Origin of the sequence: Streptomyces antimicrobicus (assembly GCF_020532625.1) — a bacterium.
GTDB lineage: Bacteria > Actinomycetota > Actinomycetes > Streptomycetales > Streptomycetaceae > Streptomyces > Streptomyces antimicrobicus.
The window spans coordinates 1-56344 of sequence record NZ_JAJAUY010000004.1; the positions used below are offsets into that span (position 1 = coordinate 1).

Here is a 56344-nt window from a genome sequence, read left to right on the forward strand (position 1 = left end):
CCCTCGGGGGCAGACCGGCGAGGCGCGGCGACCCCCCGTGGGGCTGCGGACCGGCGGGCGGGCGGCCAAGCCCTCGGGGGCAGACCGACGGGGTGCGGCGAGCCCCCGTGGTGGTGCGGACCGTGGGGCGGACGGCGGTCCGCCCCGCCGGTGGGGGTGCGGACCGTGGGGCGGGTCCCCCTCCCCCTCTCCCCTCTCCCCTCCCGCCCCCGTGACGAGCCGACCGTCGGGCCGGTCGGGCTCAGCCCCCGCTCCCCCTCTCCGCCGTGGCGGGCCGACCGTCGGGCCGGCCTCGGCCAGCGCGCACCCTCCCCCGGAGGGGCGAGGGGCCGTCGGGCCGGTCGGGCTCAGCCGCCCGTGAGGGTGCGGACCGTCGGGCCGGCCGTCCAGCCGCCGTCCACCGCCAGCTCGGCTCCGGTCATGTAGCCGGCGGCGTCGGAGAGCAGGAAGGCGACGGCGGCGGCGATCTCCTCGGGGACCCCGACCCGGCCCATGGGGGCCCCGGGGAAGTTGCCCTCGCCCGGCTGGATGCCGACCGGGGCGGTCATGGGGGTGAGGGTCATGCCGGGGTGCACCGAGTTCACCCGGATCCGCGCCTCGGCCAGCTCGACCGCCCCGATCTTCGACAGCCCCCGCACGCCCCACTTGGACGCGCCGTAGCCGGCCGTGAGCGGCAGCCCGGTCAGGCCGGCGGCCGAGGAGATGTTCACGATGGAGCCGCCTCCGCCGGCCCGCAACAGCGGGACGGCGGTCCTGATCCCGATGAACACCCCGACCAGATTGACCTCCACCACCTGCCGGAAGTGCTCGACGCTCTCCTGCTCCAGCAGCGCGCCGGTAGCGATCCCGGCGTTGTTGACCAGCCCGTCGAGCCGGCCGAAGGTGGCCACCGTGTGGTCCAGGGCGGCCTGCCAGTCGGCCTCGCTGGTCACGTCGTGCCGCAGGAACCGGGCGGCCCCGCCGAGTTCGGCGGCCGTCCGCGCGCCTTCCTCCTCCAGCACGTCGGTGATCAGCACCCGGCCACCGCCCTCGACCACCGCCTGCGCGGTGGCCGCGCCCAGCCCACGGGCACCGCCGGTGATGACGACGACCTTGCCGCTCAGATCCACTACAGCCACGCTGACCCCTCGGGAGCTCGTCCGGACACGGATACGACGCTCGGCGGAGTCGACGGCCACGGCCGACGGGGACACATCGACGTGCTGCGACCGACGGTCGGCCCTACGCCCTTACGGCAGTCGGCCTTGCGGCAGTCGGCCTCATGACGGTCAGCCCTATGACGGTCGACCTGGGGCGGTCGGCCTTATGACGGTCAGCCATATGACGGTTCGACATGTGCGCCGAGCCGCGTCAGTGTGCCAGAGCGGTCAGCGCCCGCGACACCCCTTCCTCCTTCGGCCCGAGGAAGCGCGGCTCCGGCTTGAACGTGGCGTCCAGCGCCGCCTTGCCCGCCGCGAACACCTCGCGGGCGCCGCCGTAGTACCAGGTCGCGTCGTGCTCGTCGGCGACGCCCACCCCGTACGGGTCGAGGCCGGCGGCCTGGCACAGCGCGACCGCCCGGCGTATGTGGAAGCCCTGGCTGATCAGCACGGCGCGCTGCACGCCGAATATCTCCCGTGCCCGCACGCAGCTGTCCCAGGTGTCGAAGCCGGCGAAATCGCTGACGATGCGCTCGTCCGGCACGCCGTGCTCGCGCAGATAGCCGCGCATCGACGTCGGCTCGTCGTACTCCTCGCGGCTGTTGTCCCCGGTGACCAGCACGACCTTGACCTTGCCCGTCCGGTACAGCTCGGCCGCCGCGTCCAGCCTCCGGGCCAGGTACGGGGTCGGCCGGCCGTTCCACAGACCCGCCCCGAACACCACCGCGACCTGCGACGCCGGGGCGTCGGCCGTGGTCCGCAGCCGGTCGGCGGCGCTCGCGTGCGTCCACGCCGACGGCAGCAGCGCCAGCACGCACCCCAGCATCACGGCCTGCACCGCTCGGCGCCGTGTCCGGACGGACCCCCATCCCCGCAGCTTCATGACCACGCCCCCCTCGCCTTTCATGCCGTGCTTCCTTGCGCGCCTTGCTGCCTCGCGTGCCTAGCTTCCGCGCCGGCCTTGCTTCCGCGCCTGCCTTGCTTGCTCTGCTCGCCCTGCGCGCGTTCATCTTTCCGTTCGCACAAAGAGACGTCCCGTCCCGCCCCCGGAGTTGCACGCCTCCTGCCCTTTCACTCGTACGGATGATCGAGTGAGCGCTCCGTAAACACCTGTCATTCCGACGCAACGGCCCGGCAACCTGCGCCCTCCACGATGGCTCCATGACGGACATGGCGGAGCCGACGCAGTCTCCCGAACCGTTTCCCCTCCTCCCCGGCAGTGCGGCCGAGCTGTTCGGCCGCATCACGGCGCAGCTGGGCAGCCGGCTCAACGGCCTGCGCCCACCCGGAGCCCGCCCATGCAGCAGCCCACCCTCGTCGCCGTCGCCCACGGCAGCCGCGACCCCCGCGCCCTGCTCACCGCCCGGGCCCTCCTGCGGCGGGTCCACGAGCTCCGCCCCCACCTCGACGTCCGGCTCGGCCACGTCGAGCTGAACGCCCCGCTGCTGGACGACACCCTGGCCGCGCTGCCCGCGGGCGGCGCGGCGGTGCTCGTCCCGCTGCTGCTCGGCCGCGGCCACCACGTCAAGCACGACCTGCCCGAGGCCGCCGCCCGGGCCCGGCACCTGCGCACCGCGGTCGCCGCGCCGCTCGGCCCGCACCCGCTGCTGGTCGAGGCCCTGTACGACCGGCTGCTCCAGGCGGGCTGGACTCCGGGGACCGCCGTCGTGCTGGCCGCCGCCGGCTCCCGCGACCCGGACTCCGCCGCCGACGCCCGCGCCTGCGCCGCGCTGCTCGCCGAACGCCTGGGCGGGGACGTGCCCGTGGTCCCGGCCTACGCCTCCGCCGCCTCCCCCACGCCCGCCGAGGCGGTGCGGGCCCTGGTCGCCCGCGGCCACCACCGCACCGCCGTGGCCTCGTACTTCGCCGCGCCGGGACGGTTCGCCACGCAGTGCGCGGCGAGCGCGCCCGGCCCGGCCGCCGCGCCCCTGGGCGCCCACCCCGCCCTGGCCCGGCTCCTGCTGCACCGCTTCGACCAAGCCGTCGCACAGGCGGCACCGGCCCGGCCGCGCCCGGCACTCGCCACCGCCTGAGGCACCACCGCAACCCGCACCCACCCGCGCCGCCGCCCGAAGCCCCGCCCGCGCCACCCCCCGCAGCCCCCCCCCCCCCTCCGCACGTCGCCACCGCCCGAAGCACCGCCCCACCCACCACCCGAACCCCCTGATCCCGTTTTGTCAGTCCTTCCGGTTACCGTCTTTCCATGGAAGGCACCGCACCCGCCCCCGGCACCGCACCCGCCGCCCGCCCCGGCCCCTACGACCCCTCCGCCACCGAACGCTGGGCCCCCGAGCCCGACAAGCGGCCCGGCCGGACCGCCTTCCAGCGCGACCGCGCGCGGGTGCTGCACTCCGCAGCGCTGCGCCGGCTCGCCGGCAAGACCCAGGTCGTCACGCCCGGCACCCGTTCCTACGACTGGGACGCCAGCCCCCGCACCCGCCTGACCCACTCGCTGGAGTGCGCCCAGGTCGGCCGGGAGCTCGGGGCTGCCCTGGGCTGCGACCCCGACCTGGTCGAGACCGCCTGCCTCTCGCACGACCTGGGGCATCCGCCCTTCGGGCACAACGGCGAGGAGGTGCTCAACGACTTCGCCAAGGACTGCGGCGGCTTCGAGGGCAACGCCCAGTCGCTGCGCCTGCTGACCCGGCTCGAACCGAAGCGGTTCGTCCCCGACCCGGCCACCGGGGAGCTGGTCAGCGTCGGGCTGAACCTCACCCGGGCCTCCCTGGACGCGGCCACCAAGTACCCCTGGCCGCGCGGCGGGCACCCCACCGACCCCGACTCGGTGAAGTTCGGCGCGTACGAGGACGACCTGCCCGTCTTCACCTGGCTGCGGCAGGGCGCGCCCGCCGACCGCAAGTGCTTCGAGGCCCAGGTCATGGACTGGGCGGACGACGTGGCGTACTCCGTGCACGACTTCGAGGACGGGCTGCACGCCGGCCACATCGACCCCAACCTGCTCTTCTCCGATCCCGAGCGGCACGCCATCTGGCAGGTGGCGATCGGCCGTTACGTCCCGGCCGGCACCGACCCCGAGGAGCTGCGCGAGGCCCTGGACCGGCTGATGGAACAGGAGTGGTGGCCGCACGGCTACGACGGCTCCGCCGTCGCGCAGGCCCGCCTGAAGGACGCCACCAGCCAGCTGATCGGCCGGTTCTGCCTGGCCGCCGAGGCCGCGACCCGGGCGGCGTACGGCTCCGGCCGGCTCACCCGGTACGCGGCGGAGCTGGTGGTGCCGCGTGCCACCCGCCACGAGTGCGCGGTGCTGAAGGCGGTGGCCGACCTGTACGTCATGCAGCGCGAGGAGCAGGAGCGGCTGCGCGCCGACCAGCGCATCGTCCTGGCCGAACTCGCCGAGGCGCTGCACGCCCGGGCCCCCGAGGGCCTGGAGCCGCAGTTCCGCGCGGTCTTCGACGCGGCGCCCGACGACCGGGCGAGGAAACGCGCGGTCATCGACCAGATCGCGTGCCTGACCGACGCGTCCGCGCGCTCGCTGCACGCGCGCCTCACCCGGCACCCGCGACGCGCCGACGGGTGAGCTGATCGGGCCACGTCCCCTTCACGCGGCAGGCTCGGTGCGGGACGCTCGCATGTGGTCGTATGTGGCGCAGAGGTTATGAGGAGGCATCAGGTGGTCGACGCACACCGGACGTTCGTCATCGTCGGCGCGGGGCTGGCCGGCGCGAAGGCGGCCGAGACGCTCAGGTCGGAGGGGTTCACCGGCCGGGTGATCCTGATCGGGGACGAGCGCGACCACCCCTACGAACGCCCACCCCTGTCCAAGGGCTACCTGGCGGGCAAGGAGGAGCGGGACAGCGTCTTCGTGCACGAGCCGTCCTGGTACGCCCGGGCGGACGTCGAGCTCCACCTCGGCCAGCCGGCGGTCCACCTGGACCGCGACAACAAGCGGGTCGTCCTCGGTGACGGCACCGCCCTGCACTACGACAAGCTGCTGCTGGCCACCGGCGCCGAGCCGCGCCGCCTGGACATCCCCGGCACGGGCCTGGCCGGGGTGCACCACCTGCGCCGCCTGGCCCACGCCGAGCGGCTGCGCGGGGTGCTGGCCACCCTCGGCCGGGACAACGGGCACCTGCTGATCGCGGGCGCCGGCTGGATCGGCCTGGAGGTGGCGGCGGCCGCCCGCGGCTACGGCGCCGAGGTCACCGTGGTGGAGCCGCTGCCCACGCCGCTGCACGCGGTGCTCGGGCCCGAGCTCGGCGGTTTCTTCCGCGAGCTGCACGCCGAGCACGGGGTCCGCTTCCACTTCGGGGCCCGGCTCACCGAGATCACCGGCGTCGACGGCATGGTGCTGGCCGCCCGCACCGACGACGGCGAGGAGCATCCGGCGCACGCCGTGCTGGCGGCCGTCGGCGCCGCCCCGCGCACCGCGCTCGCCGAGACCTCGGGCCTGGCCCTGGTGGACCGGGAGCACGGCGGCGGCATCGTGGTGGACGCGAGCCTGCGCACCTCGGACCCGGACGTCTACGCCGTGGGCGACGTGGCCGCCGCGCACCACCCGGTGCTGGGCACCCGGCTGCGGGTGGAGCACTGGGCGAACGCGCTCAACGGCGGCCCGGCCGCGGCGCGGTCCATGCTGGGCCAGGAGGTCAGCTACGACCGGATCCCGTACTTCTTCTCCGACCAGTACGACGTGGGCCTGGAGTACTCCGGCTGGGCGCCGGCGGGCTCGTACGACGAGGTGGTGATCCGCGGCGACGTGGGCAAGCGGGAGTTCATCGCCTTCTGGCTGTCCGAGGGGCGGGTGCTGGCCGGGATGAACGTGAACGTGTGGGACGTCACGGACCCGATCCAGGCCATGATCAGGACGGCCGCGGTCCCGGACCGGGAGGCGCTGGCGGATCCGTCGGTGCCGCTGGCGTCCCTGGCGGGCGGGCAGGCCGGCTGACCGGACCGTCGGACCCCGGCCGTAGAATTCACGCGTGGCAGGCAGGATCAACGACGACGACGTGAAGGCGGTCCGGGACGCGGTCCCGATCGACGCCGTGGTGTCCGAGTACCTCCAGCTGCGCAACGCGGGCGGCGGCAACCTCAAGGGCCTCTGCCCCTTCCACGACGAGAAGTCCCCGTCCTTCCAGGTCAGCCCGAGCAAGGGGCTCTACCACTGCTTCGGCTGCCAGGCGGGCGGGGACACCCTCGACTTCATCATGAAGATCGACCACCTCTCCTTCTCGGAGGCGGTCGAACGGCTCGCGGCGCAGGCCGGCATCACCCTGCGCTACGAGGAGGGCGGCTACACCGCGGGCACCAGCGGGCGCGGCGAGCGCATCCGCCTGGTCGAGGCGCACAAGGCGGCCGCCCAGTTCTACGTCGACCAGCTGGAGGGCGCCGAGGCGGAGATCGCCCGGAAGTTCCTGGCCGGACGGGGTTTCGACCAGGCCGCGGCGGCGCACTTCGGCGTCGGCTACAGCCCGGCCGGCTGGGACCACCTGACGCGTTTCCTGCGCGGCCGGGGGTTCAGCGACAAGGAGCTGATCCTCTCCGGTCTCGCCCAGGACAGCCGCAGCGGCAAGCCCATCGACCGGTTCCGGGGCCGGCTGATGTGGCCCATCCGCGACATCACCGGTGAGGTGGTCGGCTTCGGCGCGCGCAAGCTGCGCGAGGACGACAACGGCCCGAAGTACCTGAACACGCCCGAGACCCCGATCTACAAGAAGTCCCAGGTGCTCTACGGGATCGACCTGGCGAAGAAGGAGATCGCGCGGACGTCGCGGGCCGTGGTGGTCGAGGGCTACACGGACGTGATGGCCTGCCACCTGTCCGGGGTGACCACGGCCATCGCCACCTGTGGCACGGCCTTCGGCGGGGACCACATCAAGATCCTGCGCCGGCTGCTGATGGACAACGCGACCGCCGAGGTGATCTTCACCTTCGACGGCGACGCGGCCGGGCAGAAGGCGGCGCTGCGCGCCTTCGAGGACGACCAGAAGTTCGCGGCGGAGACCTCCATCGCGATCACTCCGGGCGGCATGGACCCGTGCGACCTGCGGCTGGCGGAGGGCGAGGCGGCGGTCACGGCGCTGGTGGAGTCCCGTACGCCGCTGTTCGAGTTCGCGATGCGGCAGATCGTCTCGCGGCACAACCTGGAGAACCCGGCGGGCCGGGCGGCCGCGCTGGACGAGGCGGCCCCGATCGTCGCCAAGATCAAGAACATCGCGATCCAGCACGAGTCCGCGGTCCAGCTCGCGGGCATGCTGGGCATCCTCGACGAGCAGTTCGTCGTCAAGCGCGTCGCCCAGCAGGCGATGTGGGCCCGCGAGCGGTCGGGCCGCCCGCAGCAGGGCGGCGGCCGGTCCGGGCGCCCCGGGTACGAGACGGTGACGGCTCCGGCCCGGCCCACCCCCTCGGGGCCTCCGCTGAACCTGCGCAGCCCCGTCCACATCACCGAGCGCGAACTGCTGAAGCTGGCGCTCCAGCGTCCGGAGCTGGTCTCCCCGGCGTTCGACGCGTACGGCGTCGACGAGTTCACCGCCCCGCCCTACGCGGCGGTCCGCCAGGCCATCCAGGACGCGGGCGGTGCGACGCCGGCCGACGCGGACTATCTGGCCCGGGTCCGCGAGGCCGCGCCCAACGACACCGTCCGCGCCCTGGTGACGGAGCTGGCGGTGGAGGCCATCCACGCCAAGGTCGTCGACGAGGCGTACGCGGGCACCCAGCTGGTCCAGGTCCGGCTGCGCGCCGTGGACCGCCGGGTCCACGAGATCCAGGGCACCATGGCCCGCCTCGGCAGCCACGCCCCGGCGGAGCAGCTGGCCGCGGTGCAGGAGGAGCTGTGGGTGCTGCAGCAGTACGGCCAGCGCCTGCGCAACCGGGGCGCCGCGGGCCTCTAGGCCGCCTGGCCCTGCCACTGCCCCGGGCCCTGCCCCTTGGCCCTGCCCTGTCGGGACCGGCCCTGCCCCTTGGCCCTGCCCTGTCGGGACCGGCCCGGACCCGGCCGCCCCGGACCCGGCCGCCCCGGACCCGGCCGCCCCGGACCCGGCCGGTCCGGATCAGCCCGGGCCAGGGCGCCGTAGCCAGTCCCCGCCGGGTATCCGGGTGCCGGTCCGCTCCAGCTCGCGGGCCACCGGGCCGGCGGCCAGGTACACCCAGGCCCGCGCGGTCGAGCCGTCCGCGCGCAGCACCGTACGCGGCAGGCGGTCGTAGACGTTCAGCGGGCGGCCGGGGCCGTGGTACTCCTCCAGCCGGTCCAGCTCGGCGAGCAGCTCCTGGTACTCCCCCGCGGCCGGTGTGACCAGGTCGCCGACGACCTCGGTACCGGGCCGCTGGACGGCGTACGGGTAGCCCGGGCCGTCGTACAGGACGGCGTCGGGCAGCCGGGCGGGCTCCTCGGCGGCGGTGCGCCCCCGCAGGAACAGCGCGTGGTTGTGCTCGCCCGGACGCAGGGTGCCGTAGACGAAGAAGGGCAGCGGAGCAGGCTCCGCGCGGCCGGTCATCGCGCCACCTCCGCCGATACCCACTCCAGGTACCCGGTGCTGCCGTGGACGACGGGTGCGGCGATGATCTCCGGGGTGTCGTACGGGTGCTCCGCGGTCAGCCAGGCCTCCAGCCGCGGGTAGCCCTCCTCGGTGGTCTTGAACAGGACCTGCCACTCCTGGGCGGTCTCCACGGCGCCCTTCCACCGGTAGACGGAGGTCACGGGCGAGGAGATCTGCGCGCAGGCGGCCAGCCGCTGCGCCACCGCGCCCCGGGCCAGGGCGTCCGCGGCGTCGGCCGAGTCGACGGTGGTCAGGACGGTCAGGACCCTCGGCACGGTCGGGCCGGTCGGGCCGGTCGGGGCGGTCGGGCCGGTCGGGGCGGTCGGGCCGGTCGGGGCGGTCGGGCCGGTCGGGGCGGCAGGTGTCACGGGTGACCTCCTCGGCAGGGAAAAAAGAGGGCGTCCGGCCGGGCCGGAAGTCCCGGAGTCCGGGCGCACCACCACCGTACGCACCCCTGTTACACAACCTCCCGGCGCCCGTGACACACGGCGCCTAGCGTCACGGCTGCCATGACCAGACTTCCCCGCCGCACCACCACCGCCGCCGCCGTGTGCTGCCTCGCCGTCGCCGCGGCCGTCGGCGGCTGCGGCGCGCCCGGCGGGCTGGCCGAGGGGACCCCGGTCCCGGCCGTCTCCGCCCAGCCGACGCCCGAGCCGCTGTGGCCCGCCTGGACCGACCGGTCGCGCGGCACCCCGGGAGCGGCGGTCTCCGACCGGCAGCCGCCCCCGGCCCCGCTGCCGCACGCGCCGGCCGTGCCGCCGGAGGGGCTGGGCGCGGTCGACGCCATGGCCGTCGTCACGGCGGACAAGCGGATGAAGCCGTACGCCGCCAAGGGCTGGATCCAGGCCCCCGGTCGGCCCGGCCTGCGGCCGGCGGTCCACGTCGACCTGACCGGGGACGGCCGGCCGGAGCTCGTCGTGGCCGCCGACACCGAGAGCGGCCGGTCGGCCCTGACCGTCTACCGGGCGCAGGACGGCCGGATCCACCCGGTGCTGTTCGCCATGGGCACCCGGATGGCCGTGGAGACCCTCGGCACCGACCTGCTGGTGCGCACCGCGACCAGCGACGGGGCCGAGTCGGCCGTCCGCTACCGCTGGGACGGGGTGCGGATGACGGTCGTCAGCGACGAGAAGCGCTACCCCAAGGCGCCCCGGGCGCCGTTCGGCACGGATGAGGAGGGACTCCCCCTGCGGGAGCCGGCGCCGGGGGCGTCCCGGTGAGGCGGGGCTCCGGGGGCGTCCCGGTGAGGCGGGTCCTGCGCCGGGGGCTGCGCGCACTGCAGTCCCTCTCCCTGCGGTGGAAGATCGCGGTCCTGCTCGCCGTGGGGTGCTCCCTCGTGGCGGCCGCCATCGGTCTGCTCATCCACGGCGCGCGGGCCCGCCAGATCGCCGACGAGGCGCGCAGGGCCGCCACCGACCAGTTGGTCGCCGTCCGGCGCGTCTACGAGCTGACCGGCCGCCTCGACCCGGACAAGGTCGGCGAGGCCGACGCCCGGATCGACTGCCCCGAGGTCCCGGCCGACCTGCGGGAGGCGGCCCTTTCGGGCCGGCGCACCACGTCACTGCGGCTGGAGGGGGCCGACCCCGTGGTGTGGGCGGCCCGCCCGATCGGCCGTACCCACGTGCTGTCGGTGCGGCTCCCGCTGGACGAGGAGGCGGCCGACCTGGCGGAGCTGGACGGCCAGTTGCTGGCCTCCGGGGCCGGGGTGGTGGCGCTCGCCGCGGTCGGCGGCTCCCTGCTGGCCGGCCGCCTCGGCAAGGACCTGCGGACGGCGGCCGAGACCGCCCGCCGGATCAGCGCCGGCGACCTGGACGCGCGCATCGGCTCCACGGGGCCACCGGGGACCCGCGACGAGGTCGCCGCGCTCTCGCGGGCCGTGGACACCATGGCGGCCAGCCTCCAGCGGCGCCTGGAGGCCGAGCAGCGGTTCACCGCCGACGTCGCCCACGAACTGCGCACCCCGCTGACCGGCCTGCACACCGCCGCCGAACTCCTCCCGCCCGGCCGCCCCACCGAGTTGGTCCGGGACCGGGTCGCGGCCCTGCGCGCCCTCACCGAGGACCTGCTGGAGGTGGCCCGCCTGGACGCCCACTGCGAGCAGCCGGCGCTGGAGAGCCGTCCCGTGGGCCCGCTGGTGGCCTCGGTCGTGCGCCGCTCGGGGGTGGCGGCCGACGTGCGGGGCGCCGACGACGGCACGCTCGTGCGTACGGACCGCCGGCGGCTGGAGCGGATCCTGGCCAACCTCCTGGCCAATGCCCGCCGGCACGGCGGCGGCCCGCTGGAGGTGGAGGTGCGCGGCCACCGCGTCACGGTCCGCGACCACGGCCCCGGCTACCCCGAACGCCTGCTGCGCCACGGCCCCCGGCGCTTCCTGACCGGCGCCGCCGAACGGGGCCAGGGCACCGGCCTGGGCCTGACCATCGCCCTCGGCCAGGCCCAGGTCATCGGCGCGCGTCTGACCCTGGCCAACGCCCCCGACGGCGGCGCCCTGGCCACGCTGGTCCTGCCGTCGGCCCCGGACGTCACCCGGAAGGGGCGACCGTCCCGGACGACTTGACCAAGGCGCTGACCTGCGTCGACGCGCCAAAGGCCGGGCCCGGCACGGGCGTCGGCCGCAGGGCTCGACAGGCGCGCGCGGCGCCCGGCGGTTTAGCTCGGACCACGACCACGCGTCCGTCCCAGGATCCGCAGGAGCCCGCATGCGTCGCCGTACCGCCCACGCGCTCACCGCCACCGCACTGACCTGCGCCGCGTTCGCCGGTCCGGTCGCGGGCGCGGTGGCCGCCGCGGACTTCGGTGCGGGCGTCTTCGCCCCGGGCGACTTCGCCGAGCTGGAGATCTGGCCCAGGTCGGCGGCGCCCGGCACGGCCGTGACCGTCAACACCACGGCCTGCGGCCCCCGCGGCACGGCCGACGGCGACGCGACCATGGTCGGCGGTGGCCGCTTCCGGCTGGCGCCCGCGCCGCACGAGGAGGTCGTGGTGGGCCAGTTCCGGGTCGCCCCCGGCACCCGCCCGGGCACCTACGAGATCGGCGCGACCTGTGCCGACGGCAGGTTCGCCACCGGGGACCTGGTCGTCACCGAGCGCGGCCCGCAAGGGCACGTGCGCACCGGGGTGGGCGGCGGTACGACGACCGCCACCGACCCCACCCGAATCGCGGCGGGAGCGGCAGTGCTGGCCGCCACCGCCGTCGGCGGTACCTGGCTCCTGCGTCGCCGGGCGAGCGGCACGCGGGGCTGACGGGCGCCCACCGCGGCTCCCCGACCGCGGTCCGTACCGGTACCGCCCTCCGTCGCCCGCCCCGCGAGGTCCCCCCGTTCGCGGGGCCGGGCGACGGCCACGTCGACACCCATCCCGCCCGGCGGGCGGGCGCACCCGAGGGGCAGGTCATGGCAGGCGAGCGGCGGTCCCGGCCCGGTCGTGTCGGCCTGGTGGCGCTGGCCGCCTGCGCCGGAGTGTGGCTGGTCGCCACCGGCTCCGCAGAGCAGCAGGTCCGGCCGCCGCTGCCGCCCGCCGCCGAGGCCCGGGGCACCAGCGGCCCCGGCGACGCGGCCGCCCCGCTCCCCGGCTCCCCGCCGCTGCGTATCCGGATCCCCGCGATCCAGGTCGACGCCCCGCTGACCGGTCTGGGGCTCGACGCCGAGGGCCGGCTGCAGGTGCCGCCGCCGGGCCGCCGGGACCTCGCCGGCTGGTACCGCGAGGGGACCACGCCGGGCTCGCTCGGTACCGCGATCGTCGCCGGGCACGTCGACCACGCCACCGGCCCGGCCGTCTTCTACCGGCTGGGCGCGCTGCGCCGCGGCGACCGGATCGAGATCCCCCGGGCGGACGGCCGTACCGCCGTCTTCACCGTCCACGCCGTGGCCGTGTTCCAGGCCGGCCGCTTCCCCGACCAGCTCGTATACGGACCGGCCCCGCGGGCCGAACTCCGCGTGATCACCTGCGGCGGCGCCTTCTCGCCCCGGACGGGCTACCAGGGCAACGTGGTGGTGTTCGCGCACCTCACCGGCAGCAGCTGACGGCGGGCCACCCGGACGCCGGCCGCAGGGGACGGCGGCCGCACGGGACGCCGGCCGCAGGGGGCGGCGGTCAGCCGCCCGGCACCCCGCACCCGTCAGGCCCACTGCTCCAGCCCGAGCTTGACCACGAGGGCCACCACCACGGTCAGCAGGACGCCCCGGACGAACCCGCTCCCCTTCTTCAGCGCCATCCGCGCCCCGGCCGTCCCGCCGAGCAGGTTGAACGCCGCCATCAACGCGGCCAGCCCCCACAGCACGTCCCCGCGCCAGGAGAAGACGAGCAGCGCACCCGCGTTGGTGCCGACATTGACGATCTTGGCGGTGGCCGAGGCGGTCAGCAGGTCCAGGTGCAGCAGCGCCGTCAGCGACAGGACCAGGAAGGTCCCGGTGCCGGGTCCGATCAGCCCGTCGTAGAAGCCGATCCCCAGACCCGCCAGCAGCACGGCGGCGGCGACCCGCCGGCGGCTGACCGTCCCGCCGCCGGCGCTCGCGCCGAAGGAGGGGCGCAGGAGCACGAAACCGGCGACGAGCAGCAGCACGACCATGATCAGCGGCCGCATGGTGTCCTTGCTGAACACCCCGGCGAGCAGCGCGCCGCCCATCGCCCCCAGCAGCGCTGCCAGCCCGATCCGCACCGCGGTCCGCACGTCCACCGGCGCCTTGCGGGCGAAGGTGACCGCGGCTCCGGTGGTGCCGACGATGGCCACCGCCTTGTTGGTGCCGAGGGCGTGGGTCAGGGGGACGTTCGACGGCAGGCCGAGCATCAGGGCGGGCAGGAGCAGCAGCCCCCCGCCGCCCACCACGGCGTCGATCCACCCGGCCGCGGCCGCGGCCGCGCACAGCACGACGATCATCGTCACAGATATGTCAGGCACGGCGTAACCCTATGGCTCACACCACCCGCCCCCGGGGGAAGAGGTCAGCGTTCCGTCCGGGTAACAGCGGCGATGCGGCCGGGAAACAGCGGCCGCGCACGCTCGGGACATGACCTTCCGAGAGCGCGTGGTGGTGATCGGCGGGGGCCTCGCGGGGCTGCGGCTGGCGCAGCGCCTGGCCCCCGCCCCGGTGACGGTGCTGGGCGAGGAGAGCCACGACCCGTACAACCGGGTCCTGCTCGCCGAGGTCCTCGCGGGCCGGTTCGCCCCCGAGGTGGCGGCCCTGCCCGACCCGGGCCCGGTCCTGCGCCGGGGCGTCCGCGCGGTCCGGATCGACCGGGCCGAACGGCTGGTCCACTGCGACGACGGCACGACCGAGGCGTACGGCACCCTGGTCCTGGCCACCGGCTCCAACCCGGTCCTGCCGCCGCTGCGCGGCCTGTTCGACCTGGAGGCGCCCCGGAGCGGCGGCGGGGGCGAACTGCCCGACGGCGTGCACGCCTTCCGCACGATGGACGACTGCCTGGCCCTGTCGCAGACCCTCCGCGACCGGCCGGGGCTGCGGGCCGTGGTGATCGGCGGCGGACTCCTCGGGGTCTCCGCCGCCCGGGCGCTGGCCGTCCGCGGCGCCCAGGTGGTCCTCGCCCACCAGGGCAGCCGCCTGATGGAGCGCCAGCTCGACGAGGACGCGGCCGTCCTGCTCCACGCCCACCTGAGCGGCCTCGGCGTGGAGATCCACACCGAGTGCCGGGTCCGCGGGCTGGCGGCCGTACCGGTCGGCAGCCGCCGCACCGTCACCGGGGTGGACCTGGCCGACGGGTTCCGGCTCGACGCCGACCTGGTGGTCCTCGCCTGCGGGGTGCGCCCCCGCGTGGGTCTGGCCCAGGCGGCGGGCCTGGCCGTCGGCTCGGGCGTGCTGGTCGACGACCGGTTGCGCACCTCGGACCCGCGGATCCACGCCGTGGGCGACTGCGCCGAGCACGCCGGGCGGACGTACGGACTGGCCGGCCCGGCGCTGGAGCAGGCCGACGTCCTCGCGGCGGTCCTGCAGGACCGGCCCGCCCGCTACACCGGCACCCGGGCCCTGACCCGCCTCACCCTCGCCGCCCCGGCTGCCCCGGCGGGCCCGCCCGCCTCCGCCGACCCGGAGGCCCCGGCCGCCGCGGAGGCCCAGGCCGCCCCGGTCGGCGCCCTCGACCTCGCCGCCTTCGGCGAGACCACCCCCCGGCCCGGGGACGACGTGGTCTCCCTGGCCGACACCACCCGGCGCACCTACCGCAAGGTCGTCGTCCGCGGCGACCGCCTCGTCGGCGGGGTGCTGCTCGGCGAGCTCTCCACGGTGGGCGCGCTCGCGCGCTCCTGGGAGGGCGACGAACCCCTGGACCAGCTGTTCCACCTGCTCACCGACGACGGAGGCTCCTGAACATGAGCAACCCCCAGACCCGGCCCGCGCTCGTCCTCGTCGGTCACGGCATGGTCGGCCAGCGCTACCTGGAGGCGCTCGCCGAGCGCGGCGTGACCGCCACGCACCGGATCACCGTGCTGTGCGAGGAGCCCCGCCCGGCGTACGACCGCGTGCATCTCACTTCGTACTTCTCCGGCAGCAGCCCGGAGGACCTCTCCCTCACCCCGGCCGGGTTCATGGCCGAGCACGGGATCGAGCTGCACCTCGACGACCCGGCCGTGTCCGTCGACCGCGACGCCCGCACGGTCACCGCCCGCTCGGGGCGGGTCTTCCCGTACGACGTGCTGGTCCTGGCGACCGGCAGCTACCCCTTCGTGCCGCCGGTGCCCGGCAAGGACGCCCCCGGCTGCTTCGTCTACCGCACGGTCGAGGACCTGCTCGCGATCGAGGCGTACGCGAAGGGCCGCACCAGCGGCGCGGTCGTCGGCGGCGGCCTGCTCGGGCTGGAGGCGGCCGGCGCCCTGCAGGGGCTGGGCCTGGCCACCCGGATCGTGGAGTTCGCGCCCCGCCTGATGCCCGTCCAGGTGGACGAGGGCGGCGGCGCGGCCCTGCTGCGCACCATCGAGGGCATGGGGCTGACCGTGCACACGGGGGTCGGCACCCAGGAGGTGGTGGCCGACGGGCCGGGCGGCGCGGTCACCGGCATGCGGCTGTCGGACGGCACCACGGTCCCCACCGACCTCGTGGTCTTCTCCGCCGGCGTCCGCCCCCGCGACCAGCTGGCCCGGGACTGCGGCCTCGACGTCGGCGAACGCGGCGGCATCGCCGTCGACGCCCGCTGCCGCACCTCCGACCCCCGCGTGTACGCCGTCGGCGAGTGCGCCCAGGCCGTCGACGGCCGGGTCTACGGCCTGGTGGCGCCCGGTTACGAGATGGCCGAGACCGCCGCCGACGACCTGCTGGGCCGCGGACGGGAGTTCACCGGGGCGGACCTGTCCACCAAGCTGAAGCTGCTCGGTGTGGACGTGGCCTCCTTCGGCGACGCCCACGGCGCCACCGAGGGCAGCCTCGACGTGGTCTGGTCCGACTCCCGCTCGGGGGTCTACAAGAAGCTGGTGGTCTCCCCCGACGGCGTCCTGCTCGGCGGGGTCCTGGTCGGCGACGCCGAGTCGTACGGGCTGCTGCGGCCGCTGACCGGCAGTGTGCCGCCGGCCGCGCCCGAGCGGCTGGTGCTGCCGGCCGGGATCGGCGGCGCGGTCTCGCTGGGGCCGGCCTCGCTGCCCGACGACGCGGTGATCTGCTCCTGCCACAACGTCACCAAGAAGGCGATCACCGCCTGCACCACCCTGCCCGAGGTCAAGAAGTGCACCAAGGCGGGCACCGGCTGCGGCAGCTGTGTGAAGGTGATCGGCCAGCTGCTGCCGGCCAGTACCGACAAAGGGCTCTGCGGCTGCTTCCCCTACACCCGGGCCGAGCTCTACGAGATCGTCCGCACCCTGCGGCTGACCTCGTACGACCAGCTGCTCGACAGCCACGGCCGGGACACCGCCCGCGGGGGCGACGGCTGCGAGGTCTGCAAGCCGGCCGTCGGCTCGATCATCGCCTCGCTGGCACCGACGATCGGTGCCTCGGGGTACGTCCTGGCCGAGGAGCAGGCGGCGCTGCAGGACACCAACGACCACTTCCTGGCCAATCTCCAGCGCAACGGCTCGTACTCGGTCGTCCCCCGGATCCCCGGCGGCGAGATCACCCCGGAGAAGCTGATCGTGATCGGTGAGGTGGCCCGCGACTTCGGGCTCTACACCAAGATCACCGGCGGTCAGCGGATCGACCTCTTCGGTGCCCGCGTCGACCAGCTCCCGCAGATCTGGGCCCGGCTGGTCGACGCCGGCTTCGAGTCCGGGCACGCGTACGGCAAGGCCCTGCGCACCGTGAAGTCCTGCGTGGGGCAGACCTGGTGCCGCTACGGCGTCCAGGACAGCGTGGCGCTCGCCATCGCCCTGGAGATGCGCTACCGGGGCCTGCGCGCCCCGCACAAGCTGAAGTCGGCGGTCTCCGGCTGCGCCCGCGAGTGCGCGGAGGCGCAGAGCAAGGACTTCGGGGTGATCGCGACGGCGAACGGCTGGAACCTCTACGTCGGAGGCAACGGCGGAGCCACCCCCCGGCACGCGGACCTGCTCGCCCAGGACCTCTCCGACGCCGAACTCGTCCGGCTGATCGACCGGTTCCTGATGTTCTACATCCGCACCGCGGACCGGCTGGAGCGGACCTCGACCTGGCTGGAGCGGCTGGAGGGGGGCCTGGACCACCTGCGGGACGTCGTCGTCCACGACTCGCTGGGCCTGTGCGCGGAGCTGGAGGCCCTGATGGCCGACCACGTCGCCCACTACCGCGACGAATGGGCCGAGACCCTGAGCGACCCCGACCGCCTGCGCCGGTTCGTGTCCTTCGTCAACGCGCCCGGCGCCCCCGACCCGACCGTGAAGTTCGTCCCCGAGCGCGAGCAGGTCAAGCCCGACCTGGCCGTGCTGCAGATCTCCCCGTCCCCGACCCTCGAACCCCTGGGAGGCACCCGATGACCGTCGAACTGCGCGTGGCCGAGGGCTGGCTGACGGTGTGCGAGCTGGACGCGCTGATCCCCGGCCGCGGGGTGGCGGCGCTGCTGCCCGACGGCAGCCAGGCCGCGGTGTTCGTCGACCGGGGCGGGCGGCCGTACGCGATCAGCAACCGGGACCCGTTCACCGGGGCGCAGGTGCTGTCGCGGGGGCTGGTCGGCTGCTGCGACGGCCGGGCGTTCGTGGCCTCGCCGCTGCTCAAGCAGCGCTTCGACCTGGAGTCGGGGCGCTGCCTGGACGACGACGGGGTGGCGGTCCGTACGTATCCGGTCCGGACCGCCGCGACCTCGTGAGCGCGGCGGGGCCGCTCAGCCCTGGACGGCCGCCGGGTCCATCCACATGATCTCCCAGGTGTGGCCGTCGAGGTCCTCGAAGGCGCGCAGGTACATGAAGCCGTGGTCCATGGCCGCGCGCGGCTCGGTGCCCCCGGCCCGCACGGCGGTGTCGACGAGGGAGTCGACGGCCTCGCGGCTGGCGGCGCTCAGGCACAGCAGGGTCTGAACGGTGGTGGCGGTGTCGGCGAGGGCCTTGTGGGTGAACTCCTTGAACTTGGCCTCGGTCAGCAGCATCGCGTAGATCGTGTCGCTGATGACGAGGCTGGCGGCGGTCTCGTCGGTGAACTGGGCGTTGAAGGAGTAGCCGAGCTCCTTCCAGAACGCCTTGCTGGCGTCGAGGTCCTTCACCGGCAGGTTGACGAAGATCATGGTCTGGTGGGTCTGGGGGGTCTGCTGCTGCGACATCTCGGTGTGGTCTCTTCTCCGGCCCGCGGGCCCTCGTGGTCACGCTGTCGAAGGGGTGGACCGGTGGCCGCGCGGAAACTCATCGCTTCCGGCGGAAAATTTTTCCGGGGCACATCCCCAGGCAGTGGCCACCGGGGGGACCTCGGGTGGCCGCTGGGCGGTCGCCCGCGGGTCATCCGGCGTTGACGTGGGCGCCACGCGGCACTCCTATGGTCCTCGCGCGCGACCCCGCGCCCGCACGGGCGCGGGGCCACCTCTCCCCCCTGGAGTGACCGTGGAACGTCGTACCTTCCTGCGCGGCGCCGTCGTCGGCTCGTCCGCCGCGGCCTTCGGCGGCACGCTGATGCGCGGCGCCGCCTACGCGGCGCCGGCCCAGCCCGGTCCGGGCCCCTACGGGGCGCTCGGCGCGGCGGACGCCAACGGGATCATGCTGCCCGCCGGCTTCACCAGCCGGGTGATCGCCCGGTCCGGGCAGAACGTCGCCGGCACCGGCTACACCTGGCACAACGCACCGGACGGCGGCGCCTGTTTCGCCGACGGCACCGGGTGGATCTACGTCTCCAACTCCGAGATCAACCCCGGCGGCGGCGCGAGCGCGGTGAAGTTCGACCCGTCCGGCACGATCACCGGCGCCTACCGGATCCTCTCCGGCACCCGGCAGAACTGCGCCGGCGGCAGGACCCCGTGGAACACCTGGCTGTCCTGCGAGGAGGTCAGCCTCGGCTACGTCTACGAGACCGACCCGTACGGGGTGAACGCGGCCGTGCAGCGGCCGGCGCTCGGCCGGTTCAAGCACGAGGCCGCGGCCGCCGACCCGGTCCGCCGGGTGATCTACCTGACGGAGGACGAGACGGACGGCTGCTTCTACCGCTTCGTCCCCACCACCTGGGGGAACCTCTCCTCGGGCACCCTCCAGGTCCTCAAGGCCGGCACCGCCACCTCCGGCACCTTCACCTGGGCCACCGTCCCCGACCGCGACGGCTCCCCGACCGCCACGCGCAACCAGGTCTCCGGCGCCAAGCGCTTCAGCGGCGGCGAGGGCTGCCACTACGCGAACGACACCGTCTGGTTCACCACCAAGGGCGACAACCGGGTCTGGCAGCTGAACCTGGCGACCAGCACCTACGAACTGGCCTACGACGACTCCCTGGTCTCCGGTGGCGGCGCGCCCCTGACCGGCGTCGACAACGTCACCAGCTCCTCCTACGGCGACCTGTACGTGGCCGAGGACGGCGGCAGCATGGACATCTGCGTGATCACCCCCGACGACGTGGTCGCGCCCTTCCTGCGGGTCACGGGCCAGTCGTCCTCGGAGATCACCGGTCCGGCCTTCTCCCCCGCCGGGAACCGGCTGTACTTCTCCAGCCAGCGCGGTACGACCGGCAGCTCGTCCGGCGGCATCACCTACGAGGTGACGGGCCCCTTCCGGGTCTGACCCGGCACATCCCTCGGCGCCGTACGCCGACCGTGCGGGGACCCGTGCACGACCCGTACGCGGACCCGTGCACGACCCGTACGCGGACCCGTGCACGACCCGTACGCGGACCCGTGCACGACCCGTACGCGGACCCGTACGCCGGACCCGTACGCGGGGCGCCGTCACGCGAGCGGGCCCCGGCCGGACCTCCCGGCCGGGGCCCGCGGCGCGCTAGGAGGCCACCGCGCCGCCCTTGAGCAGGGCCGCGCCCAGCGGGGTCACCGTGTGCAGCACGGCGTTGCCGCGGCGCAGGGTGGTGACCAGGCCCGCCTCGCGCATCACGCAGGCGTGCTGGCTGGCCGAGGCGAGCGAGACGCCCGCGCGGCGGGCCAGTTCGCTGGTGGTCGCGCCGTCGCCGATGGCCCGCAGCACCACCGAGCGGGTGTGCCCGACGAGCTTGCCCAGGGTCTTCTGCCGGTGGTCGTCCAGGCTGGTCGGGCGCACCCCCTCGCCGCACGTCGGCGCCGAGGCCAGCTGCGCCGCGGCCGGGTAGACCAGCACCGGCGGCAGGTCGGGGTCGTGGAGGGTGACGGCGGTGCGGCGGCAGAAGAACGACGGCTGCAGCAGCAGCCCCCGCCCGCGCAGCCGGACGTCCCGGTCCACCGGGTAGTCGCACTCCAGCACCGGCGCGCGCCAGCGCAGCATCGGCGGCAGCGAGGCCAGCAGCTCGTCGGCGCCGCCGTCGAGCAACGCGCGGCCGCGTGCCGCCCGTTCGGCCTCTATCTGCGCCTGTATGTGCGTCCAGTACGGCTCCACGGCCGCCCGGTGGTAGCCGCGCAGCTCGTTCAGCAGCCGGGGCAGGTGGCGTACGCCGCCGTCGGCGAACTCCCGCAACCGCGGGGCCGGCGGGCCCCCGCCGCTCACGAGGGACAGCTCGCGTCGCAGCCGCTCCGCCCGGATCCCGCGCAACGCGTCAAGCCCGACATCCCACCCGTACTGTCCCTCAACAGGAGTGAGAAAATCGGGGAAATAGCCACGACTCGGTATGAGCGCACCAAGGAGACGTGTTTCAGTATTCAACCTGCTCCGCGTTTCCGTGCGCCATTCACCGAACAGCCGGGCATCCCGCCGGTCCCTTAAACGGTGGAAACTCAGAATCGTTTCCCACAACGCATCGGGACGCCCTGCCATCCGCACGCGTGCCAGGTCCACTCCAGTGAAATGGATACGCAGCACCGAACCCCCACCTGTGCAACCGCAATCCCCCCGCCCCATGAGTATGCATGCCGTCACACGACGTCACCACGCCCTTTCGGCCACAGTTGAAACCCCTTTCGGCAGGGGCGTGACAACCGAAATCCTGTACTCCGCCAGGCACACTCCGGTGCGACCGAAACGCTCCGCGAAGGCCGTGGGGGGCTTTGCGGGGCCTGGCGGTCGGTCGCACCGGGAAGCGCCGACGTGCCTGGCAGATTGACAGCAGGCGGTGGACGGGTGGGGATCCGTCCGCCGCCTGCTGCCGTAAAGATTTGTTGAACAATCGCCTTCTTCCACAAACGTGGGCGCGCCTGCCCTCGGGGGTCAGGGAACCCGGGGGCAGGCGCGCGGTCCGTGGGGCTGCCGCTCTGTAAGGGTCAGCGGCTGTCGGAGCCCTTCGACTCGGCCGCCGCGCGGCCGGCCTCCAGACGCGCCACCGGGATGCGGAACGGCGAGCAGGAGACGTAGTCGAGGCCGACCTCGTGGAAGAAGTGCACCGACTCGGGGTCGCCGCCGTGCTCGCCGCAGACGCCGAGCTTGATGCCGGGGCGGGTGGCCCGGCCCTGCTCCACCGCGTGGCGCACCAGGGAGCCGACGCCGTCCTTGTCGATGGTCTCGAACGGCGAGACCCCGAAGATGCCCTTCTCCAGGTAGGCGGTGAAGAAGCTGGCCTCGACGTCGTCGCGGGAGAAGCCCCACACCGTCTGGGTCAGGTCGTTGGTGCCGAAGGAGAAGAACTCGGCGGCCTCGGCGATCTGACCGGCGGTCACGGCGGCGCGCGGCAGCTCGATCATGGTGCCGAGCGCCAGCTTGAGCTCGACGCCGGTGGCGGCCTCGACCTCGGCGATGACCGCCTCGGACTCCTCGCGGACGATCTCCAGCTCCTGGACGGTGCCCACGAGCGGGATCATGATCTCGGCGCGCGGGTCGCCCTTGGCGTTCTTGCGCTCGGCCGCGGCCTCGGCGATGGCGCGGACCTGCATGGCGAACAGGCCGGGGATGACCAGGCCGAGGCGGACGCCGCGCAGACCCAGCATCGGGTTCTGCTCGTGCAGCTTGTGCACGGCCTGGAGCAGGCGCAGGTCGTTCTCGTTGGGGTCCTTGCGGGCCTCGGCCAGCGCGACGCGCACCGACAGCTCGGTGATGTCCGGCAGGAACTCGTGCAGCGGCGGGTCGAGCAGGCGCACGGTGACGGGCAGCCCGTCCATGGCCTCGAACAGCTCGATGAAGTCCTTCTTCTGCAGCGGCAGCAGCTCGGCGAGGGCGGCCTCGCGCTCCTCCTCGGTGTCCGCGAGGATCAGGCGCTCGACCATCTCGCGGCGCTCGCCGAGGAACATGTGCTCGGTGCGGCACAGGCCGATGCCCTGGGCGCCGAAGCGGCGGGCGCGCGAGGCGTCCTCGGCGTTGTCGGCGTTGGCACGCACCCGCAGGCGGCGGACGCGGTCGGCGTAGGCCATGATCCGGTGGACGGCGGCCACCAGCTCGTCGGCGTCGTCGGCGCCGGCGTGCATGCGGCCCTCGAAGTACTCGACGACCGGGGACGGTACGACGGGTACCTCGCCGAGGTAGACCTTGCCGGTGGAGCCGTCGATGGAGACGACGTCGCCCTCCTCGACGACCTGGCCCGAGGACGTGGTCATGCGGCGGCGCTTGGTGTCGACGTCGAGCTCCTCGGCGCCGCAGACACAGGTCTTGCCCATGCCGCGGGCGACGACGGCGGCGTGCGAGGTCTTGCCGCCGCGCGAGGTCAGGATGCCCTCGGAGGCGATCATGCCGTCCAGGTCGTCCGGGTTGGTCTCGCGGCGGATCAGGATGACCTTCTCGCCGGAGCGCGACCACTTGACGGCCGTGTACGAGTCGAAGACGGCCTTGCCGACGGCCGCGCCCGGGGAGGCGGCGATGCCGCGGCCGATCTGCTCGACCTTGGCCTGCTCGTCGAACTTGGGGAACATCAGCTGGGCGAGCTGGGCGCCGGTGACCCGCTGGAGGGCCTCGGCCTCGTCGATCAGGCCCTGGTCGACGAGCTGGGTGGCGATGCGGAAGGCCGCGCCGGCGGTGCGCTTGCCGACCCGGGTCTGGAGCATCCACAGCTGGCCGCGCTCGATGGTGAACTCGATGTCGCAGAGGTCCTTGTAGTGGGTCTCCAGCGTCTCCATGATCTGCATCAGCTGGTCGTAGGACTTCTTGTCGATCTGCTCCAGATCGGCGAGCGGGACGGTGTTGCGGATGCCCGCGACGACGTCCTCGCCCTGGGCGTTCTGCAGGTAGTCGCCGTAGACGCCCTGGTGGCCGCTGGCGGGGTCGCGGGTGAAGGCGACGCCGGTGCCCGAGTCGGGGCCGAGGTTGCCGAAGACCATGGAGCAGACGTTGACGGCGGTGCCGAGGTCGTGCGGGATGCGCTCCTGGCGGCGGTAGAGCTTGGCGCGGTCGCCGTTCCAGGAGTCGAAGACCGCCTTGATGGCGAGGTCCATCTGCTCGCGCGGGTCCTGGGGGAAGTCGCGGCCGGTCGCGGTCTTGACGATCTGCTTGAACTTCTCGACCAGGTTCTTCAGGTCGGCCGCGTCCAGGTCGGTGTCGACGGTGACGCCCTTGGCCTCCTTGGCGGCGTCGAGCGCCTCCTCGAAGTGCTCGCCGTCGACGCCGAGGACGGTCTTGCCGAACATCTGGATCAGGCGGCGGTACGAGTCCCACGCGAAGCGCTCGTCACCGGCCTGGGAGGCGAGGCCGGTCACCGAGGTGTCGGAGAGGCCGATGTTGAGGACGGTGTCCATCATGCCGGGCATGGAGAACTTGGCGCCGGAACGGACGGAGACCAGGAGCGGGTCGTCGGACTGGCCGAGCTTCTTGCCCATCTTCTGCTCGAGGGCGTCCAGGTGGGCGCTGACCTCGTCGCGCAGCGCGGCGGGTTCCTCGCCGCTGTCCAGGTAGACCTTGCAGGCCTCGGTGGTGATGGTGAAGCCGGGAGGGACCGGCAGACCCAGGTTGGTCATCTCGGCGAGGTTGGCTCCCTTGCCGCCGAGAAGGTCCTTGAGGTCGCGGTTCCCCTCGGTGAAGTCGTAGACGAACTTCTGATCTTTGATTTCCGACACGGGTCTCGACTCCTCGACGACTCGGTGGCTGCCCTGACGGCGAGGAACATACCCAGATCGAAGGCGTCTGGGTACGTCCACTTGGCCGTCATATGGCTGTAACCACCCGTGCGCCCATGGATCGAAAGTAACTAATGGGTAGCCCAAACGCCCGCCCACCCTTCACTACCCGAACCCGAACAGCCTCGGTTCGGCTTGATTGCGCTCGGATGAGCGATCATCGATACATTTGCGTTCAAGTCTTGAACGAACAAAGGGTGGCACCCAGTGCCACCCTTTGGAAGTCTTACCCGTGATGTGAGCGCTCATATGAGCGCAACCCCTCCCATGCGTGGCGTATCTCACGCTCGGATGGGAGGGGGTTTCTCACCCTCCGGACGTGTCCAGCTCCGCTTCTTCGCTCACCCAGGCGCAGTCGTAGGGATCCTTCAGCCACCCGTCGGGCAGGACAACCCGGTTGTTTCCGGACGTCCGGCCCCGCGGGCCGTCCGCGCCCACGGGCCAGGGCTGGTCCAGATCAAGCTCGCTCAGATGAGCGTCCAGTTCGGCCAGGGACGAGGTGACCGCGAGCTTCTTGCGCATCTCGGACCCCACCGAGAAGCCCTTGAGGTACCAGGCCACGTGCTTACGGAAGTCGATCACCCCGCGCGCCTCGTCGCCGATCCACTCCCCCAGCAGCGTCGCGTGCCGGATCATCACGGCCGCCACCTCGCGCAGCGAGGGCGCGAACGTCTCCTGCGGCGGGCCCTCGAAGGCCGCGACCAGGTCGTGGAACAGCCACGGCCGGCCCAGGCACCCGCGGCCGACGACCACGCCGTCGCAGCCGGTCTCGCGCACCATCCGCAGCGCGTCCTCGGCGCACCAGATGTCGCCGTTGCCGAGCACCGGGATCTCGGGCACGTGCTCCTTCAGCCGGGCGATCGCCTCCCAGTCGGCGGTGCCGCCGTAGTGCTGGGCCGTGGTGCGCCCGTGCAGGGCGATCGCGGTGACGCCCTCCTCGACGGCTATCCGGCCCGCGTCCAGGTAGGTCAGGTGGTCGTCGTCGATGCCCTTGCGCATCTTCATGGTGACCGGCAGGTCCCCTGCCCCGCCGACGGCCTCCTTGAGGATCGCCCGCAGCAGGTTCCGCTTGTACGGCAGCGCCGAGCCGCCGCCCTTGCGGGTGACCTTGGGGACGGGGCAGCCGAAGTTGAGGTCGATGTGGTCGGCGAGGTCCTCCTCGACGATCATCCGGACGGCCTTGCCCACGGTCACCGGATCCACCCCGTACAGCTGAACGGACCGCGGCTTCTCGGTCTCGTCGAAGTGGATCAGCTGCATGGTCTTCTCGTTGCGCTCGACCAGCGCCCGCGTCGTGATCATCTCGCTCACGTACAGGCCCTTGCCGTCGCTGAACTCGCGGCACAGGGTGCGGAACGGAGCATTCGTGATGCCGGCCATCGGCGCGAGCACCACCGGCGGCTGCACGGTGTGCGGGCCGATCGCGAGGGCGGGAGGCAGCGTGGTCATCCCCCCATTGTCGCGCATGCCGCCGCGCGCCATTGTTCGTAAGCTCGGCGCCATGACCGAGCTGAGCCACCGGCGGCGCATGGTCGTGCTGGCGATCTGCTGTCTGAGCCTGCTGATCGTCAGCCTCGACAACACCGTCCTCAACGTCGCCCTGCCCCAGATGCGGCGCGAGCTGCAGGGGTCCGTGGCGGGCATGCAGTGGACCATCGACGCGTACACCCTGGTCATGGCCACCCTGCTGATGCTGGCCGGAGCCACCGGGGACCGGATCGGCCGCCGCAAGGTGTTCGTGACCGGCCTGGGCATGTTCCTGCTGGGTTCGCTGCTGTGCTCGCTCGCGCCGAGCCTGGGCTGGCTGATCGCCTTCCGCGCGGTCCAGGCCGTCGGCGCGGCGATGCTCAACCCCGTCGCGATGTCCATCATCGCCAACACCTTCACCGATCCGGCCGAACGGGCCCGGGCGATCGGCGTCTGGGGCGGTGTGGCCGGCATCTCCATGGCGGCCGGCCCGCTGGTGGGCGGTGTCCTGGTGGACTCGGTGGGCTGGCGGTCCATCTTCTGGCTCAACCTGCCGATCGGAATCGTCGCTCTCGTCCTGACGCTGCGGTTCATCCCCGAGTCCCGGGCGCCGCGGCCGCGCCGTCCCGACCCGGTGGGCCAGCTGCTGATCATGGCCCTGCTGGGCTCGCTGACGTACGGGATCATCGAGGCGCCCGAGGCCGGGCTGCGCTCCGGGCTCGTGCTGGGCTGCGCGGCCGTCGCCGTGGCGGCGTTCGCCGGACTCCTGGTCTACGAGCCGCGGCGCGCGGAGCCGCTGATCGACCCGCGGTTCTTCCGCAGCGCGCCGTTCAGCGGCGCGGTCGTGATCGCCGTCAGCGCGTTCGCCGCGCTGTCGGGGTTCTTGTTCCTGACCACGCTCTACCTCCAGGACGTGCGCGGGCTCGACGCCCTGCACGCCGGGCTGTGGATGCTGCCGCTGGCGCTGATGACGTGCCTGATCGCCCCGCTGTCGGGGCGGCTGGTGGGCAGCCGGGGGCCGCGGCTGCCACTGGTGGTCGCGGGCATCGGGATGGGCACCGGCTCGCTGCTGTTCGCCGCGTTCGGCGCGGAGCGGTACGACGGGCTGATGCTGCTGGCCTACGTGCTCTTCGGCGTGGGCTTCGGCATGGTCAACTCGCCGATCACCAACACGGCCGTCTCCGGCATGCCGCGCGCCCAGGCCGGGGTGGCAGCGGCGGTGGCCGCCACCAGTCGGCAGACGGGCGGCACCCTGGGCGTCGCGGTGATCGGCGCGGTGCTGGCGGCGGGGCTGGCCGGGGCGGGGAGCGCGCACGCTGCCGCCTCGGGCTTCCCGGCGGCCGGCTTCGCCGACGCGGCCCGGCCGGCCTGGTGGGTGATCACCTGCTGCGGGCTGATCGTGCTGGTGGTGGGCATCGTCTCCAGCGGCCCGTGGGCCCGGCGGACCGCCGAGGAGACGGCCAAGGCCCTGGAGGTGCCGCCGCCACCGCCGGAACCGGCGCCGGCCGGCGCTCCTCCGCACGCCTGACGGGGAGGCGGACGGCTCCCGCTCGTACGCCGCGGCACTGAGTGCCGCGGCGATTTTTCGTTGCCCGCGCGGCCGCCTTTCGTCATGACGAGTGACAGATATTGAAATCTGTCAGCCGTCATGCCAATCTCGATGGCATGACGACGAACGCATCCCCCCAGAACCCCTCCGCCCCCGCCGCCCCCGCCGACACCTCGAACCTGTCCGAGCGGTCCGAGCGGTCCAACGCCTCGGGCGGCCATGGCCGCCCCGCGCGCGCCCTCGGGCGCACCGGACCGGTCGTCTCCCCGATCGGCCTGGGCTGCATGGGCATGTCCGCCCTCTACGGCGCAGCGGACCGCGCCGAGTCGATCGCGACCATCCACGCGGCCCTCGACGCGGGTGTCACCCTCCTGGACACGGGCGACTTCTACGGCATGGGGCACAACGAAATGCTGATCGAAGAAGCCCTGCGCACGGCCCCCGCCGAGGCCCGGGAGCGGGCGCTGACGAGCGTGAAGTTCGGCGCGCTGCGCACCGTGGAGGGCGGCTTCACCGGGTACGACGGCCGTCCCGAGGCCGTCAAGAACTTCCTGGCCTACTCGCTCCAGCGCCTCGGCCGGGACCACATCGACATCTACCGGATCGCGCGGGTGGACCCGGACGTCCCGATCGAGGAGACCGTCGGCGCCATCGCCGAGGCGGTCCAGGCCGGTCACGTCCGGCACATCGGGCTCTCCGAGGTCGGCGCCCGGACGATGCGCCGGGCCGCGGCGGTCGCCCCCATCTCGGACCTCCAGATCGAGTACTCGCTGATATCCCGCGGCATCGAGCGGGAGATCCTGCCCACCGCCCGCGAGCTGGGCATCGGCGTCACCGCGTACGGCGTGCTCTCCCGCGGCCTGATCAGCGGGCACTTCACCCGGGACCGGCAGCTGTCCCCGGGCGACTTCCGCGGCATGAGCCCGCGCTTCCAGGGGGAGAACCTCAGCCGCAACCTCGACCTGGTGGAGGCCCTGCGCAAGGTGGCCGAGGCGAAGGGCGTCTCGGTCGCGCAGATAGCCATCGCCTGGGTGCTCGCGCGCGGCGAGGACGTCGTGCCGCTGGTCGGCGCCCGCCGCCGGGACCGGCTGGCCGAGGCCCTGGGCGCGCTGGAGGTCACCCTGGACGCCGCCGACCTGGCCGCCGTGGAGGAGGCCGTCCCGGCGGGCGCCGCGGCCGGCGAGCGCTACCCGCAGGCGCAGATGGCCCACCTGGACAGTGAGCACTGAGCTGGCGGTACGGTCGTAGACATGCCACCCGCTGCCGCCGAGCCCCTGACCCCCGAGCGCATCCTCGAAACCACCGAGGAGGTGCTGCGCCGCTACGGGCCGACGAAGGCCACGGTGGTGGACGTGGCGCGGGCCCTCGGGGTCAGCCACGGCAGTGTCTACCGGCACTTCCCCTCCAAGGCCGCGCTGCGTGAGGCGGTCACCGAGCGCTGGCTCGCCCGGACGGAGGTGCGGCTGAGGGAGATCACCGCGGCCGGCGACCGGCCGGCGCCGGACCGGCTGGAGGCCTGGCTGGAAGCGCTGTTCGACGCCAAGCGGCACAAGGCGGGGGACGATCCCGAACTGTTCGCCACCTACACCGTGCTGCTGGCCGAGAACAGCGGTGTGGTCGAGACGCATCTGGCGGAGCTGGTCGCCCAGCTGGGCGAGATCATCGACGAAGGAGTGAGCGAGGGCAGCCTCGCCGCCACCGACGTCCCGGCCGCCGCGCGTGCCGTGTTCGACGCCACCGGACGGTTCCACGACCCGCAGTACGCGGCGGAGTGGCAGTCCCCCACCATCGGCGCGGAGTTCGCGGCGGTGACGGCCCTGGTGGTCCGGGGACTCCGCCCCTGAACCGCCCCTGACCGGCGCGGGACCGGAGTACGTAGCTCCGGACGTCTTGGGGATCATTCGAGCCGGGCCGGTGTCCTGGTGAGCGGGTCCGGGCCGGCCTACGCGCGGGAGGCCGTGGTCGGGAGCCGCGTCCGGAGCCGCGTCCGGGGCTGCGGCCGGGGCTGCGGCCTGAGCTCAAGGCGCGGTGGCCTGGTCGTCTGCGGCGAGCCGAAAGGCCGGTGGCCGGTACGCGCGTGGTGCGTACCGGCCACCGGCCTCGGTCGGGCTGCCGCCCTTCGTGGAGTGCTCAGCAGCCGAGCAGACGGGCGCCGAGGTAGGCCTGGATCTGGTCCAGGGAGACACGCTCCTGCTTCATGGTGTCGCGCTCGCGCACGGTCACCGCGTTGTCGTCCAGGGTGTCGAAGTCGACGGTGACGCAGAACGGCGTGCCGATCTCGTCCTGGCGGCGGTAGCGGCGGCCGATGGCGCCCGCGTCGTCGAACTCGATGTTCCAGTTCTTGCGCAGGTCGGCCGCGAGGCCCTTGGCCTTCGGGGACAGCTGCGCGTTGCGGGACAGCGGCAGGACGGCGACCTTGACCGGGGCCAGGCGGTGGTCGAGGCGCATCACGGTGCGCTTCTCCATGACGCCCTTGGCGTTGGGGGCCTCGTCCTCGACGTACGCGTCGAGCATGAAGGCGAGCATGGCGCGGTTGACGCCGGCCGCCGGCTCGATGACGTACGGCACGTAGCGCTCGCCGGCCTCCTGGTCGAAGAACGACAGGTCCTGGCCGGAGGCCTCGGAGTGGGCCTTGAGGTCGAAGTCGGTGCGGTTGGCCACGCCCTCGAGCTCGGAGAACTCACTGCCGCCGAAGTTGAAGCGGTACTCGATGTCGGCGGTGCGCTTCGAGTAGTGGGAGAGCTTCTCCTTCGGGTGCTCGTACCAGCGGATGTTCTCCTCGCGGATGCCGAGGTCGCGGTACCAGTTCCAGCGCTCGGCCATCCAGTACTCGTGCCACTGCTCGTCCTCGCCCGGCTTGACGAAGAACTCCATCTCCATCTGCTCGAACTCGCGGGTCCGGAAGATGAAGTTGCCCGGAGTGATCTCGTTCCGGAAGGACTTGCCCATCTGCGCGATGCCGAACGGCGGCTTCTTGCGCGAGGTCTGCTGCACCTGGGCGAAGTTGGTGAAGATGCCCTGGGCGGTCTCAGGGCGCAGGTACGCCTTGGAGCCGGTGTCCTGGGTCGGGCCGAGGTGGGTCTCCAGCATGCCGGAGAACTGCTTGGGCTCGGTGAACTGGCCCTTGGTGCCGCAGTTGGGGCAGTTGATGTCGGCCAGGCCGTTCGCGGGGAGGCGGCCGTGCTTGGCCTCGTAGGCCTCCTCCAGGTGGTCGGCGCGGTGGCGCTTGTGGCAGGAGGTGCACTCGGTCAGCGGGTCCGAGAACGTGGCCACGTGGCCGGAGGCGACCCAGACCTCGGGGGCGAGGATCACGGAGGAGTCGATACCGACGACGTCCTCACGGGAGGTGACCATCGCGCGCCACCACTGGCGCTTGATGTTCTCCTTCAGCTCGACACCCAGCGGCCCGTAGTCCCAGGCGGCACGCTGTCCGCCGTAGATCTCGCTGCACGGGTAGACGAAGCCACGGCGCTTGCTGAGGCTGACGATGGTGTCGATCTTGTCGGCGGCCACGATGCTCTCTTCATTACGAGGACGAACGCGAATGCTTCAGGTTACCGGCGCCCGCCCCTCCCCTTTCAAATCGGGACCCCCTTCCCGGCCCCTCCCGCAGGCCCTCCACCAGGGTTTTTGACAACCGTTTCCACATTTGATGAAAATGGATGTCATGAACGTACGACGCCTCATACCCACCGCCGCCCTCACCGCCGCCGCAGCCCTCGGCGCCACCGCCCTGACCGGCTGCTCCGGCTCGGGCACCGGCAGCGGCGGCGCGGACGGCAAGCTCGCCGTGACGGCGTCGTTCTACCCCCTGCAGTTCCTCGCCGAGCAGATCGGCAAGGACCACGTGAGCGTCACCGCCCTGACCAAGCCGGGCGTGGAGCCGCACGACCTGGAGATCACCCCGAAGCAGACCGCCCAGCTCGGCGAGTCCGACGTGGTGCTCTACCTCAAGACCCTCCAGCCGGCCGTCGACAAGGCCGTCGCCCAGGCCGGCGTCAAGAACACCGTCGACGCCGCCACCCTCACCGAGCTGGAGTCCCACGGCGCCTCCGGGCACGACCACGCGCACGAGGGCGAGGCGGAAGCCGGCCACGACCACGCCCACGGCACCGAGGGCGAGTCCTCCACCGACCCCCACGTCTGGCTCGACCCGGTCAAGTACGCCGAGATCGCCCGAGGCGTCGGCAAGGCCTTCGAGAAGGCCGACCCCGGGCACGCGGCCGACTACAGGAAGAACACCGACGAGCTCGTCGCGAAGCTGGGCGCTCTGGACACCGAGTTCAAGGACGGCCTGAAGAACACGGCGTCGAAGACCTTCATCACCACCCACGCCGCCTTCGGCTACCTCGCCGAGCGCTACGGCCTGGACCAGGAGGGCATCTCCGGCGTCGACCCCGAGTCCGAGCCGAGCCCGGCGCGGATGAAGGAGCTCCAGGCCCTCGCCGGCAAGGAGCACGTCACCACCGTCTTCTTCGAGACCCTGGCCAGCGACAAGACCGCCAAGAGCCTCGCCGCCGACACCGGGCTCAGGACCGACGTCCTGGACCCGCTGGAGGGAATCACCGACAAGTCCCAGGGCGCTGACTACTTCGCCGTCATGCGGTCCAACCTGACCAACCTCCAGAAAGCACTCGGTAGCAAGTAATGGCAACGGAGGCCGCCATGCCCACGGAGGCGCGCGCCACGCAGTCCACCGCTCACCCGCCGCTGGACCAGCCCGTCATATCCCTGCGCGGGGCCACCGCCTCGCTCGGCTCGCGCCCCGTGCTGCGCGGCATCGACCTCACCGTCCGGCGCGGTGAGGTCGTCGCGCTGCTCGGCGCCAACGGCTCCGGCAAGTCCACCGCCGTCCGGTCGGTGGTCGGCCAGGTGCCGCTGAGCAGCGGCGAGCTGACCCTCTTCGGGACCGACCTCAAGCGCTTCCGGGACTGGTCGCGCATCGGGTACGTGCCCCAGCGCACCACCGCCGCCAGCGGCGTCCCGGCCACCGTCCGCGAGGTCGTCTCCTCCGGCCGGCTGGCCCGTACCCGCTTCGGCCTGCTGCGCAAGGCCGACAAGGCCGCCGTGGCGGCCGCCCTGGCCGCCGTCGGCATGGACGCCCACGCGGACGCCCCCGTGTCCGCCCTCTCCGGCGGCCAGCACCAGCGGGTGCTGATCGCCCGCGCCCTGGCCGTCGAGCCCGAGCTGCTGATCATGGACGAGCCGATGGCCGGGGTGGACCTGGCCAACCAGGAGGTCCTCGCCGACACCCTGCGCGGGCAGGTCGCCGCCGGCGTCACCGTCCTGCTGGTGCTGCACGAGCTGGGCCCCCTGGAGCCGCTGATCGACCGCGCCGTGGTCCTGCGCGACGGCTGCGTCGTGCACGACGGCCCGCCGCCGGAGGCCGTCGGGCAGCACGCCCTGCCCGGCCACGACCACGTACACCCCCACGCGGCGCACGACGCCGAGCCCCTGCGGACGGGACTGCTGAGCTGATGGACCTCCTGAACTACGCCTTCATGCAGCGGGCGCTGATCGCCGCCGTCCTGGTCGGCATCACGGCGCCCGCCATCGGCACGTACCTCGTCCAGCGCCGCCAGGCCGTCATGGGCGACGGCATCGGCCACGTGGCCATGACCGGTGTCGCGCTGGGCTTCCTGATGAACACCAGCCCCGTCTGGACGGCCACCCTGGTGGCCGTGGCGGGCGCGGTCGGCATGGAGCTGATCCGCTCCCGCGGCCGCACCAGCGGCGACATCGCGCTGGCGATGCTGTTCTACGGCGGTCTGGCCGGCGGCGTCATGATCATCAACCTGGCGCCGGGCGGCTCCACCGCCAACCTGACCAGTTACCTTTTCGGCTCGATCACCACCGTCTCGGCCGCGGACGTCACCGCCGTGGTGATCCTCGCCGCCTTCGTCACCGCCGTCACCCTGGGCCTGCGCCGGCAGCTGTTCGCCGTCTGCCAGGACGAGGAGTTCGCCCGGGTCACCGGCCTGCCGGTGCGCGCCCTGAACCTGCTGCTCGCGGTGACCGCCGCGGTCACCGTCACCGTGGCCATGCGCATCGTGGGCCTGCTGCTGGTCAGCGCCATGATGGTGATCCCGGTCGCGGCCGCCCAGCGCGTCACCCGCGGATTCACCGCGACCCTTTCGGTGGCCATGGCCATCGGCGTGCTGGTGTCGCTGAGCGGCACGGTCACCACGTACTACCTCGACGCCCCCTCCGGCGGCACCATCGTGCTGCTCGCCATCGCCGTGTTCGTGACGACGACCGCGCTGTCCGCGCCGTTGGCCAAAAGGCGTGCCAACGCGGCCCGGTCCGCCGAAGCAGTCTGCACGCGCGACGATGTGAAGGTGTAGCGGCCTGGCACAATGGCCCCGAGGCCCTGCTCGGGACCCGATACGAGGAGGAAACGGTGGCGACTGCGCCTGGCGAGACGAATACCGCGCCAGTACGAGGACGATCCACCCGGCAGCGCGCCGCCGTGGCGGCCGCCCTGGACGAGGTGGACGAGTTCCGCAGCGCCCAGGAGCTGCACGACATGCTCAAGCACCGTGGCGCCTCGGTGGGCCTGACCACCGTGTACCGCACCCTCCAGTCCCTCGCCGACGCCGGCGAGGTGGACGTGCTGCGCACCAGCGACGGCGAGTCCGTCTACCGCCGCTGCTCCTCCGGCGAGCACCACCACCACCTGGTCTGCCGCAAGTGCGGCAAGGCCGTCGAGGTGGAGGGTCCGGCGGTGGAGAAGTGGGCCGACGCGATCGCCGCGGAGCACGGCTTCGTCAACGTCGCGCACACCGTGGAGATCTTCGGCACCTGCGCGGACTGCGCGGCCGCCCTCTCCTAGATCCGCCGCAGGTTCGCGTCCAGGAGCTCCCGCAGCCGGTCGGCGTCCTCGGGGGCCCGCAGGCCCCGCTTGGGGAGGATCGTCATGGACGCCGCGCGCTTGTCGAGGTCGAGCGTGAGGAAGAGCTCGTCCGTCTCGGCGTAGGCGGGCTGTGCGGTCCATTCCATGCGGGTGGCGTACTGCTGCGTGAGCACCGTGATCCCGGAGCCGTCGACGACGGTCCGGGTCCGCCCGGCCTTCGCCAGCATCCCGGCGAAGGCACGCGCCTGGAGCCGGGGGCCGATGAGCATGAGTGCGCACAGCAGCAGGCCCAGGGCGAGGAACAGCACCGACTTCGCCGTGGTCCGCCCGGCCAGCAGCGCGCCGCCGCCGATCAGGACCGAGGAGCCGCCGAGCAGCGGCAACAGCCACCGCTCCCGGCGCAGGGCGGGCGTCGCCCGGGCCCGGACCCGGATGGCCCGGGCGAGATCGGCCGTGGTGACCTCGTAGACGAGCTCGACGCCGTCCCCGGTCCCCGCGCCGGCCGCCGCGGCCGGCTCCGTTTCATTCATGTGCATGACAGCGGAGCCTAGTGCCGCGGCGGGACCGGGTCGATCGCCTTCCGTCAGCCCTCGGAGCCGCCCGGCTCCACCTGGTTGGGGACGGCCCCGCCGAACCGGCGGTCGCGCTGGGCGTACTCCAGGCAGGCCCGCCACAGGTCGCGCCGGTCGAAGTCCGGCCACAGCACGTCCTGGAAGACCAGCTCGGCGTACGCGCTCTGCCAGATCAGGTAGTTCGAGGTGCGCTGCTCGCCGCTCGGGCGCAGGAACAGGTCCACGTCGGGCATGTCCGGGTAGTACAGGTACTTCGCGAGGGTCTTCTCGTTGACCTTCGACGGGTCCAGCCGGCCGGCCCTGACGTCCTCGGCGAGGGCCTGGGCGGCGTCGGCGATCTCGGCCCGGCCGCCGTAGTTCATGCAGAAGTACAGCGTCAGCTTGTCGTTGCCCTTGGTCTGCTCCTGGGCGATCTGGAGCTCCTTGGCCACCGACTTCCACAGCTTGGGCATGCGGCCGACCCAGCGCACCCGGATGCCGAGCTCGTCGAGCTGGTCGCGGGTCTTGCGGATGAAGTCGCGGTTGAAGTTCATCAGGAAGCGCACCTCGTCGGGCGAACGCTTCCAGTTCTCGGTGGAGAAGGCGTACAGCGAGATGTTGCCGACGCCCATCTCGATGGCGCCCTGGAGGACGTCGAGCACCCGCTCGGCGCCGACCTTGTGGCCCTCGGTGCGGGGCAGGCCGCGCTCCTTGGCCCAGCGGCCGTTGCCGTCCATCACGATCGCGACGTGCTCCGGCACCAGCTCACCCGGGATCTTCGGCGGCCGGGCACCGGACGGATGCGGCTCGGGGAGCTTGTACTCGCGGCGGGAGCGTCCCAGGAATCCGCGTACTGCCATGGCGCTTTCAGTCTCCGATCTCGGTCACTTCTCGACGTAACGCAAGGAGCGCAGCCCGCGCTCCAGATGCCAGTGCAGATAGGCGGAGACGAGTCCGCTCCCCTCGCGCACGTACCGCGGCTCCGCCGCGTCGGCGGTCGCCCAGTCCCCTGTCAGCAGGGCGCTGAGCAGCCCGATGGCCTCACGTGATGGTACGACGCTGCCGGGAACGCGGCAGTCGCCGCAGACGACCCCGCCCGCGCCGACGGAGAAGTGCCGGTTGGGGCCGTGGATGCCGCACCGGGCGCAGTCCTGGAAGCTGGGCGCGTAGCCGTTGACGGCGAGGGAGCGCAGCAGGAACGCGTCGAGGACGAGGCCCGGCGCGTGCTCGCCCCGGGCGAGGGTCCGCAGGGCCCCGACCAGCAGCAGGTACTGCTGGACGGCGGGCTCGCCCTCCTGGTCGGTGAACCGCTCGGCGGTCTCCAGCATCGCGGTGCCGGCGGTGTAGCGGGCGTAGTCGGTGACGATCGTGTTGCCGTACGCGGCGATGGTCTCGGTCTGCGTGCACAGCGGGAGGGTGCGTCCGACGAGGTCGCTGCCGCGGGCGAAGAACTGGACGTCGACGTGGGAGAAAGGTTCCAGCCGGGCACCGAACTTGGACTTGGTCCGCCGTACGCCGCGCGCCACCGCCCTCACCCGTCCGTGTCCCCGGGTCAGCAGGGTGATGATGCGGTCCGCCTCACCCAGCTTCTGGGTGCGCAGCACGATGCCGTCGTCGCGGAACAGACTCATGCGGCCATTCTCCCGTACCCGGTCGCGCGGCGACCCCGGCCGGGGGGGATCCGGCCGGGGTGCCCCTTGGGAGGGTCAGGGGGCGGGGGCCACGGCTGTCTCGTCGGTGGCCCCGGCCTTGTCGGTCGCGACCTTGTCGGTCGCGGCCTTGTCGGACGCTGCTTCGGGCTCGGTCCCGGCGCTGCCGGTCGCTGTCTCGGCGGTCGCGGCCTCGGGCTCGGTCCCGGCGCTGCCGGTCGCGGCCTCGGCAATCGCGGCCTTCGGGCCGTGGGCGTCGTCGCGGGCCGGGCCGTTGAAGATCAGGTTCAGCACGATCGCGGCCGTGGCGCCGAGCGTGACACCGCTGTTGAGGAGCGAGGACAGGTCGGTGCCCATGTGCTCCTTGAAGAGCACCGGAACGGTCGCCGGGAGCAGGGCGAAGGCCAGCGAGACACCCACGACCAGCGCGTTCTTCTCCTCCTTGAGGTCGACCCGGGCCAGCGTCTGGATGCCCGCCAGGGCGACCATCCCGAACATGACGGTGGCGGCGCCGCCCAGGACCCCGTGCGGGACGGCCGCGACGACGGCGGCCGCCTTCGGCAGCAGGCCCAGCACGATCATGAACACACCGGCGGCGACGACCACGAACCGGCTCTTGACCTTCGTCATCCGCACCAGGCCCACGTTCTCGGCGAACGCCACGTACGGGAAGGAGTTGAGCACTCCGCCCAGCGCGGTCGCCGCGCCGTCGGCGCGCAGGGCGCGGGCCACGGTCTCGCTGTCGACCTCCTTGCCGACGATGTCGCCGACGGCGTAGGTGTCACCGGTCGTCTCGACCATGGTGATCAGCATGACGATGAGCATCAGCAGGATCGGGAACCACGCGAACTTCGGGGCGCCGAAGTGGAACGGCGTGGTGATGCCGACCCAGTCGGCGTCACCCACCCCGGCGAAGTGCGCGTCGCCGAACAGGAAGGCGACGGTGGTGCCGCCGACCAGGCCGAGCAGGATGGCGATGCTGGAGAGGAAGGGCCGGCCGAGCCGCATCAGCACGAGGATGAAGAGCATCGTGCCGCCGGCGTAGGCGAAGTTCTTCGGGTCCCCGAAGTCGGGGGTGCCGAGGCCGCCCGCCGCGTCGTTCAGGCCGACCGGGATCAGGACGATGCCGAGCACGGTGATCACGGTGCCGGTCACGACCGGCGGGAACAGCCGCATGACCGCCCGGAAGGCCTTGGCGGGCAGCCAGGCGAAGGCGAACGTGGCGATGCCGGCCGTGATCACGGCGCCGTAGATCGCCAGCAGGGCGGCGGTGCCACCGCCGGCGCCCAGGCCGATGGCGATCATCGGGGAGACAGCGGTGAAGGTGACGCCCTGGATCAGCGGCAGCCGCGCGCCGATCCGGCCGACGCCGAGCGCCTGGACGATCGAGGCGATACCGCAGGTGAAGAGGTCCGCGTTGATCAGGTAGACCAGCTGTTCGGGGCTGAGCTTCAGTGCGTTGCCGACGATGATGGGGACGATCACGGCGCCGGCGTAGAAGGCCAGGACGTGCTGGAAGCCGTACAGCGCGAGCTTGGGGAGGGGGAGCACCTCGTCGACCGGGTGCGTGCTCTGCTCTCCGTCGGTGGAGAGCCGGGCGGCGACACGTGCCATCTCTGCCTTGCCCTTCAGGGGAGGTAGGTAAATGAGAGGAGACCTGGTTATCCCTGGGCGGGCGCGGTTCGTGGTGCGGGGGGCCGCCAGGGTTTCAGTGCGTTCACGTGGATCGAAGCCCCGCTGTGTTACAGCCGGCGTCTCGTCGTGTGACCGAAATTGAACGCCTGTGGGCGGCCTCACAGATACCGTCGACTTCTACAAAATGTAGAGAGCGACGTCCGCCGATTCTGTGGGTTCCTCCAGTGGCAGACAACCCTGGGGTGGGATAAGCGAAGCCGCCCCGGAGGCACCGGAGCGGCTTCCCGACGGGCGGACGGCGCTACGACGAGCTGCGCACGGCCGCCAGCAGGCGCGAGATCTCGTCGGCGTCCAGCCGCAGCGCGGCGCCCACCGTGGCCAGAACCTCACGCTCGGCGGGCGTGTACGGGCCGTCGGCGAGGGCGATCCGGGCGCCCTGGAGCAGCAGCGACTCGCGGCCGGCCGGGGCCAGGTGCGGGGACAGCGGCTCCAGCGCCTCGTGGAGTTCGATGGACAGGGCGGCCCCGCAGCACTCCGGCCCGTCGTAGAGGCCCGGCAGCCGGCCCTCCTCCAGGCCGAGCGCCTCGACCAGGGTCTCCAGCTGCTCCTCCGTGCAGTCCTGGAAGCCGGCGTTCCGTACGGCGCCCACCGCGGCCTCCAGCGCCGGGCGCGCGGCCGTGCCGCCGCCGGCGGCGAGCACGGCGAGGGCGACGGTGTGGACGGCGTCGCGCAGCATCGCCGTGAAGCGGGTCGTGGTCGGGTGGTCCAGCACGTCGGTGTCGAACCGGTCGCGGCAGCCCGCGCACTCGACCACCGGGCCGACCTCGCCGCGCGGCATCAGCGGCACCCCGAGGAGGGTGAACCGGCGGCGGCCCGTGCGGCGGCGGTAGTTGCGGTCGCCCCCGCAGGCCGGGCAGAAGAACTCGCCGTCCCCGACGGTGTTCCAGGTGGTACGGATGCCCCAGACCGCGATCTTCCGGCTGGTCCCACCCCGAGCTGGCAGCACGTCGACCTCCGCCTCCGTAACTTCCCGGCGACTTCGCCGGGTTGTTGGCGTGATGTTAGCCACATCGATGAGGATGCGTCAGTCGTGTGACAAGACAACATGGCCCGGCGCGCGCACTTGGCCGAAGTGCGCCCCCGGTGCCCCTCGCGCTCCCCTTACGCTTCGCCGCGTGCACACCCCGTCCTGTCTGGTCACCGGCGCCGCGAGCGGGCTCGGCCGCGCCACCGCCGACCGTTTCGCCCGTGCCGGAGCCCACGTCCCCGCGGCCGACATCGACGGCCCCCGCCTGCGGGCCCCGCTACGGAACCGGCCGCGGAGGTCCTCGACCGCACCTGCGTCACCGCCGGCGTCGCCGTGGCGGACGCCGGGGCACTCCCTCTTTCGGATGTACGCGAGACCACCCCTGACCCGCCTCCGACGCGCCGGACGGGCGGCCGGCCACCCGCCGGGACGCGCGGACCCCGCGCCTCCCGGGGAGGAGGAGGCGCGGGGTCCGGGTACGGCTCGGTGCCAGGGCCTCCGCGTACGGCGTCGGCGTCGGCGTAACGGCGTCAGCGGCCCGCGCGGTTGACGGCCGAGATGACGGCCTTCAGGGAGGCGCGGGTGGTGTTGGCGTCGATGCCGATGCCCCACAGGACCCGGCCGTCGATGGCGCACTCGATGTACGAGGCGGCCTGCGCGGAGGCGCCCTCGCTCATGGTGTGCTCCTGGTAGTCCAGCAGCCGGGCGTCCACGCCGATGCCGGCCAGCGCGTCGAAGAACGCCGAGATCGGACCGTTGCCGGTACCGCTGAGGACCGTCTCCGAGCCGTCCACGACCGCCTCGACGGTGAGCGTGTCCGTGCCGTCCTTGTCGGTGGCCGTGGAGCCCGACAGCAGCTGGATGCGGCCCCAGGGGTTCTCGGGGTTGGGCAGGTACTCGTCCCGGAAGACGTTCCAGATGTCCTTCGGCGTGACCTCGCCGCCCTCGGCGTCGGTCTTGGCCTGGATGATCCGCGAGAACTCGATCTGCATCCGGCGGGGCAGGTCCAGCTTGTGGTCGTTCTTCAGGACGTAGGCGATACCGCCCTTGCCGGACTGCGAGTTGACGCGGATGACGGCCTCGTAGGAGCGGCCGACGTCCTTGGGGTCGATGGGCAGGTACGGAACGGCCCACTCGATCTCGTCCACCGTCCTGCCCTGGGCGGCCGCGTCGGCCTCCATGGCGTCGAAGCCCTTCTTGATGGCGTCCTGGTGGGAGCCGGAGAAGGCGGTGTAGACCAGGTCGCCCGCGTAGGGGTGGCGCGGGTGGACCTCCATCTGGTTGCAGTACTCGCTGGTGCGGCGGATCTCGTCGATCTGCGAGAAGTCGATCTGCGGGTCCACGCCCTGCGAGAACAGGTTCATGCCCAGCGTGACCAGGTCGACGTTGCCGGTGCGCTCGCCCTGGCCGAACAGGCAGCCCTCGATGCGGTCGGCGCCGGCCATGACCGCGAGCTCGGCGGCGGCCACGGCGGTGCCGCGGTCGTTGTGGGGGTGGGCGGACAGGCAGATGAACTCGCGGCGGGTCAGGTTCCGGGACATCCACTCGAACCGGTCCGCGTGCGTGGACGGCGTCGAACGCTCCACGGTGGCGGGCAGGTTGAGGATGATCTCGCGGCCGGCCTCGGGCTGCCAGACGTCGCAGACCGCCTCGCAGACCTCCAGGGCGAAGTCCAGCTCGGTGTCGGTGAAGATCTCCGGGCTGTACTGGTAGCCGAAGACGGTCTCGTCGCCCAGGATCTTGTCGGCGTACTCCATGACCAGGCGGGTGCCGTCGACCGCGATCTGCTTGATCTGCTCCTTGGAGCCGCGGAAGACGACCCGGCGGAAGGTCGGGGCGGTCGCGTTGTACATGTGCACGGTGGCGCGCCGGGCGCCGCGCAGCGACTCCACGGTGCGCTCGATCAGGTCCTCGCGGGCCTGGGTCAGCACGGAGATCGTGACGTCGTCCGGGATCGCGCCCTCTTCGATGATGGAGCGTACGAACGCGAAGTCGGTCTCGCCGGAGGACGGGAAGCCGACCTCGATCTCCTTGTAGCCCATGCGCACCAGCAGGTCGAACATCTCGCGCTTGCGGGCGGGGCTCATCGGGTCGATCAGGGCCTGGTTGCCGTCGCGCAGGTCGGTGGACAGCCAGCGCGGGGCCTTGGTGATGCGCCGGTCGGGCCAGGTGCGGTCCGGCAGGTCCACCTGCTCGTAGACGCCGTACTTGTGGATCGGCATCCCGGACGGCTTCTGGGTGTGGGTCGCGTTCGTGATGGGCGTGGGGCGACCGATGGTCTGGCTCATGGCGTTGGGCTCCTCGCGTGTCCGCGCGTAGTTCGCTTCAGCGGCCGACGGGTCCGTACTCCCTCGCACGAGGTGGACGGCGCAACACCAGACTCCGCGGGGAGGGGGTCGGCCTACGACTACAGGCCCTCGCCGCGGCAGCTAAGGAGAAGCAGCCCGAAACGCATGATGGGCCGACCATAGCCGAGCCGCGCGGTGATGCGCGGGACTGTTTCAGTATGCGGGACCCACCTGTCCGATTTACACCAATTGTGGCCTACGTCTCCCGCGGAACGGCAAGGTCCGGGCGAACCGTCAAGGATGACCCCACCCCTTTCAGACAGACGAATGAATCATGCTCGCGCCTAGTGACAGCACCATGACGCACTGCCACATTTGCCGTTCATGGATGCCACCCGTGGGGACCGCCACCCCGTCTTCTGCACCATCGTCCCGCCGCACCTGCTGGACCGCATCGCCCGCTCCGACAACGCCCGCCGGGCCGACATCGCCCAGGCCACCTTGGAGCACGACGCCCTCCAGCGCACCCGGCGGCGCATCACCACCGTCCGGGGCATCGCCCCGGCCGCCCTGTCCGCGCCCCCCTCCGACGAGCCCGAACGCACCGTCTACGACGCCCAGCACCGCACCCGGCTGCCCGGGACCAAGGTGCGCGGCGAGGGCGACCCGCTGCACAAGGACGCCACCGTCAACCGCGCCTACGCGGGCCTCGGCGCCACCTTCGAGCTCTTCCTGAAGGCCTTCGGGCGCCACTCGATCGACGACGCGGGCCTCGCGCTGGACGCGACCGTCCACTACGGCGAGGACTACAACAACGCCTTCTGGGACGGCCGCCAGATGGTCTTCGGCGACGGCGACGGCGACCTCTTCCTGGACTTCACCGTCTCCGTCGACATCATCGGGCACGAGCTCGCCCACGGTGTCACGCAGTACACGGCCAACCTGGAGTACTACAAGCAGGCCGGCGCGCTGAACGAGTCGATGTCGGACGTCTTCGGCTCCCTGATCAAGCAGTACACGCTCGACCAGACCGCCGACCAGGCGGACTGGCTGATCGGCGCCGGGCTGCTCGGCCCGAACGTCACGGGGGTCGCGCTGCGCTCGATGAAGGCGCCCGGCACCGCGTACGACGACGACGAGCTCGGCAAGGACCCGCAGCCGGCCACGATGGACGACTACGTCAACACCTCCCGCGACAACGGCGGCGTGCACATCAACTCCGGCATCCCCAACCACGCCTTCTACCTGCTGGCCACCGAGCTCGGCGGCAAGGCCTGGGAGCGGGCCGGGCAGATCTGGTACGACACGCTCACCGGCGGGGAGCTGGGCACGAAGGCCACCTTCGCCGACTTCGCCCGGCTCTCCCTGGCGGCGGCGGTCGCCCGGTACGGCGAGGGCGGGGCGGAGCACCGGGCCCTGACCAAGGCGTGGTCCACGGTCGGCGTCCCGACCTCCTGACGAGGAGATCTTCGATGCAGTAGACAGGTGCCATGCGGATTCACGTGGTGCGGACGGGCGGCTTCGCGGGCATCGAGCGCAGGGCCGAGGTGGACACCTCGGGCCGGCCCGACGAGGAGGAATGGGAGGCGCTGGCCCTGCTCGCGCTGCGGCCGGGTCCGGCGTCGCACCCCGGCGACCGGGTCCGGGACGGGTTCTCGTACCGGATCACGGTCGACGGGCGGACGGTGACCTGCCACGACCCGCACCTGTCCGAGGCGCAGCGGCAGCTGGTCTCCCGGGTGCTCAAAGAAGGTGCCTGAGCACAAAGAAGGTGCCTGAGCAGGGCTGTTTTGCTTCCATGGCGCGGTGACGATTCTTGACGCGCTGGAGCGCTACTACGACACCGTGCCGCGAGTGGGCGGGGCGCGGGCCGAGGACTTCGGCCCGCTGACCCTGTTCGTCCAGGAAGGCCAGGGCTGGCCCTACTACGCCCGCCCGACGCTCGGCGCCGCGGCGCAGGCCGGTCCGGCGGACGTACTGCGGGTGCTGGAGCGACAGCGGGAACTGAAGGTGCCCCAGGCCTTCGAATGGGTGGCCGAAACCACCCCCTCGCTGCGGGCCGCCGTGGAAGCGGCCGGACTGCATGTTCATGCACACCCGCTGATGGTGTGGGAGCCCGCGGACGAGGCCGGCGCGGCGCATCCGGAGGTCCGGCTGATGGGCGCCGAGGACCCGTTGCTGGCGGCGGCCGTGGCCGTGCCGATGCTGGCCTTCGCCGCTCCGGGCACGGCCCTGGGCGAGGCGGGCCCGGCGGAGCTGGCGACCGCCGTGACCGATCCCTCGACGGAGCTGCGCCGGGCGCATGTGGCGGCGATGCTCGCCTCCGGCCGCACCGCCCTGGCGGTGGCCGTACGGGACGGGGTCGTGCTGTGCTCCGGGCAGTACAACCCGGTCGGTGACGTGGCCGAGGTGGTCGGCGTCGGTACGCTGCCGGCGGCGCGGCGGCAGGGGCTGGCGCTCGGGGTGACGGCGGCCCTGACCGCGGACGCGCTGGCGCGCGGCGCGCGGACGGTGTTCCTGTCGGCGGGCGACGACGACGTGGCACGGATCTACGGCCGGGCGGGCTTCCGCCGGATCGGGACCGCCCTGATCGCCGAGCCGCCGACGGCATAGCCCGAGTTTTTTGCGGAAACCGCAAGAATCCTGGCCTGCCGGGCAGGGCCCGGCCGAGCATCGGGCGGAGCAGACACCCGAGCGGAAGAGACGAGCGCCATGGCCCAGCAGCAGCACGACCAGCACCAGCACCACGAGGGCCCGGAGGGCTACGGGTCGGACGCGGAGTTCTGGGACGCCCGCTACCGCCAGAGCGACCGGATCTGGAGCGGCAACCCCAACGGGGTCCTGGTCCGCGAGGTCGAGGGGCTGCCCGCCGGGCGGGCCCTCGACCTCGGCTGCGGCGAGGGCGCCGACGCCGTCTGGCTGGCGCGCCGGGGCTGGCAGGTGACCGGGACCGACATCTCGGCGGTGGCCCTGGAACGGGCCGCCGGGCACGCGGCCGAGGCGGGCGTCGCCGACCGGATCTCCTTCGAGCGGCACGACCTCGGCGCCTCGTTCCCCACCGGGGAGTACGACCTGGTCTCCGCCTGCTTCCTGCACAGCCCGGGCGACATGCCGCGCGAGCGCATCCTGCGCGCCGCTGCCGCGGCCGTGGCCCCCGGCGGCGTGCTGCTGGTGGCCGGGCACGGCGGGACGGCGCCCGGGCACGAGAACCCGCATCCGGAGCTGCACTTCCCGACCCCGCAGGAGGTGCTGGCGGACCTGGAGCTGCCCGAGGACGGCTGGGAGGTGCTGGTCTGCGCGGAGCACCCGCGGACGGAGGCGGAGGCCAGCCGTCCGGGGCCCGGCTTCGACAACACCCTCAAGGTGCGGCGCCGGGGCTGAGGGCCGGGCCGCCCGGCTGCGGCCGGGCCGCGGCCCGGCGGCCCCCGGCGGCGGCCTCAGGCGGCGGCCCGGCCGCGGCTCAGAAGCCCAGCTTGCGCAGCTGCTTGGGGTCGCGCTGCCAGTCCTTGGCGACCTTCACGTGGAGGTCCAGGAACACCGGGGTGCCGAGGAGGGCCTCGATGTGCTTGCGCGACTTCATGCCCACCTCCTTCAGGCGCGAGCCCTTCGGGCCGATGATGATGCCCTTCTGGCTGGGCCGCTCGATGTAGACGTTCGCGTGGATGTCCAGCAGCGGCTTGTCGGCCGGGCGGTTCTCGCGCGGCAGCATCTCCTCGACCACGACCGCGATGGAGTGCGGCAGCTCGTCGCGGACGCCTTCGAGCGCGGCCTCACGGATGAGCTCGGCCACCATCACCATCTCGGGCTCGTCCGTGAGGTCGCCCTCCGGGTAGAGCGGCGGGCTCTCCGGCAGCAGCGGGACCAGCAGGTCGGCGACGAGCTTGACCTGCTTGTCGCCCACGGCCGAGACCGGGATGATCTCTGCCCACTCGATGCCGAGCTCCTGCCCGAGCTGCTGGACGGCCAGCAGCTGCTCGGCCAGCGCCTTGGACTCGACCAGGTCGGTCTTGGTCACGATGGCGATCTTGGGGGTCTTCTTGATCCCCGCGAGTTCCTTGGCGATGAACTTGTCGCCGGGGCCGATCTTCTGGTCGGCCGGCAGGCAGAAGCCGATGACGTCGACCTCGGCCCAGGTGGCCCGTACGACGTCGTTGAGGCGCTCGCCCAGCAGGGTGCGCGGCTTGTGCAGACCGGGCGTGTCGACCAGCACCAGCTGGGCGTCCGGCCGGTGCACGATGCCGCGGACGGTGTGCCGGGTGGTCTGCGGCCGGTTGGAGGTGATCGCGACCTTCGTGCCCACCAGTGCGTTGGTCAGGGTCGACTTGCCCGCGTTGGGGCGGCCGACGAAGCAGGCGAAGCCCGCGCGGTGCGGGGCGGTGGGCTCGGGGGAACGATCGCTCATACGGGCCATTCTCCCCGATGCCGCCCGCGCCGCCGACCAGGCCGCCACGGGCGGGCCCAGGCGCGCGCTCGGCCAGGGAGAGGCGGGCCCTCGGTCAGGGTGAGGGCGGGCCCTCGGTCAGGGTGAGGGTGAGCACCGCCCTGTACGAGCCGGTCCGGGTGTACGGCGGCAGGCGCAGCAGCACGGTGGCGTCCACCGTGAACCGGCCGCCGCCGTCGGCCGACGCCAGGACGGCCCCTTCGGGCCCGACGGCCCCCGCCGGGCCGGCGGTGCAGCGGCCGAGGCTGCCGCGGGCCGGGGCGCAGGTCGGGGCCCAGGTCAGGGACGCTCCGGGGACGGGTCGTCCACCCGCCCCGGTGAACGCGGTGACCGCGCCGCGCAGCGTCCACCCGGAGCCGGCCGGCACACCGCGGACGTCGAGCACGGTGACGGTGCCGATCCGCCCGGCGGCTCCCCCGCCCTGCCCGTTGGCGACGGCCCCGAGCGTGAGGGCGGCCCCGTCCTGCGTCATGGACAGCACCGGGGTCCTCGGGGCCGGCGGGGCGTGGGTCCGACCGGGCCGCTCGGACCGGCCGCTCGCCGCCGGTGGTGGGGCGTGCGTGGTGCGGGGCGCGGCCCCGCCGGGCGGGGTGGCCGCCGTCGCCGGGGCGGCCGGGGTGGTCAGACCGGTGGCGAGGGCGGCCGCCCCGGCGGCCGCGATCCACGCGCGGCCGCGCAGGCCTCCTCGCCTTCTCCCGGTCCCTCCGGCTCTGTTCACCGCCCGCCCCCTGGGTCCGCCCCGGCACGGGGTCATTGACCGGTCCGGGCGCCGAGAAGTCAAGGCGCGTGACGCGCCCGACCTGACGGACCATCAGGGGCGGGCGGGCTCCGCCTCCGCCGCCCCCGGGGCCGCGGCGGCGGTCCGGAACGTCCGCCGGTAGGCGGTCGGGCCCACGCCCAGCGCCGCCAGCAGGTGCTTGCGCAAGGACTGCGCCGTGCCGAACCCCGCCTCGCGGGCCACCTGTTCCATCGGCAGGTCCGTCGACTCCAGCAGCCGCCGCGCCCGCTCGACCCGCTGGAGCACGATCCACCGACCGGGGCTCACCCCGGCCTCCTCGCGGAACCGCCGCGTGAAGGTCCGTACGGACATGGCCTGCTGCCGGGCCATGTCGCTCAGCCGCAGCGGCTCGTGCAGCCGGTCCAGCGCCCAGGCCCGGGCCGCCGACGTACTCGCCAGCTGCGGCTGCGGCACCGGCCGTTCGACGAACTGGGCCTGCCCGCCCTCGCGGTGGGGCGGTACGACGGTGCGCCGGGCGACCTCGTTGGCCACGGTCGCCCCGTGGTCCCGGCGGACGATGTGCAGGCACAGGTCGATCCCGGCCGCGACCCCGGCCGAGGTCAGCACGTCGCCGTCGTCGGTGTAGAGGACGTCCGGGTCCACCCGCACCGCCGGGAACAGCCGCTGGAAGTGCTCGGCGGAGGCCCAGTGCGTGGTGGCGCGGCGGCCGTCGAGGTAGCCGGCGGCGGCCAGGACGTAGCCGCCGGTGCAGATCGAGACGAGCCGGGTGCCGGGGCGGACGTGGGCCAGGGCGGCGGCGAGCTCGTCGGTGAGCCGGCCCTCCTCGTAGACCGGCCCGAGCTCGTACGAGGCGGGCACCACGACCGTGTCGGCCTCCGCCAGCGCCTCCGGGCCGTGCTCGACGTGGACGGCGAAGTCCGCCTCGGTCTGGACCGGTCCGGCGGCGAGCCCGCAGGTGGCGAGCTCGTAGAGGCGGCGGCCCTCGGCGTCCCTGGCGCGGTCGAAGATCCGGTGCGGGATGCCGAGCTCGAAGGGGAGCAGCCCGGCCAGGGCGAGGACGACCACACGATGCGCCATGGCCCGATCGTAGCGAATGCTGTCGTTCAGGCCACTGGAGTGCCGCAGGTCCGGGCCGCGAAGCTGTCCGCGTGACCCAGAGCGCACCTTCCGAACCCACCGCGACCGCCCCCGCCGCCTCCGCCGACTCCTCCCTCTCCCCCGCGTCCTCGGCCCTGGCCGCCGTCCCGCGCCGGGCGCCGGGGCGTGTGCACCGGGCCTGGTCCGTCGCCGCCGTCACGTTCGTGACGATCATCGGCGCGGCTGCCTTCGCCTCCCTGCCGGGGCTGCTGATCGAGCCGCTGCACCAGGAGTTCGACTGGTCGCGGGGCACGATCGGCTTCGCCGTGTCGGTCAATCTCGCCCTCTACGGGCTCACCGCGCCGTTCGCCGCCGCCCTGATGGACCGGTTCGGCATCCGCCGGGTCGTGGCGTGCGCGCTCACCGTGATCGCCGTCGGCTCCGCGGCCACCGTGTGGATGACCGCGTCCTGGCAGCTGGTGCTGTTCTGGGGCGTGCTGGTGGGTCTGGGCAGCGGCTCGATGGCGCTGGCCTTCGCCGCGACCGTCACCAACCGCTGGTTCACCGCCCGGCGCGGGCTGGTCACCGGCATCCTGACCGCCGCCGGCGCCTCGGGTCAGCTGATCTTCCTGCCGCTGCTGGCCTGGCTGGTGTCGGAGCACGGCTGGCGACCGGCGGCCCTCACCGTCGCGCTCGCCGCCCTGTCCGTGGTCCCGTTCGTCTGGCTGCTGCTGCGCGACCACCCCGCGGACGTGGGCCTGGCGCCCTACGGAGGGACGTACGCGGCGAAGCCCGCGCCGGTGCCGGGGGCGGCCCGGCGGGCGCTGACGGTGCTGTTCCGGGCGGCCCGCACCGGTCCGTTCTGGCTACTGGCCGGCACCTTCGCGATCTGCGGCGCGTCCACCAACGGCCTGGTCAAGACCCACTTCGTGCCGGCCGCGCACGACCACGGCATGCCGGTCACGGCCGCCGCCGGGCTGCTCGCGGTGATCGGGGTCTTCGACGTCGTCGGCACGGTCGCCTCGGGGTGGTTCACCGACCGCTTCGCGGCGCGCCGGCTGCTGGCGGTGTACTACGCGCTGCGCGGGGTCTCGCTGCTGTTCCTGCCGATGCTGCTGGCCCCCTCGGTCCACCCGCCGATGGTGTTCTTCATCGTCTTCTACGGTCTGGACTGGGTCGCCACCGTGCCGCCGACCCTCGCGCTGTGCCGGGAGATCTACGGCGAGGACAGCGCGATCGTCTTCGGCTGGGTGCTGGCCTCGCACCAGGTGGGGGCGGCCGTGGTCGCCTTCCTCGGGGGTCTGGCCCGGGACGCCTTCGGCTCCTACGACGTCGTCTGGTACGCCTCCGGGGCCCTGTGCGCGGCCGCCGCGCTGATGGCGATGGTCATCCGGCGGCCCCGGCCGGCCGCCGCGCCCTGACGGGCCCGAGGACCGGCCGCACCGCGCGGGGCCGGGTCAGCCGGCCGGCGTGGTGGACTTCAGGGCGCCGTCCGGGCCCGCCAGCAGCACGGGGGTGTCCGGCCCGCCGAGGTCGCGTACGGCGGCCCGGTCGGCCTCGGCCGGGGCCTCGGCCGTGCTCACCACGGCGGCGGCCTCCAGCGACTGCGCCCCGCTGGCCACGGCCATGGCGACGGCCGTCTGCAGGGCACTGAGCTTGAGGGAGTCGAGGTCGACCGTCCCGGCGACGTAGGTACGGCCGGTCTCGTCGCGGACGGCGGCGCCCTCGGGCACCCCGTTTCGGGCCCGGGCGCTGCGCGCGAGCGTGATGATCTTGCTGTCCTCGGGGTCCAGCCCGGTGGTCTCGGTCATGGGCGACAGCATATGGAGCGCCTCGGCGGGGCCGTTGCACGGCCCCGCCGAGGTGCTCTCCCCTCCGGTCCCCCCCGGATCTTGCTTGGCACAAGCAAAGCTAAGCGTAGGGTAAAGAAATCCTATGATCCGCACGCCCTGCGAAATCGTGACCTTGCGGAATCTCAAAGTCCGGATAAGTCGGTCACGGCCGGTCGAGCCGCAGCCGCTCCGCCCTCGGCAGACCCGCGACGACCAGGTCGTAGGAGTCCTCGACGAGCTCGCGCACCGTCCGGTCGGGCAGCCCGGCCACGGTCACCGTGTTCCAGTGCCGCTTGTTCATGTGCCAGCCCGGGGCGACCGCGTCCGGGTACGCGGCCCGCAGCCGGAGCGCCTCCTCCGGATCGCACTTGAGATTGACCCTCAGCGGCCGCGCGTCCAGCGCCGAGAGCGCGAACATCTTGCCCAGCACCTTGAAGACCGAGGTCTCCAGGTTGAACGGGAACTCCTCCACCGCGGCGTCGAAGCCCAGGCAGAACGCGCGCAGCTCGGCCGGTGTCATGGCGCCGCGTCCTGCGGACCCGCCTGTTCCGGCTCCGGGTCCACCGGTTCCGCCAGCACGGTGACGATGCGGTTGCGGCGGCCCGCCGGGGCCTCCGCGGTCAGCCGCAGCGGCCGGCCGTCGGGCAGGTCCACCACCGCCGAGGCGCCGGCGATCGGCACCCGGCCGAGCGCCTTGGCCAGCAGTCCGCCGACCGTCTCCACGTCCTCGTCGTCGTAGGCGTCGATCCCGAAGAGCTCACCGAGGTCGGTGATGTCCAGCCGGGCCGTCACCCGGTAGCGGTCCTCGCCGAGCGCCTCCACGGGCGGGAGTTCGCGGTCGTACTCGTCGGTGATCTCGCCGACGATCTCCTCCAGGATGTCCTCGATGGTGACGATCCCGGCCGTGCCGCCGTACTCGTCGATGACGACGGCGACGTGGTTGCGGACCTGCTGCATCTCGCGCAGCAGGTCGCCCGCGTTCTTGGTGTCGGGCACGAAGACCGCCGGGCGCATGGCCGTGGTCACCAGGTCGGTCTCGGCGTCGCGGCTGATGTGCGTCTTGCGGACCAGGTCCTTGAGGTACACGATCCCGACGATGTCGTCCTCGTTCTCGCCGGTCACCGGGATCCGGGAGAAACCGGAGCGCAGCGCGAGCGTGGTCGCCTGACGGATCGTCTTGTACCGCTCGATGCAGATCAGGTCGGTGCGCGGCACCATCACCTCGCGCACCAGGGTGTCGCCCAGCTCGAAGACGGAGTGCACCATCCGGCGCTCCTCGTCCTCGATCAGCGACTCCTTCTCCGCCAGGTCCACCAGGGCGCGCAGCTCGGCCTCGGAGGCGAACGGGCCCTTGCGGAAGCCCTTGCCGGGCGTGAGCGCGTTGCCGATGAGGATCAGCAGCTGCGGGATCGGCCCCATCACCCGCGCCAGCGGCACCAGCACGTACGCGGAGGCCGTGGCCGTGTTCAGCGGGTGCTGGCGGCCGATGGTGCGCGGCGAGACGCCGACGGCGACGAACGAGACCAGCACCATCACCGCGATGGCGACGAGCAGGGCCGTCCAGTTCTCGCCGAACGCGTCCAGGCAGACGTACGTGACCAGCACGCCGGCCGCCATCTCGCAGGTGACGCGCACCAGCAGGGCGACGTTCACGTAGCGGGTCGGGTCGGCGGCGACCTGCGCCAGCTTGGCGCTCCCCCGCCGGCCCTCCCGGACGGCCTGCTCGGCCCGGAAGCTGGAGACGCGGGCGATGCCCGCCTCGGCGCACGCGGCCAGCCACGCGACGACGACCAGCAGGACCGCCCCGGTGATCAGCTGCGGCGCGGTCACGAGACGGTGGGGGCCGGGGAGGGGCCGGTCAGCCCGCGCTCCGCCCGCCAGCCGTCCACGATGGCCGCCTGGAGACCGAACATCTCGGCCTTTTCGTCCGGCTCCTCGTGGTCGTAGCCGAGCAGGTGCAGCACCCCGTGGACGGTCAGGAGCTGGAGCTCCTCGTCCATGGAGTGCTGCGTGGGAGCGTCCTCGCCCTGCTTCTTGGCGACCTCCGGGCACAGCACGATGTCGCCGAGGAGCCCCTGCGGGGGCTCCTCGTCGTCCTTGGCCGGCGGACGCAGCTCGTCCATCGGGAAGGACATGACGTCGGTCGGGCCGGGCAGGTCCATCCACTGGATGTGGAGCTGCTCCATCGCCTCGGCGTCGACGACGATGACGGAGAGCTCGGACAGCGGGTGGATCCGCATCCGGGTCAGCGCGTAGCGGGCGATGTCGAGGATCGCCTGCTCGTCGACCTCGGTTCCGGACTCGTTGTTGACGTCGATCGACATGTTCTTCTCGTGCTACTTCCCGTTGCGGCTGTCGTACTGCTCGTACGCGTCGACGATACGTCCGACCAGCTTGTGCCGGACCACATCCTGCGACGTGAGCCGCGAGAAGTGGACGTCCTCGACGCCTTCGAGGATGTCCTGCACCTGCCGCAGGCCCGACTTGGTGCCGCCCGGCAGGTCGATCTGGGTGATGTCACCCGTGATCACGATCTTGGAGTCGAAACCGAGCCGGGTGAGGAACATCTTCATCTGCTCGGGATTGGTGTTCTGCGCCTCGTCGAGGATGATGAACGCGTCGTTCAGCGTCCGCCCCCGCATGTAGGCCAGCGGTGCCACCTCGATCGTCCCGGCCGCCATGAGCCGCGGGATCGAGTCCGGGTCGAGCATGTCGTGCAGCGCGTCGTACAGCGGGCGCAGGTACGGGTCGATCTTCTCGTAGAGCGTGCCGGGCAGGAAGCCGAGCCGCTCCCCCGCCTCGACGGCGGGCCGGGTCAGGATGATCCGGGTGACCTGCTTGGACTGCAGGGCCTGGACCGCCTTGGCCATGGCGAGGTAGGTCTTGCCGGTACCGGCGGGGCCGATGCCGAAGACGATCGTGTGCTTGTCGATCGCGTCGACGTACCGCTTCTGGTTGAGGGTCTTGGGACGGATGGTGCGACCGCGGTTGGAGAGGATGTTCTGGGTGAGCACCTCGGCCGGGGTCTCCGCGGGCCCCTCACCGGCCTCGCTCGCCTTGAGCATGGCGATCGAGCGTTCCACTGCGTCCTCCGTCATCGGCTGCCCGGTGCGGAGCACCAGCATCATCTCGTCGAACAGGCGCTGGATCAGTGCCACTTCCCTGGCGTCACCGATCGCGCTGACCTGATTTCCCCGGACATGGATGTCGGCCTTGGGGAAGGCCTTCTCGATCACGCGCAGCAGGGCGTCGCCGGAGCCGAGCACCGTCACCATGGGGTGCTTGGCCGGGACCGTGAAGTGGGCGCGTGCCTGTCCCGGTGCCGGGATGTGGGCTGTGGGTGTCTGCGTCATGGGCCGGCTCTGAGGCCTGCACATACCTCCGGTTGCGGGGTCTCGCCGTTCGACGACCTCTGAGTACCAAGCGTACGACGCCGCCGGAGGCTTCCCGAGAGGTTTTCGGCCGGGCCTGCCCAGGGCCCGGGCCGGGCCCCGCGCAGGGCCCAGGCCGGGCCCCGCGCAGGCCGCGAGCAGGCCGCGCGCAGGCCCCGGGCCGGTGCAGGACGGGCCGCGAGCTCCCGGCTACGCCGGGTACCGGAAGCCGATCGTGGGGACCGCGCGGCGGCGGTCCTGGGCCGGGCCCGCCTCCGGGGGCAGCAGGGCATCGAGGAAGCCGTAGCGGGCCGGCGGCTGCGGGTGACCGCGCCACCAGGCGGCCACCTCCGGCCAGCCCGGGGCGGACAGAGAGCCGCCGAACTCCTGCACCGACAGCGCGGCCGTCAGGCCCGCGAACGCCAGGCGGTCGGCCAGCGGCCAGCCCGCGAGGGTGCCGGTGACGAAACCGGCCACGTAGACGTCACCGGCGCCGGTGGGGTCCAGGGCCTCCACGGCGATGGCCGGGACCTGCGCGGTCTCGCCGGTGCGGCCGTCCACCGCGTACGAGCCCTCCGCGCCCATGGTGACCACCGCGATCGGCACCCGCTCGGCCAGGGCCCTGGCCGCCGCGCGCGGGCATTCGGTGCGGGTGTAGCGCATGGCCTCGCCCGCGTTCGGCAGGAAGGCCTCGCAGTGTTCCAGGTCCAGGGCGGCCAGGTCCCACCGGCCGCTGTCGTCCCAGCCGACGTCCGCGAAGACCCGCGCCCCGGCACCGGCGGCCGCGGCCACCCACTCCTCCCGCCGGCCGGGAGCCAGCGAGGCGATGGCCGCCCGGGCGGGCGGCGGGCACTCGGGGAACCGGCCGGTGCGGGCCGGGGGCACGGGGCCGCCCCCGCCGACGGCCGGGGGTGCCTCGTGGCCGTGGCTGACCATGGTGCGCTCCCCCTCGTACGCCATGGAGACCGTCACCGGGCTGTGCCAGCCGGGAACGGTGCGCGAGAGGGACAGGTCGATGCCCTCGCCCTGCTCCAGGGCGTCCCAGCAGTACTCGCCGTAGTGGTCGTCGCCGAACGCGGCGGCCAGCGAGGTCCGCAGGCCCAGCCGGGCCAGCGCGGTGGCCATGTTGGCGACGCCGCCGGGGCTGGAGCCCATCCCGCGGGCCCAGGACTCGGTGCCGCGCACGGGGGCCGAGTCCAGGCCCGTGAAGATGATGTCCAGGAAGACCGTGCCGGTGAGGAAGACGTCGCAGGCCGGGTCCCCGGGCCCCCGCAGGGAGGCCAGCGGGTCCACCGGGTGCGCGACGCAGGCGGCGGGCTGCGGCGGGCTGGTACGGCTGGGCCGGTCGTTGCGCATGCTCACGTCTGCTCCCCATCTGTCGTGGAAAGCCGGCAGCACTCCCCACGTGGAGCAGAGTCAAAACCACTTATGACCTAGATCACAAGCAGAACACCCGGATGCCGGCCGCCCCACGCGTCCTCGTCAGTGCCGCTTGGGCAGCGGCACCCTCAGGAGGTCGGCGGCCACGGTCAGCTCGCCGTCGAAGCCCGCCGCCAGCGCCTGGCGTTCGAAGGCGGCCGGATCGGTGTAGCGCTGCGAGAAGTGCGTCAGCACCAGGTGCCGCACGCCGGCGTCCCGCGCGACGGAGGCCGCCTGGCCCGCCGTGAGGTGGCCGTGCTCGGAGGCCAGGTGGGCGTCCTCGTCGAGGAACGTCGACTCGATCACCAGCATGTCGCAGCCCTCGGCCAGCGCCTCGACGCCCTCGCAGAGCCGGGTGTCCATGACGAAGGCGAAGCTCTGCCCCCGCCGGTGCTCGCTGACCTGCTCCAAGGTGACCGCGCCGAGGGCGCCCTCGCGCTGGATCCGGCCGACGTCGGGCCCCTGGATGCCGTACTGCCGCAACCGCTCGGGCAGTATCCGGCGGCCGTCGGGCTCGGTGATCCGGTAGCCGAAGGACTCCACCGGGTGCGAGAGCCTGCGGGCCGACAGGGTGTAGCCGGGCGTGCGCGCCAGCACGCCGTCCCCGGTGACCGGTGCCTCGTCGATGACCACCGTCTCGCGGTACGCCGTGGCATGGCGCAGCCGGTCGTAGAACTTCTGCCCGCTGGCCGGGAAGTGCGCCGTGACGGGGTGCGGGACCCGGTCGAGGTTGATGCGCTGGATCACCCCGGCCAGGCCCAGGCTGTGGTCCCCGTGGAAGTGGGTGACGCACATCCGGTGGATGTCGTGCGCGGCGACGCCCGCGCGCAGCATCTGGCGCTGGGTCCCCTCGCCGGGGTCGAAGAGGAAGCCCTCACCGTCCCAGCGCAGCAGGTAGCCGTTGTGGTTGCGGTGGCGGGTGGGCACCTGGCTGGCGGTGCCCAGCACCACGAACTCGCGGGCGGACACGGCTTATCCCGGGGGCCACTGCAGGCCGCGTCCGCCCAGGACGTGCGCGTGCGCGTGGAAGACGGTCTGGCCGGCGCCCGTACCGGTGTTGAAGACGATCCGGAAGCCGGTGCCGTCGATGCCCTCCTGCGCCGCGACCTGACCGGCGGCGTGCAGGACGTCGGCGGCGATCTTCGGCTCGGCGGCGGCGAGGGAGGCCGCGTCCGGGTAGTGGGCCTTCGGGATCACCAGGACGTGCGTGGGCGCCTGGGGGTTGATGTCCCGGAACGCGTACGTCGTGTCGGTCTCGTGGACGACGGTCGCGGGCACCTCTCCTGTGACGATCTTGCAGAACAGGCAGTCCGCCTGCGGTTCCCCTGCCATTGCTTCACCTCTCCGGACGGTGATCACCTGCGGGCATCGTAGCGGCCCGGCCCGACGCCCCGCCGGGGCTGTGGATCACGACCGAGGGCCCGCGGCTCACGACCAGCGGCCGGTGCGGGCCAGCAGCACCGCCACCGCCGCCGTACCGGCCGTGGAGGTCCGCAGCACCGACCGGCCCAGCCGGTACGGACGGGCGCCCGCCGCCGCGAACACCGCCAGCTCCTCGGGCGAGACCCCGCCCTCGGGGCCGACCACGACCACCACGGACCCCGCCGTCGGCAGCGCGGCGGTGGCCAGCGCCTCGGACCCGGCCTCCCGGTCCTCGTGCAGCACGACGGCGAGGTCGGCGGCGGCGAGCAGCTCGGCGACCTGCTTGGTCGAGGCGGCCTCGGCCACCTCGGGGAAACGCACCCGGCGGGACTGCTTGCCCGCCTCGCGGGCGGTGGAGCGCCACTTGGCCAGGGACTTCGCGCCCCGGTCGCCGCGCCACTGGGTGATGCAGCGCGAGGCCTGCCACGGCACGATCGCGTCGACCCCGGTCTCCGTCATCGTCTCGACGGCGAGCTCACCGCGGTCGCCCTTGGGCAGGGCCTGGACGACGGTGATCCGCACCGCCGGCTCCGGCTCCTCCTCGACGGCGTTCAGGTCCGTCACGACCAGCCGGTCCTTGCCCTCGGCGGCCTTGACCACGCCTTCCGTCCAGCGGCCCCGCCCGTCGGTGAGGACCACGTCCTCGCCCGGGTTCAGCCGCTTCACCGACACCGCGTGCCGGCCCTCGGGCCCCTCCAGCACGAACTCCGGCCCCGCCGGGACCTCTTCGACCACGAACACCGGGGCCGTCATCACACGCTCCTCATCTGTGTCTCGGCCAGCTCGGCCATGAGCACCTCCACCAGCTGCCCGGCCGGCAGCGTCCGCGCCAGCCGGTGGCCCTGGCCCGCCCACAGGGCCATGCCCTGCGGGTCCCCGGCCGCCGCGGCGGCCTTGCGCAGGCCCGCCGTCA

General features: G+C 73.0%; 53 protein-coding genes (1 of these 53 cut by a window edge). 24 read left to right on the top strand and 29 right to left on the bottom strand.

Annotated features, from left to right (window positions below):
• Positions 1–347: 347 nt before the first annotated feature.
• Complete coding sequence (locus tag LG632_RS01755) at positions 348–1118, bottom strand: glucose 1-dehydrogenase (RefSeq protein WP_226724515.1); 771 nt, start codon at positions 1116–1118, stop codon at positions 348–350.
• A gap of 232 nt (positions 1119–1350) precedes the next feature.
• On the bottom strand, positions 1351–2046 hold the full coding sequence (locus LG632_RS01760; RefSeq protein ID WP_226724516.1) for a SanA/YdcF family protein: 696 nt from the start codon (positions 2044–2046) through the stop codon (positions 1351–1353).
• Positions 2047–2437: 391 nt separating this feature from the next.
• Between LG632_RS01760 and LG632_RS01765 the strand changes: the two genes are divergently transcribed.
• The 4 genes from LG632_RS01765 (at position 2438) to dnaG (ending at position 7987) form a co-directional block, all read left to right on the top strand.
• Positions 2438–3172, top strand: coding sequence for a sirohydrochlorin chelatase (locus tag LG632_RS01765; protein WP_226724517.1), 735 nt, complete (start codon positions 2438–2440; stop codon positions 3170–3172).
• Between the two features lie 170 nt (positions 3173–3342).
• Positions 3343–4677, top strand: a complete 1335-nt coding sequence (locus tag LG632_RS01770; RefSeq protein WP_226724518.1) for a deoxyguanosinetriphosphate triphosphohydrolase — start codon at positions 3343–3345, stop codon at positions 4675–4677.
• A 93-nt stretch (positions 4678–4770) separates the two neighbouring features.
• Positions 4771–6045 carry an NAD(P)/FAD-dependent oxidoreductase gene (locus tag LG632_RS01775; protein ID WP_226724519.1) on the top strand — a complete coding sequence of 425 codons (1275 nt, stop codon included), beginning with the start codon at positions 4771–4773 and terminating at the stop codon, positions 6043–6045.
• 34 nt (positions 6046–6079) lie between these two features.
• Positions 6080–7987, top strand: a complete 1908-nt coding sequence (gene dnaG, locus LG632_RS01780; protein WP_226724520.1) for a DNA primase — start codon at positions 6080–6082, stop codon at positions 7985–7987.
• 159 nt (positions 7988–8146) lie between these two features.
• Here dnaG and LG632_RS01785 read toward each other — a convergent pair whose 3' ends face one another.
• Positions 8147–8590, bottom strand: a complete 444-nt coding sequence (locus tag LG632_RS01785) for a gamma-glutamylcyclotransferase family protein (RefSeq protein ID WP_226724521.1) — start codon at positions 8588–8590, stop codon at positions 8147–8149.
• The gene (gene cutA, locus LG632_RS01790) at positions 8587–9000 is read right to left on the bottom strand and encodes a divalent-cation tolerance protein CutA (protein WP_308107769.1); all 414 of its coding nucleotides are present in this window, start codon (positions 8998–9000) and stop codon (positions 8587–8589) included. The genes LG632_RS01785 and cutA overlap by 4 nt, the downstream gene beginning before the upstream one ends.
• 141 nt (positions 9001–9141) lie before the next feature.
• On the opposite strand from cutA, the gene LG632_RS01795 reads away from it, so the two are divergent.
• The 4 genes from LG632_RS01795 to LG632_RS01810 all read left to right on the top strand — a co-directional run bounded on the left by LG632_RS01795 (position 9142) and on the right by LG632_RS01810 (position 12653).
• Positions 9142–9852 carry a hypothetical protein gene (locus LG632_RS01795; protein WP_226724522.1) on the top strand — a complete coding sequence of 237 codons (711 nt, stop codon included), beginning with the start codon at positions 9142–9144 and terminating at the stop codon, positions 9850–9852.
• Positions 9853–9875: 23 nt separating this feature from the next.
• Complete coding sequence (locus LG632_RS01800) at positions 9876–11189, top strand: ATP-binding protein (RefSeq protein ID WP_226724523.1); 1314 nt, start codon at positions 9876–9878, stop codon at positions 11187–11189.
• A 142-nt stretch (positions 11190–11331) separates the two neighbouring features.
• On the top strand, positions 11332–11874 hold the full coding sequence (locus tag LG632_RS01805) for a GVDTG sorting domain-containing protein (protein ID WP_226724524.1): 543 nt from the start codon (positions 11332–11334) through the stop codon (positions 11872–11874).
• A gap of 149 nt (positions 11875–12023) precedes the next feature.
• Positions 12024–12653 carry a class F sortase gene (locus tag LG632_RS01810; RefSeq protein ID WP_226724525.1) on the top strand — a complete coding sequence of 210 codons (630 nt, stop codon included), beginning with the start codon at positions 12024–12026 and terminating at the stop codon, positions 12651–12653.
• A 95-nt stretch (positions 12654–12748) separates the two neighbouring features.
• On the opposite strand, the gene LG632_RS01815 is transcribed toward LG632_RS01810, so the two are convergent.
• A complete protein-coding gene (locus LG632_RS01815) occupies positions 12749–13528 on the bottom strand; it encodes a sulfite exporter TauE/SafE family protein (RefSeq protein WP_226724526.1) in 780 nt (259 codons plus the stop codon).
• 109 nt (positions 13529–13637) lie between these two features.
• On the opposite strand from LG632_RS01815, the gene LG632_RS01820 reads away from it, so the two are divergent.
• Genes LG632_RS01820 through nirD form a run of 3 tightly spaced genes read left to right on the top strand, consistent with a single transcriptional unit; the run spans position 13638 to position 17841 of the window.
• Entirely contained in the window at positions 13638–14951 is a 1314-nt protein-coding gene (locus LG632_RS01820) for an NAD(P)/FAD-dependent oxidoreductase (protein ID WP_226724527.1), read from the top strand.
• 2 nt (positions 14952–14953) lie between these two features.
• A complete protein-coding gene (nirB, locus tag LG632_RS01825; RefSeq protein WP_226724528.1) occupies positions 14954–17512 on the top strand; it encodes a nitrite reductase large subunit NirB in 2559 nt (852 codons plus the stop codon).
• Positions 17509–17841, top strand: coding sequence for a nitrite reductase small subunit NirD (gene nirD, locus LG632_RS01830; RefSeq protein WP_226724529.1), 333 nt, complete (start codon positions 17509–17511; stop codon positions 17839–17841). The genes nirB and nirD overlap by 4 nt, the downstream gene beginning before the upstream one ends.
• Before the next feature lie 15 nt (positions 17842–17856).
• Here the strand turns inward: nirD and LG632_RS01835 are convergent, their stop codons facing one another.
• On the bottom strand, positions 17857–18288 hold the full coding sequence (locus LG632_RS01835; protein ID WP_226724530.1) for a VOC family protein: 432 nt from the start codon (positions 18286–18288) through the stop codon (positions 17857–17859).
• A gap of 274 nt (positions 18289–18562) precedes the next feature.
• On the opposite strand from LG632_RS01835, the gene LG632_RS01840 reads away from it, so the two are divergent.
• Positions 18563–19723, top strand: coding sequence for an alkaline phosphatase PhoX (locus LG632_RS01840; protein WP_226724531.1), 1161 nt, complete (start codon positions 18563–18565; stop codon positions 19721–19723).
• A 213-nt stretch (positions 19724–19936) separates the two neighbouring features.
• Here LG632_RS01840 and LG632_RS01845 read toward each other — a convergent pair whose 3' ends face one another.
• From LG632_RS01845 to dusB, 3 genes are all read right to left on the bottom strand, one after another.
• The gene (locus LG632_RS01845) at positions 19937–20941 is read right to left on the bottom strand and encodes an ArsR/SmtB family transcription factor (protein ID WP_226724532.1); all 1005 of its coding nucleotides are present in this window, start codon (positions 20939–20941) and stop codon (positions 19937–19939) included.
• Between the two features lie 398 nt (positions 20942–21339).
• The gene (gene ppdK / locus LG632_RS01850) at positions 21340–24132 is read right to left on the bottom strand and encodes a pyruvate, phosphate dikinase (RefSeq protein ID WP_374203376.1); all 2793 of its coding nucleotides are present in this window, start codon (positions 24130–24132) and stop codon (positions 21340–21342) included.
• Between the two features lie 285 nt (positions 24133–24417).
• On the bottom strand, positions 24418–25560 hold the full coding sequence (gene dusB / locus LG632_RS01855) for a tRNA dihydrouridine synthase DusB (protein WP_226724534.1): 1143 nt from the start codon (positions 25558–25560) through the stop codon (positions 24418–24420).
• Positions 25561–25612: 52 nt separating this feature from the next.
• On the opposite strand from dusB, the gene LG632_RS01860 reads away from it, so the two are divergent.
• The 3 genes from LG632_RS01860 (at position 25613) to LG632_RS01870 (ending at position 28971) form a co-directional block, all read left to right on the top strand.
• On the top strand, positions 25613–27106 hold the full coding sequence (locus tag LG632_RS01860) for an MFS transporter (protein ID WP_226724535.1): 1494 nt from the start codon (positions 25613–25615) through the stop codon (positions 27104–27106).
• 137 nt (positions 27107–27243) lie between these two features.
• On the top strand, positions 27244–28356 hold the full coding sequence (locus LG632_RS01865) for an aldo/keto reductase (protein WP_226724536.1): 1113 nt from the start codon (positions 27244–27246) through the stop codon (positions 28354–28356).
• A 21-nt stretch (positions 28357–28377) separates the two neighbouring features.
• Positions 28378–28971 carry a TetR/AcrR family transcriptional regulator gene (locus tag LG632_RS01870; RefSeq protein ID WP_226724537.1) on the top strand — a complete coding sequence of 198 codons (594 nt, stop codon included), beginning with the start codon at positions 28378–28380 and terminating at the stop codon, positions 28969–28971.
• 286 nt (positions 28972–29257) lie between these two features.
• Here the strand turns inward: LG632_RS01870 and LG632_RS01875 are convergent, their stop codons facing one another.
• Complete coding sequence (locus LG632_RS01875) at positions 29258–30640, bottom strand: glycine--tRNA ligase (protein ID WP_226724538.1); 1383 nt, start codon at positions 30638–30640, stop codon at positions 29258–29260.
• Between the two features lie 154 nt (positions 30641–30794).
• Here LG632_RS01875 and LG632_RS01880 point away from each other — a divergent pair, with 154 nt between their 5' ends.
• Genes LG632_RS01880 through LG632_RS01895 form a run of 4 tightly spaced genes read left to right on the top strand, consistent with a single transcriptional unit; the run spans position 30795 to position 33959 of the window.
• Positions 30795–31775: a metal ABC transporter substrate-binding protein gene (locus LG632_RS01880; RefSeq protein ID WP_226724539.1), complete on the top strand. Its 981-nt coding sequence runs from the start codon at positions 30795–30797 to the stop codon at positions 31773–31775.
• Between the two features lie 17 nt (positions 31776–31792).
• Positions 31793–32605 carry a metal ABC transporter ATP-binding protein gene (locus LG632_RS01885; RefSeq protein ID WP_226724540.1) on the top strand — a complete coding sequence of 271 codons (813 nt, stop codon included), beginning with the start codon at positions 31793–31795 and terminating at the stop codon, positions 32603–32605.
• Positions 32605–33471, top strand: coding sequence for a metal ABC transporter permease (locus LG632_RS01890; protein WP_226724541.1), 867 nt, complete (start codon positions 32605–32607; stop codon positions 33469–33471). The genes LG632_RS01885 and LG632_RS01890 overlap by 1 nt, the downstream gene beginning before the upstream one ends.
• A 56-nt stretch (positions 33472–33527) precedes the next feature.
• Positions 33528–33959 (top strand): Fur family transcriptional regulator, encoded by a 432-nt coding sequence (locus LG632_RS01895; protein ID WP_226724542.1) that lies wholly within the window; start codon positions 33528–33530, stop codon positions 33957–33959.
• Here the strand turns inward: LG632_RS01895 and LG632_RS01900 are convergent.
• The 6 genes from LG632_RS01900 to leuA all read right to left on the bottom strand — a co-directional run bounded on the left by LG632_RS01900 (position 33956) and on the right by leuA (position 41130).
• Complete coding sequence (locus LG632_RS01900; RefSeq protein ID WP_226724543.1) at positions 33956–34516, bottom strand: YcxB family protein; 561 nt, start codon at positions 34514–34516, stop codon at positions 33956–33958. The two genes, LG632_RS01895 and LG632_RS01900, sit on opposite strands and share 4 nt — an antisense overlap.
• Positions 34517–34563: 47 nt before the next feature.
• The gene (locus LG632_RS01905; RefSeq protein WP_226724544.1) at positions 34564–35391 is read right to left on the bottom strand and encodes an isoprenyl transferase; all 828 of its coding nucleotides are present in this window, start codon (positions 35389–35391) and stop codon (positions 34564–34566) included.
• A 24-nt stretch (positions 35392–35415) separates the two neighbouring features.
• Positions 35416–36162: a DNA repair protein RecO gene (recO, locus tag LG632_RS01910; protein WP_226724545.1), complete on the bottom strand. Its 747-nt coding sequence runs from the start codon at positions 36160–36162 to the stop codon at positions 35416–35418.
• Positions 36163–36237: 75 nt separating this feature from the next.
• Complete coding sequence (locus LG632_RS01915) at positions 36238–37794, bottom strand: nucleobase:cation symporter-2 family protein (RefSeq protein WP_226724546.1); 1557 nt, start codon at positions 37792–37794, stop codon at positions 36238–36240.
• A gap of 322 nt (positions 37795–38116) precedes the next feature.
• Complete coding sequence (locus LG632_RS01920; RefSeq protein WP_226724547.1) at positions 38117–38821, bottom strand: TerB family tellurite resistance protein; 705 nt, start codon at positions 38819–38821, stop codon at positions 38117–38119.
• A 551-nt stretch (positions 38822–39372) separates the two neighbouring features.
• On the bottom strand, positions 39373–41130 hold the full coding sequence (leuA, locus tag LG632_RS01930; protein ID WP_226724548.1) for a 2-isopropylmalate synthase: 1758 nt from the start codon (positions 41128–41130) through the stop codon (positions 39373–39375).
• A 384-nt stretch (positions 41131–41514) separates the two neighbouring features.
• Here leuA and LG632_RS01935 point away from each other — a divergent pair, with 384 nt between their 5' ends.
• From LG632_RS01935 to LG632_RS01950, 4 genes are all read left to right on the top strand, one after another.
• The gene (locus tag LG632_RS01935) at positions 41515–42588 is read left to right on the top strand and encodes a M4 family metallopeptidase (protein WP_226724549.1); all 1074 of its coding nucleotides are present in this window, start codon (positions 41515–41517) and stop codon (positions 42586–42588) included.
• A gap of 32 nt (positions 42589–42620) precedes the next feature.
• Positions 42621–42890, top strand: a complete 270-nt coding sequence (locus tag LG632_RS01940; protein ID WP_226724550.1) for a protealysin inhibitor emfourin — start codon at positions 42621–42623, stop codon at positions 42888–42890.
• A gap of 46 nt (positions 42891–42936) precedes the next feature.
• Positions 42937–43743, top strand: coding sequence for a GNAT family N-acetyltransferase (locus LG632_RS01945; RefSeq protein WP_226724551.1), 807 nt, complete (start codon positions 42937–42939; stop codon positions 43741–43743).
• Between the two features lie 99 nt (positions 43744–43842).
• Positions 43843–44511: an SAM-dependent methyltransferase gene (locus LG632_RS01950; protein ID WP_226724552.1), complete on the top strand. Its 669-nt coding sequence runs from the start codon at positions 43843–43845 to the stop codon at positions 44509–44511.
• Positions 44512–44590: 79 nt separating this feature from the next.
• Here the strand turns inward: LG632_RS01950 and era are convergent, their stop codons facing one another.
• The 3 genes from era to LG632_RS01965 all read right to left on the bottom strand — a co-directional run bounded on the left by era (position 44591) and on the right by LG632_RS01965 (position 47387).
• On the bottom strand, positions 44591–45541 hold the full coding sequence (era, locus tag LG632_RS01955) for a GTPase Era (protein ID WP_374203377.1): 951 nt from the start codon (positions 45539–45541) through the stop codon (positions 44591–44593).
• An 85-nt stretch (positions 45542–45626) separates the two neighbouring features.
• Complete coding sequence (locus LG632_RS01960) at positions 45627–46289, bottom strand: hypothetical protein (protein ID WP_226724554.1); 663 nt, start codon at positions 46287–46289, stop codon at positions 45627–45629.
• Between the two features lie 93 nt (positions 46290–46382).
• Positions 46383–47387, bottom strand: coding sequence for a GlxA family transcriptional regulator (locus LG632_RS01965; protein WP_226724555.1), 1005 nt, complete (start codon positions 47385–47387; stop codon positions 46383–46385).
• A 155-nt stretch (positions 47388–47542) separates the two neighbouring features.
• On the opposite strand from LG632_RS01965, the gene LG632_RS01970 reads away from it, so the two are divergent.
• A complete protein-coding gene (locus LG632_RS01970; RefSeq protein WP_226724598.1) occupies positions 47543–48808 on the top strand; it encodes an MFS transporter in 1266 nt (421 codons plus the stop codon).
• A 36-nt stretch (positions 48809–48844) separates the two neighbouring features.
• On the opposite strand, the gene LG632_RS01975 is transcribed toward LG632_RS01970, so the two are convergent.
• The 10 genes from LG632_RS01975 to LG632_RS02020 form a co-directional block, all read right to left on the bottom strand.
• A complete protein-coding gene (locus LG632_RS01975; RefSeq protein WP_226724556.1) occupies positions 48845–49198 on the bottom strand; it encodes a cytidine deaminase-like protein in 354 nt (117 codons plus the stop codon).
• 184 nt (positions 49199–49382) lie between these two features.
• On the bottom strand, positions 49383–49739 hold the full coding sequence (locus LG632_RS01980) for an MmcQ/YjbR family DNA-binding protein (protein ID WP_226724557.1): 357 nt from the start codon (positions 49737–49739) through the stop codon (positions 49383–49385).
• On the bottom strand, positions 49736–51049 hold the full coding sequence (locus tag LG632_RS01985; RefSeq protein ID WP_226724558.1) for a hemolysin family protein: 1314 nt from the start codon (positions 51047–51049) through the stop codon (positions 49736–49738). The genes LG632_RS01980 and LG632_RS01985 overlap by 4 nt, the downstream gene beginning before the upstream one ends.
• Positions 51046–51543, bottom strand: coding sequence for an rRNA maturation RNase YbeY (gene ybeY / locus LG632_RS01990; RefSeq protein WP_226724559.1), 498 nt, complete (start codon positions 51541–51543; stop codon positions 51046–51048). The genes LG632_RS01985 and ybeY overlap by 4 nt, the downstream gene beginning before the upstream one ends.
• 12 nt (positions 51544–51555) lie before the next feature.
• Positions 51556–52572 carry a PhoH family protein gene (locus LG632_RS01995; protein ID WP_226724560.1) on the bottom strand — a complete coding sequence of 339 codons (1017 nt, stop codon included), beginning with the start codon at positions 52570–52572 and terminating at the stop codon, positions 51556–51558.
• A 228-nt stretch (positions 52573–52800) separates the two neighbouring features.
• Complete coding sequence (locus tag LG632_RS02000; protein WP_226724599.1) at positions 52801–53946, bottom strand: PfkB family carbohydrate kinase; 1146 nt, start codon at positions 53944–53946, stop codon at positions 52801–52803.
• A gap of 126 nt (positions 53947–54072) precedes the next feature.
• Complete coding sequence (locus LG632_RS02005; protein WP_226724561.1) at positions 54073–54978, bottom strand: ribonuclease Z; 906 nt, start codon at positions 54976–54978, stop codon at positions 54073–54075.
• Positions 54979–54981: 3 nt separating this feature from the next.
• Positions 54982–55341, bottom strand: a complete 360-nt coding sequence (locus LG632_RS02010; RefSeq protein WP_226724562.1) for a histidine triad nucleotide-binding protein — start codon at positions 55339–55341, stop codon at positions 54982–54984.
• 96 nt (positions 55342–55437) lie between these two features.
• Positions 55438–56184, bottom strand: coding sequence for a 16S rRNA (uracil(1498)-N(3))-methyltransferase (locus tag LG632_RS02015; protein ID WP_226724563.1), 747 nt, complete (start codon positions 56182–56184; stop codon positions 55438–55440).
• On the bottom strand, positions 56184–56344 hold the end of the coding sequence (locus tag LG632_RS02020) for a nitronate monooxygenase (RefSeq protein WP_226724564.1). It continues 904 nt past the right edge of the window; only the last 161 of its 1065 coding nucleotides appear in the window; its start codon lies beyond the right edge, outside the window; the stop codon is at positions 56184–56186. Before LG632_RS02020 ends, LG632_RS02015 begins: the two co-directional genes overlap by 1 nt.

Excerpts from the sequence above, each read along its gene's own strand:
- LG632_RS01765 (WP_226724517.1), top strand. The coding sequence starts at position 2,438 with ATGCAGCAGCCCACCCTCGTCGCCGTCGCCCACGGCAGCCGCGACCCC.
- dusB (WP_226724534.1), bottom strand. The coding sequence starts at position 25,560 with ATGACCACGCTGCCTCCCGCCCTCGCGATCGGCCCGCACACCGTGCAG.
- LG632_RS01820 (WP_226724527.1), top strand. The coding sequence starts at position 13,638 with ATGACCTTCCGAGAGCGCGTGGTGGTGATCGGCGGGGGCCTCGCGGGG.
- LG632_RS01965 (WP_226724555.1), bottom strand. The coding sequence starts at position 47,387 with ATGGCGCATCGTGTGGTCGTCCTCGCCCTGGCCGGGCTGCTCCCCTTC.
- LG632_RS01950 (WP_226724552.1), top strand. The coding sequence starts at position 43,843 with ATGGCCCAGCAGCAGCACGACCAGCACCAGCACCACGAGGGCCCGGAG.
- LG632_RS01890 (WP_226724541.1), top strand. The coding sequence starts at position 32,605 with ATGGACCTCCTGAACTACGCCTTCATGCAGCGGGCGCTGATCGCCGCC.
- LG632_RS01915 (WP_226724546.1), bottom strand. The coding sequence starts at position 37,794 with ATGGCACGTGTCGCCGCCCGGCTCTCCACCGACGGAGAGCAGAGCACG.
- LG632_RS02010 (WP_226724562.1), bottom strand. The coding sequence starts at position 55,341 with ATGGCAGGGGAACCGCAGGCGGACTGCCTGTTCTGCAAGATCGTCACA.
- LG632_RS01865 (WP_226724536.1), top strand. The coding sequence starts at position 27,244 with ATGACGACGAACGCATCCCCCCAGAACCCCTCCGCCCCCGCCGCCCCC.
- LG632_RS01980 (WP_226724557.1), bottom strand. The coding sequence starts at position 49,739 with ATGACACCGGCCGAGCTGCGCGCGTTCTGCCTGGGCTTCGACGCCGCG.
- ybeY (WP_226724559.1), bottom strand. The coding sequence starts at position 51,543 with ATGTCGATCGACGTCAACAACGAGTCCGGAACCGAGGTCGACGAGCAG.
- LG632_RS01805 (WP_226724524.1), top strand. The coding sequence starts at position 11,332 with ATGCGTCGCCGTACCGCCCACGCGCTCACCGCCACCGCACTGACCTGC.
- LG632_RS01885 (WP_226724540.1), top strand. The coding sequence starts at position 31,793 with ATGCCCACGGAGGCGCGCGCCACGCAGTCCACCGCTCACCCGCCGCTG.
- LG632_RS01905 (WP_226724544.1), bottom strand. The coding sequence starts at position 35,391 with ATGGCAGTACGCGGATTCCTGGGACGCTCCCGCCGCGAGTACAAGCTC.
- era (WP_374203377.1), bottom strand. The coding sequence starts at position 45,541 with ATGGCCCGTATGAGCGATCGTTCCCCCGAGCCCACCGCCCCGCACCGC.
- LG632_RS01835 (WP_226724530.1), bottom strand. The coding sequence starts at position 18,288 with ATGTCGCAGCAGCAGACCCCCCAGACCCACCAGACCATGATCTTCGTC.
- LG632_RS01860 (WP_226724535.1), top strand. The coding sequence starts at position 25,613 with ATGACCGAGCTGAGCCACCGGCGGCGCATGGTCGTGCTGGCGATCTGC.
- nirB (WP_226724528.1), top strand. The coding sequence starts at position 14,954 with ATGAGCAACCCCCAGACCCGGCCCGCGCTCGTCCTCGTCGGTCACGGC.
- LG632_RS01995 (WP_226724560.1), bottom strand. The coding sequence starts at position 52,572 with ATGACGCAGACACCCACAGCCCACATCCCGGCACCGGGACAGGCACGC.
- leuA (WP_226724548.1), bottom strand. The coding sequence starts at position 41,130 with ATGAGCCAGACCATCGGTCGCCCCACGCCCATCACGAACGCGACCCAC.
- LG632_RS01900 (WP_226724543.1), bottom strand. The coding sequence starts at position 34,516 with ATGCACATGAATGAAACGGAGCCGGCCGCGGCGGCCGGCGCGGGGACC.
- LG632_RS01770 (WP_226724518.1), top strand. The coding sequence starts at position 3,343 with ATGGAAGGCACCGCACCCGCCCCCGGCACCGCACCCGCCGCCCGCCCC.
- LG632_RS02015 (WP_226724563.1), bottom strand. The coding sequence starts at position 56,184 with ATGACGGCCCCGGTGTTCGTGGTCGAAGAGGTCCCGGCGGGGCCGGAG.
- LG632_RS01760 (WP_226724516.1), bottom strand. The coding sequence starts at position 2,046 with ATGAAAGGCGAGGGGGGCGTGGTCATGAAGCTGCGGGGATGGGGGTCC.
- LG632_RS01975 (WP_226724556.1), bottom strand. The coding sequence starts at position 49,198 with ATGACCGAGACCACCGGGCTGGACCCCGAGGACAGCAAGATCATCACG.
- LG632_RS01935 (WP_226724549.1), top strand. The coding sequence starts at position 41,515 with ATGGATGCCACCCGTGGGGACCGCCACCCCGTCTTCTGCACCATCGTC.
- LG632_RS01795 (WP_226724522.1), top strand. The coding sequence starts at position 9,142 with ATGACCAGACTTCCCCGCCGCACCACCACCGCCGCCGCCGTGTGCTGC.
- LG632_RS01785 (WP_226724521.1), bottom strand. The coding sequence starts at position 8,590 with ATGACCGGCCGCGCGGAGCCTGCTCCGCTGCCCTTCTTCGTCTACGGC.
- recO (WP_226724545.1), bottom strand. The coding sequence starts at position 36,162 with ATGAGTCTGTTCCGCGACGACGGCATCGTGCTGCGCACCCAGAAGCTG.
- nirD (WP_226724529.1), top strand. The coding sequence starts at position 17,509 with ATGACCGTCGAACTGCGCGTGGCCGAGGGCTGGCTGACGGTGTGCGAG.
- LG632_RS01880 (WP_226724539.1), top strand. The coding sequence starts at position 30,795 with ATGAACGTACGACGCCTCATACCCACCGCCGCCCTCACCGCCGCCGCA.
- LG632_RS01940 (WP_226724550.1), top strand. The coding sequence starts at position 42,621 with ATGCGGATTCACGTGGTGCGGACGGGCGGCTTCGCGGGCATCGAGCGC.
- LG632_RS01810 (WP_226724525.1), top strand. The coding sequence starts at position 12,024 with ATGGCAGGCGAGCGGCGGTCCCGGCCCGGTCGTGTCGGCCTGGTGGCG.
- LG632_RS01870 (WP_226724537.1), top strand. The coding sequence starts at position 28,378 with ATGCCACCCGCTGCCGCCGAGCCCCTGACCCCCGAGCGCATCCTCGAA.
- LG632_RS02000 (WP_226724599.1), bottom strand. The coding sequence starts at position 53,946 with ATGCGCAACGACCGGCCCAGCCGTACCAGCCCGCCGCAGCCCGCCGCC.